Source organism: Rhizobium sp. YS-1r (genome assembly GCF_000757525.1).
Lineage (GTDB): Bacteria > Pseudomonadota > Alphaproteobacteria > Rhizobiales > Rhizobiaceae > Neorhizobium > Neorhizobium petrolearium.
Map to the genome: position 1 here is coordinate 56,715 of NZ_JPYQ01000024.1, position 57,671 is coordinate 114,385.

Consider the following 57,671-nt stretch of genomic DNA (forward strand, 5'->3'; position numbering starts at 1 on the left):
GTTCGAAATCCTGAGGCCCCCGATCGGCCGCGGCGGCAAGCGTGCCGTGCAGCCGCTTCATGTTGACGTCTTCCTCGCGCACATCATGATGCGCTGGCATGATGAGATGCGGCAGCAGCGGCTGAGCGATATCTTTCGCCTTTGACGGGGGATCGAGCGCGATCACCTCTCGCACGATCCGGTCCGGCCCGAGCGAGGTGAGCAGGTCGAGCTGGCCCTTGCGGGATGCATCCGCACGCCGGTCGGCGAGGTTGACGATCTTGCCCTGTTTGCGGCCTTCGATCGCTGCATGCGGAGAATCGACGAAGCTGGTGATCCCTTCAGAAATCCAGTGATAGCGCCGGGCCTGCCGCTTGTCGCCGTTCATGCCCTGCTGCACCACGACCCATTTGCCGTCGTCGGCGACGATGAAGCCGTGCAGGTAAAGATCGAACCCGTCCTGAACCGCAGCACTGTCCACCTTGGCGACGAGCCGGCTGACGGTCGCCAGACCCTCGCCGTCGAAACCCACACGGTCGCCGATCGCCATGAGCTCGCCGGGCGTCTGCCTGGAATTCTGGCCGCGTCCGCCGCAAACATGGATGCCGAGTTCGCCGGAAAGCGGCGTCAGCCCGCGCTTCAGTGCGCCGATAACGCTGGTGGTGATGCCGGACGAATGCCAGTCCATGCCCATGACGCAGCCGAAGGACTGGAACCAGAAGGGATGCGCCAGCCGCCGCATGAACTCGTCGCGGCCGTATTCGATGACGATCGCCTGCGCGATGATCGCGCCGAGTTTCGTCATGCGCTCGCCGAGCCACCGGGGAACCCGGCCGCCGTGAAGCGGAAGATCGGCGCTGCCTGCTCTTTGAACCATGCTCCCGCTTATAGAACGACCGCCCGCCTTATGACAGGGTAAAGTTCCGCAAACGTTCCTCCAGAAGGCCGATCGTCGGAACGTCGGCATTGGCGAAGGCAAACCGCAGGTAATCCTGCTGGTTTTCGCCGAAATAGGCGCCGGGAATGCAGATGATACCCGCCTCCCGGGCAAGCTTCTCCGCCACCTCCGCAGAGCCTACGCCGCGGAAGGGATGACGCACGAAAGCAAAATACGCGCCGATCGCATCGAGCTTCCAGTCGTTGAGTGAACGCATCACCGCTTTCAGCGCGTCCGCGCGGCGGCCGATCTCCTGCCGGTTCTCCTCGCGCCAGCCGGCGAGAAGAGGCAACGCCCTTGCGACAGCCGCCTGGGCGGCGCGGGGCGCACAGATCTGCAGGTTGTCCATGATCTTGGCGACCTGCTCCACAACCGTCGAGCCGGCGGTGATTGCGCCCAGCCGGTGGCCCGGAATGCAGAAGGATTTCGAAAAGCTGTAAAGGCTGATCAGCGTATCCTCCCAGCCGTCGAGGATGAAAAGTCCATGCGGCGCCTTGCCGGCCTCCGGCATGAAGTCGCGATAGGTTTCGTCGAGGATGAGCCAGATGCCTTTTTGCCGGCACAACCTGAAGACCGCGTCCAGAAGCGGCGGCGGGTAGATCGCCCCGGTCGGATTGTTGGGCGACACGAGCGCCAGCGCCCGAACGTCGCCGGTGATTGCGGCTTCAAGACGCGCTAGATCCGGCAGGAAGCCGTTTGCCGCATCGCAAGCCACGAAGGCGGTCTTGATGCCCATCATGGCAAGCGTGGTCTCGTGGTTGAAATAGAAGGGCTCCGTCATCAGGACCGTGTTGCCCGGACCGGCAACCGTCATCGCGGCACAGACGAAGGCCTGATTGCAGCCCGACGTGATGTGGATGTTCTCCGACCCCACGTTCGCGCCATAGACTTGCGAGACATGCTCGGCATAGGCATTCCGAAGCTCCGCTTCACCCTCGATCGGTCCGTAGCCGGTGAACGCCCTGGAGGACGCCGTCTCGCCGAGCAGTCTCAGCATGTCCGGATGGGCGGGATAACCCGGGACCGCCTGCGACAGATCGATCAGCGGCCCCTTCGCCCCTTGATAGGCACGCCCCCAGGCGAAAACGGATGGAACGGGCGGCGGCGAAAGCTTTTCGACAAGAGGATTGAAGGCAGGCATGATTGTCCAGGACAAGGTTTTCAAAGATGGGCGATTGATTTGTCCCTCTTGTTTATCAGAATATCGAGGGACGCAAGGAGAACCGTAGATGGCCGACGATATTCAGCCTGAGGATTCGAAACTCACCATCACCAAGCGGAAATGGGCCGGAGAGGGCAAGTTCCTGACCGGGCGCGTGTCCCGCCCCGAAACCGAGCGCCTGCCGCCCGGCCAGCATCTGGTCAAGAACTGGCCGGTGCTCGATCTCGGCCAGCAGCCACGGATCTCGACCTCCCAGTGGAAGCTCGACGTGCGCGGCCTCGTCAACCACCCGAAGACCTTCGATTGGGCCGCCTTCCAGGCTCTTCCGCAAAGCGAAATGCGCTCCGACATCCATTGCGTGACGACCTGGTCGCGCTACGACAACAACTGGAAAGGCGTTTCCACCCGCGACTTCCTCGATGCCGTCGATCCGAAGGACGAAGCGATGGCGGTGATGCTGACAAGTTATGACGGCTACACAACCAACCTGCTTCTCTCGGATTTCGCGTCGCCGGATGCGATCATCGTCCATAGCTGGGAAGGCCAGCCGTTGACGGAGGAGCACGGCGGGCCGGTGCGCCTCGTGGTGCCGCATCTCTATTTCTGGAAGAGCGCGAAATGGCTCCACCGGATCGAATTCCTCGACCGGGACAGCGCCGGCTTCTGGGAGAACAATGGCTACCATATGCGGGGCGATCCCTGGTCAGAGGAGCGATACTCGGACGATTAGCCGAACTTGACGAGGTTCAGCGCCGGCAGCCGGCCGCCGGGGAATTGCACCAGCCTGCCGCCGACGGAAAGCGGACCGAGGTCGATGCCGAAGAAACCGAGCTTGTCGATCAGCCGGCCGACTTCCGCCTTTGCCGCGGCATCGTCACCCGAATAAAAGAGCACGCGCATGCCGCCTTCCGCAGCCGGGTCACCGGAGAGCAGATGCGGCTGCAGGTGGTTGAAGGCCTTCACCACGCGGGCGCCGGGCACGAGACCGGCAAACACCTCGCTCGACAGACGGCCGTTGAGTTCGGCCGGCTTGAAGAGCGGCGCCTCGATCGGGTTGTTGGCGTCGATGACGATGCGGCCGTTCCAGTCCGGCAGGCCGGCAAGCGCCTTTGGCAGTTTCGACCAGGGAACCGCGACCAGCACGATGTCCGCGCTTGCGGCCTCCTCGATCGTTCCCGCCGAAATCCAGGGCGAGAGCTCGCCCGTCAGCTTTTCGAGCGAGGCCGGGCCGCGGCTGTTGGCGATGGTGGCACGCAAACCGTTCCGGGCAAGCGCGCGGGCGAAGGCTGCGCCGATATTGCCGGCGCCGATGATACCGATGGACATGGTCTTGATCCTTCTTGAAACGAGATGGGCGTTCAGGCGGTGAAGCCGCCGTCGGCGACGATATCGGCACCGGTGACGAAGGCGGCGTCGGGGCTGGCGAGGAAAGCGACGACACTGGCGATCTCATGCGCCTTGCCATAGCGGCCGATCGCCATGCCGGGACCGACGATTTTCGAAACGGGACCGCCGTCGGGGTTCATGTCGGTATCGGTCGGGCCGGGATGCACCGTATTGACGGTGATGCCGCGCGGCCCGAGATCGCGCACGAGGCTGCGGTTGAAACCGGAAATCGCCCCCTTGGTGAATGTGTAGAGCGGAGCCGCGATCGCCGCGCCGATGGAGCGGGAGCCGCCGGCGACGAGGGCCGTCTTTCCGATGAGGGGATGAGAGGTGGTGGACATGTGCGATACTCCTTATCGTTTCGATGACGGGAATATCGCCTCTGGATTGACGCTTGATTAGACGGTAATAATGCGGATGATTTTCAAGTAATCGTTGAAAGTATCGTCTGATGGAAAGCCTCGCCAACCTGGAATCCTTTATCCGCAGTGCCGAACTCGGCGGCTTTTCGGCAGCCGCCAGACGCCTAGCGCTGACGCCCGCGGCCGTCAGCCGCAATGTCGCGATGCTGGAGAGGAATCTCGGCGTTCGGCTATTCCAGCGAAGTACCCGCAACCTGACGCTGACGGAGGCCGGTGAGCTATTCCTGTCGGCGGTGAGCGATCACGTTGAGGCGCTGCAGACCGCGATTGCCGAAGTATCTTCGGAAGGCGGAGAACCGTCCGGCGTGCTGAAGGTCAGCATGAGCCCGAATTTCGGCGCGCAGCACATCCTGCCGCTGCTGCCGGATTTTCTGGCTCGGTATCCGCGAATCCGCCCGGAATGGATGTTCGAGAACCGGCAGGTGGACCTGATCGCCGAGGGTTACGATGCAGCGATCGGCGGCGGCTTCGAACTGACGCCGGGCATTGTCGCCCGCACGCTTGGTCCGGCACATGTCATCGCGGTAGCGTCGCCCGATTATGTGAGGGATCGAACGCAGCCCTTCGACCCCGCGGGCCTCGCAGCCTTCGACGGCATTTCCATGCGTTCGCTCAACAGCGGACGTCTCCGCCAATGGATCATGCGCAATGCCGAAGGCGAGGAAATGCCGGCCGTCCTGACCGGAACGGTCGTACTCAACGATCCGGCGGCGATCGCACGTGCCGCATGCCTCGGCCTCGGCGTCGCCATGCTCGCCGTACCGGATGCCCTGCCCCATCTGGAAAATGGCGAATTGATCCGCCTGCTGCCGGACTGGTATGCGGATGTCGGGCCGATCTCGCTCTACTATGCCAGCCGCACGCTGCTGCCGGCGAAGACCCGCGTCTTCATCGATTTCGTGACCGAACATTTTCGCAGGGAGCGATTGGCCGAACGTTTCGCCGGCAGTCTCGGCGCGTCGAACATGCCGAAAGGAAGGTGAGCGCACCCGGCGACGTGCCGGATGCGCGGGATCGATCAGATCAGCTTTTCGAGCGTGATCGGCAGGTCGCGGACGCGTTTGCCGGTCGCATGGAAGACGGCATTGGCGATCGCAGGTGCCACGCCGACGATACCGACCTCGCCCACACCCTTGCCGCCCAATGCCGACGCGTTGAAATCCGGCACGCCGACGGAGATCACCTGGATGTCTGGGATGTCCGAATTGGTCGGCACCAGATAATCACCCACATTGCTGTTCATCATCCGGCCGTTCCGCTGGTCGACAAGGCCTTCTTCCAAAAGCGCCTGGCCGATACCCATGATGATGCCGCCGCGCCACTGGCTTTCCACCAGCCGCGGATTGTAGAGCCGCCCGCAATCGAAGGCGGAGGCCATGCGGGAGACACGCACCGTGCCGAAATCCTCATCAACGCGAACCTCGGCAAAATGGGCGCACCAGCTGTGCATGGAATAGTCGCCCATGGTCGGTCCTCGCACCTTTGCCATGGTCGTCCAAGCCTGGTGGTGCTCCTGGGCGGTTGCACCGTCCGGCAGCGTGTTCCGGCGGATCTCCAGTTCGTCACGGCCGAGTGCGGCCATCAGCTCCGGCAGGGTAAGCGAAGGACCTTCGCCGCGCGGGACGCTGATGCGCCCGTCACCGAAGGTGAGCGTGTTCGCCCCGGTGTCACGCAGCGGCGAGTTGGCATCGCTGAGTGCAAGCCCGATGAGTTCGTCTCGTGCGGCCGTGGCAGCCTTGTGAACGGCACCCAGTATAGAGCCCGCCAGCATCGAGCCACCGGCGATCGCCGAGCCCGGCAGGCGGGAATCGCCGAGCTGCACATCGACCTGGCTGACCGGCACGCCGAACACATCGGCCGCGGTCTGGGCAAGGATCGTATAAGTGCCCTGCCCCATGTCAATCGCGCCGCTGACGACTTCGACACGACCATTGCCGAGGATACGGATCATCGCCTCGCTGGGTGCCTGGATGACCGGGAAGGTTCCGCAGCCGATACCCCAGCCGATCAACGTCCTGCCTTCCCGCATCGAGCGCGGCTGATGACTGCGTTTCGACCAGCCGAAGGCTTCCGCACCCTCCATGAGGGCTTCGCGCAGGCGGCGGGTCGACCAGGGCTTTCCCGACTGGTAGTCGCGGTCGGCATAATTCTTCAGCCGCAGGTCCAGCGGGTCCATGCCGAGCTTCCAGGCGAGCTCGTCCATGGCGCATTCGATGCCGTAGGCGCTCGGGTTCTTGCCCGGGCCGCGAAGGGCACCGGGCGTCACGGTATTGACCGGCACGATCCTGTGCTGGGAGGAGAAATTCCCGACCTTGTAGAGGATCGAAGTGGCGGCGCCTGTCTGCTCCGGCCAGTCCGCATAGGTGGAGGTTTCGCTCGCACCCCGATGGACGATGGCCTGCAGAACACCGTCTTCCGTCGCCCCGAGCCTGATCGTCTGCCTGGTCGCGGCACGGCCGCCATAGCTTGTGAAGTTCTGCGGCCGCGTGACCGCGAGCTTCACCGGCCGCCCGAGCTTGCGAGCCGCGAAGGCGGCGACCGCGCTATAGGCGAGCGCAGCCCCCTTCGACCCGAACCCCCCACCGATGAAGGGCGAGATCAACCGGACGTTCTCATAGGGGATGGCGAACCATTCGGCATAGCTGCGCGCCATACCATGCGACCACTGGCTCGGCTCCCAGACGGTGAGCTGATCGCCGTCCCATTTCACGGTCAGCCCGTGCGGCTCCATTGCCACGTGATATTCGCGCGGCGTGCTGTACTCGGCCTCGATCATCACGGGGGCGGTGGCAAGCGCCGCTTCCGCATCACCCCAGGCAACGTTCAGCATATCGACGGCTTTGCCTTCACCGGCACTAGGATCGTCAAGACTGACGACCGACGGAGCTTCCGCGTAAACGATGTCGAGCAGCCTGGCAGCTTCAACGGCCTGTTCGCGGGTTTCGGCGACCACTGCCGCGATCGATTCCCCGTTGAACCGGACCTCGCGCGGCAGGGGATGATAGGGTTGGTTCTCGGGGCGATTGCCATGCCAGTCGGAGGCAGTCATGAGCCCAAGGTCGTCTTCCGGCGTCAGCACCAGAAGGACGCCCGGTGCCGCAAGCGCCTTCGACGTATCGATCGAGACGACTTGCCCGGCCGGGATCGTGCTCTGCACCAGCACGGCATGCGCCAATCCTTCCACCGGATACTCCAGCGCATAGGTTGCCGCCCCGGTCACCTTCAGTTGCCCTTCGAACCGAGTCTGGCGGCCGCCGATCATACCGTCTGAGGCATCGCCATGTTTGCGGGTTTCCATGATGGTCATGCGAGACCTCCAACATTCTGGGCCATTTTCAGGATGGCACGAGCGACGACGCGCGGCGCAAGTTCGATCTTGTAGCGATTGCCGCCGTGGGAGACGGCCCCTTCCATGGCGAGACCACTGGCCTTCTCGACGGTTTCGACGTCAAGCGCCTTGCCGATGAGAGCCTGCTCGACCGCTCTTGCGCGCCACGGCTTGGTGGCGACGCCACCGAGCGCAACGCGAATGTCGCGGACCGTCTTGCCGTCCGCCTCGAGTTCGACACCGACAGCGGCGCTCGCCGCAGCGAATTCGTAGGATTGCCGGTCGCGAACCTTGAGATAGATCGAGTTCCTGGCTGCGGCAGACGCAGGAATGCCGATGCCGACGATCATCTCGCCACGTTTCAGCACCGTTTCGTTTTCGGGCGTATCGCCCGGCAGAAGGAAGAAATCGTCGACCGCCACCTTGCGGCTGCCGAGATCGACAAAGGCGTCGAAGGCCACGAGCGCGACTGCGAGATCGCCGGGATACGGGGCGATGCAGGCATTGCGGGTGCCGAGGACGGCGTGGTTGCGCGTCACCCCGCCGATCGCCGGGCAGCCGGAGCCGGGATTACGCTTGTTGCAGGCCGGAAAGGTGGCTGGATCACGGAAATAGGGACAGCGCGTCCTCTGCAGGAGATTGCCGCCGATCGTCGCCATGTTTCGAAGCTGGGCGGAAGCCGCAAGCGAGAGCGATTCGGCAACCGCCGGGAATGCCGCCCGGATTTGCGGATGGTCGGCGACGTCCCCCATCCTGGCAAGCGCACCAATAACGGCACTGCTCGCATCGACATTGATCTCGCCAAGACCGGAGAGATGGGTGATATCGACGACGGTTTCGGGTTCGTCCACGCCGCATTTGGCAAGATCGAGCAGCGTCGTGCCGCCGGCAAGAAGTGCGCCGCCGGCCTGAAGCACGGCATTGCGGGCCTCATCCACGGAAGAAGCGCGGAAATAGGAGAAGTCTCTCATCGGACGGCCTCCGCCGCTTCGCGCACCGCCGCGACGATGCTGTTATAGGCCCCGCACCGACAGAGATTGCCGGACATGTATTCGCGGATCTCCTCGTCGGAACCGGCATGGCCCTCGCGGATGCAGGCGACCGCCGACATGATCTGTCCCGGCGTGCAATAGCCGCACTGAAAGGCGTCGTTTTCAATGAAAGCCGCCTGGACGGGATGCAAGTCGCCGTTTTCGGCGGCAAGCCCCTCGATCGTGGTGATCTGCCGGCCCTCGACCTGCGCAGCCAGCGTCAGACAGGAGAGTACGCGCTTGCCGTCGACATGGCAGGTGCAGGCGCCGCACTGGCCCTGATCGCAGCCTTTCTTGGTGCCGGTCAGCGCCAGTTCCTCACGCAAAGCGTCGAGCAGGGTGACGCGCGGCTCGACATCGAGCTCGTGCCGCCTCCCGTTGATGTCGAGCGAAAGATGGATGGTTCGTGTCATGATAAGCTCCTGCTATCGTCACGAGAATGCAAAATTCCGAATCCAGAATGGACTGGCCGCCCGGCTCCGGCGCGCTAAATGGATATCTTGAGAGAAACACCGGCACATTTGGCATGACATCCGGCCCCCTTCTGGATTAAGAAGCGGAAGGCACTCCGCTCAAACGGAGGAGCCTCCGGTTAAACTAGTGACTGGCTGATTTTCGTCAAGTCCCCAACCCGCCTGGAGCATGATTTTGGCCTCGGCCGCGCCGAAAACAACATCGACGACCCCGACGAAACTGCGCGCCGATGCCCGCCGCAATCGGGACAAACTGATCGAAATGGCGGCCGCAGCCTTTCAGGAAAAGGGCGTCGAGACCTCGCTGGAGGATATAGCACGGCGGGCGGGCGTTGGCATCGGTACGCTTTACCGGCATTTTCCGACGCGCGAGCATCTGGTCGAAGTCGTCTACCGCCGGGAGCTGGAGAGCCTGGCCGCGGCGGCATCCGACCTCGCCGAAAGACATGCGCCGGATGTGGCGCTCGAAGAATGGATGCGCCGTTTCGTGGGGTACATCGCCACCAAGCGCGGCATGGCCAACAGCCTGCGCATCCTCATGACCTCCAATTCCTCGCTGTTTGCCGAAGGAACCGGCCTGATCCGGGGTGCACTCGAAAGCCTCATCAAAACCGCCGGTGAGAAGGGTTATATCCGCACGGACATCGAAACGACCGACCTGCTGCATGCATTGTCCAGCATCTATTCGATCCCCGAATCGCCCGATTGGCGCGACCGGTCGCACCGCCTGATCGGACTCCTGATGGACGGTCTGAAGGCGCGGAAATAACCCGTCGGACGATCATCTTCGGGAGTGCGGAGCCCGCTTCGAGAATCCTGTCATCGAGGCTAGATTTCGCATCCCGTCTGAACGGAAAATCAATCAGTCTCCGATTGACAGGTATCCTGCTACTCATGCCTTCTGATTCATAAGATTATTCTTAAAAATTAGATATATAGCAGCACTGATCTTGCATCGAAAAAACGTCAAAAAACGTTGTACAATGTCAAAATTCAATCTGTCATTAAAGAGTTTGGCCTAGGCTCCGACCATCGCGCCATCGCCGTCCGGTGTAGCGCCAGGGCCGGTATGAGACCGGCTCTTTTCCCCCACACTGCCAGATATCAGATCTGCGCGTGAAAACGCGATGCCTCAGTCGAGGCTTCATCATCCGGAGCCGAACTCATGTCCCGTCTCTCCATACGCAGCTCGCTTATTGCCGTCTTCGGCGCGATCGCGGCGCTTACCGCCGTTCTCGCCTGGGCGGCCATCTCCTCGCTTTCGAACGTCGCCGGAAACCTCAACACGATTTCCGGCGATTCACTGCCAAGTGTTCAGGCCTCCAAGAATATCGAGACGGCGATCCTCGGAATGACGATCGCCTATATGGGCCATCTCACCACGACTTCGGATTTCGGCATGGAAGCAGCAGAGAAGCTGATCGCCCAACAGTCCGATGCGTTGAAGGCGGCTCTGGACACTTACAGGCCGCTGACGTCGAGCGATCAGGAAAAGCAGCTTGTCGACCAGATCGAGGCGGGCGTTCAGAAATACGTACAGGCCGGCGAAAAGATGCTGGGCTTTTCCCGCAAGGCCTCCGATGCCCGTGCGCGCGTCGAGATGGAAAAGATGCGGATCACGATCCAGCCGGTCATGGAAGCGGTGACCCAGCTCGTCAAAACGAATACTGACGCCGCAGGCGTCGAAACCGGCAAGGCGGAGGCGACCTATGCCACGGCGCTGACCACCATGTATGCCATCCTCGCCGTGGTTTTTGCGCTGATTGTCGGTGCGGCGGCCTATGTGATGACCGGCATCGCTCGCCCGATCCAACGTATCACCGCCTCGATGAGCGGGCTCGCGGCTGGCGACACCGAGACGGAGATTCCCTTCGCGGGCCGCAAGGACGAAGTCGGCGCCATGGCCGGCGCTGTCGAAGTCTTCCGCCAGGCTGCCATTTCGAACCGGCAACTGCAGGAAGAGGCGGAGAAAGCCCGCGCCCATGCGGAAGCCGATCGCCTCCGCCTGCAGGAGGAAGCGGAAGCCGCAGCCCAGGCCCGTCTCCAGGAAGCCACAGCCGGCCTTGCAGCCGGCCTGCGCCGCCTTGCTTCCGGCGACCTCGCCTTCCAGCTCACCGAGCCTTTCGCGCCGGATTTCGAAGCATTGCGCGAGGACCTGAACTCCGCCGTGACCCGCCTGGGTGCCGCTCTTTCCGAGGTTGCTTCCTCGGCAGGCAGCATCGACAGCGGCTCGCGCGAAGTCAGCCAGAGCGCTGACGATCTTTCGAAGCGCACGGAGCAGCAGGCCGCTTCGCTCGAAGAAACCGCCGCGGCGCTCGATGAGATCACCGCCAACGTTGCGAACTCCTCCAGGCGCGCCGACGAAGCCAAGGTGATCGCGCTGGAAGCGAATTCCAGCGCCGCCAAATCGGGCGCCGTCGTAGCGAATGCCGTCGACGCCATGCAGCGCATCGAGCAGTCGTCCAACCAGATCTCCAACATCATCGGCGTGATCGACGAGATCGCCTTCCAGACCAACCTCCTGGCGCTCAACGCAGGCGTCGAGGCGGCCCGCGCCGGCGAGGCCGGCAAGGGTTTCGCCGTCGTCGCCCAGGAAGTACGCGAACTCGCCCAGCGTTCGGCGAATGCGGCAAAGGAGATCAAGGACCTCATCCGCAATTCCGGTGCCGAGGTCCACAACGGCGTGAAGCTCGTTCGCGAGACCGGCGATGCGCTGAAGACGATCGAAGCGCATGTCGTCACGATCAATGAGCACATCAGCGCGATCGCGACCGCCGCCCGCGAACAGTCGGTCGGTCTGGCGGAGGTCAACTCGGCCGTCAACCAGATGGATCAGGTGACCCAGCAGAACGCCGCCATGGTGGAGGAGACCAACGCCGCCGGCGCCAACCTCGCCTCGGAAAGCTCGAAGCTGCGTGAACTGATCGCCCGCTTCAAACTTGCTGAGCGCGGCCGCATGAACACCGCACCGCGCGCGGTTTCCAGTTCAGGCGCGACACCGGTCGCTGCTCCGCGGAATGCGGCTCCACAGGAATCGCCGGCCCGTCGCCTGGCCGAGCGCGTGACGAAATCCTTCGGCGGCAATGCCGCCGCAGCAGCAGCGCCGACCGAATCCCAATGGACGGAATTCTGATCCGCTGACTAACTCTCGTCCTTCAACGGCCCGGCTTCCGCCATCTGACGCAGAAGCCGGGCCGTCTCGTTATTGGCGGGAAAGAAGGATTCGACGGCCAGTTCCGAAAGTGTCACGTCGACCGGGGTCCCGAAGACGGTCGTCGTCGAGATGAAGGACAGAACTCCAGCCGCTGTCCGCAACTCCATCGGCACGGCGATGCCGGCATAATCACGGCTCGGAGATTTCGGCCCGGTTTCCGGAGCGGGATAACCGGCCAATTCCTCCAGAAGCGTTTCCAGAACACGGTCGCCGGTCGCGGCGATCTGCTGATGCAGCCGGTCGAGCAGGTGATTTCGCCATTCGGCAAAATTGGCAATGTGAGGCGCTAGCCCGTGCGGATGCAGGCTCAATCTCAGGACATTGACCGCCCCGTCCATCAAGGAGCGATCGGCGACACCGGCAAGCAGCGGCGTAACCGCGGCGTTCGCGGCCACCAGTGTCCAATGCCGGTCTATGGCCAACGCCGGAAAGGGCTCGTGCCCTCGCAACACCATGTCGATCGCCTGGCGCGCCGGCGCAAGCGCCGGATCGTCGAGCTTTCGCTCCGCAAAGACGGGTGCGAAACCCGCAGCGATCAGCATCGGATTGCGCTCGCGGAGCGGTACGCCGAGCCGCTCTGCCAGATGCAGCAACATCTCCCGGCTCGGGACCGCCCGCCCGCTCTCGATAAAGCTCAGATGCCGCTGCGAGATATCGGCCTCCAATGCCAGATCGAGTTGGCTCATGCGCCGGCGGCGACGCCACTCACGCAGGAAATCACCGAGAGGACGGGCAGGTGAAATGGTCGTCATGCGGCAGCCGGAATCTGGTCGAGGAAACCGTGCACAGCCTTGAAGCGGCCGCTTTCAAGCGCCGCGAAATCCGTGCCCCTGATAACCGGTTCGGCACCTTCGGGGCCGAGACCCCAGGAGAAGCGGAGACTGTCGCCATAGCCATCGGCCGATCCGATCGGCGTAAACCGGAAACCCGGAAACCGGGCCTGCACGCCCTCGACCAGCCCGTTGATCCCTTCATGGCCCTCGCCCCGCATGAGCGGATCGACATAGACGGCATCCTCCGTCCAGGCTTCGGCGATCAGTGCCAGGCGACGCCCTGCCTCCGTCTCGTTCCAGATGGCGAGGTAACGCTCGGCATGGGTGTTAGCATCAGTCATGTCTTTATCTCCTTCCTGTCGCCCGGCTCGTTCCAGGCCGGGCGATCATGCGGGAGAGCGGAACGCGTCTCAATTACGCGGCAGGTAATCGTTATCGCTCGGCAAGCGCCAGCCGCGCCCCGAGCGCCACGAACGCGCCGGCAAAGACGCGCCGCATCCAGGCAAGAATGGCCGGCCGCGAGACAACATGGTTACGGATCGATGCGGCGAAGAGCCCGTAAATGACGAAGACGCCGAAGGTCATCAGCATGAAGACGAGGCTGAGTTCGCTCATCCGGGCGATCGGCGTCGCTTCGTCGTGCCCGACGAATTGCGGCAGGAATGCGAAAAAGAAAATCGACAGTTTCGGGTTGAGCACATTGGCGAGGATTGCTGAGACGATCATCTGCCGCGCCGATTTGGGCGTGTCCTTCGTCTCGATCGTAAGCGCACCCTTTTCCTTGAGCACCTGCCAGGCCATGAAAAGAAGATAGGCGACGCCGAGATACTTGATCGTCTGGAAGGCGAGCGCGCTGGCATGAAGCACCGCAGCAAGACCCGAGATCGCCGCGACCATGTGCGGAAGGATACCGAGCGTGCAGCCGAAGGCGGCGACGATGCTCGCCCGCGCCCCGCGCGACAGCCCCGCCGCCAGCGTGATGAGCACGCCTGTGCCCGGAGAAGCAACGACGATGAGAGACGTGATCAGGAATTCGGGGCTCATGGACTATCCCTTCGCAAGGTTCGGTTATCGTCACCGAAATCCAGCTTACCGATCCCTGTGCGAAATGACAGACCCGAGCGGCGAGATGGATGACCTTGTTGCGCCGCAAGGAACTGGCGTTTCCTGCTTGCCCGCATCCTCGATGCTTTCCAGGAACGAAAGCCTGCCCCCCACTTAAAGGGCGGTGGCCGGCGCTTCGAAGACCCGGCCGCGATTGAGGATAGCGTTCGGATCGAAAGCTTCCTTCAGCCGCCGCATGGTAGTGATTTCGGCCTCGCTCCGCGCATATCTCAGATACTGCACCTTGTCGGTGCCGATGCCGTGCTCGGCGGAAACTCCGCCGCCGACCGCCGCAATACCGGAAAACACCGCTTCGGCAATCCTCTTCTCGTGGCCGGTCTGTACGCAATAATGCAGGTTGCCGTCTCCGAGATGGCCGAAGATGAAGGAGACCGCATCCGGATCGATTTCCGCAATGCCGTGCGCTGCCCTATCGAGGAACTCCTGCATGCGGGAGAGCGGCACGGAAATGTCGTAGCCAGCCATTTCGCCCATACCGAACAGATAGTCGTTGATACCGTCGCGGATCGCCCAGAGCCCGTTGAACTCGCGCAGCGAGTTGGAGAGCACGATGTCGGTTGCCAGTCCCTCTTCCAACGCGGCAGCAAGAGCCGCCTCGAGGCGTTCGTTGTCCTGCTCCGGCGACTGCCCCTGGATTTCCACCATCGCATACATGCCGGCGCCCGTCTCGACCGGCGGGCGGATGCCCATATGGGCGACCGTGCCTTCGTAAACATTCGGGAAGATCGCCTCGAAGGCGGACAGCAGGCCGGACAGATCGACCCGGAGCTTTGCCAGCAGTTCCTGCGCGGCTTTAAGCGACGGCAGGGCGACGAAGGCATTGCGCTCGATCCTTGGTTTCGGATGTAGTTTCAGGCAGGCCCGGGTAACGACGCCGATCGTGCCCTCCGTGCCGATGAACAGCGGATTGAGATCGTAGCCGGAATTGTCCTTCGGCAGTCCCTTGAGGGAGGAAAGAACGGTGCCGTCCGCCAGCACCGCCTCCAGCCCCATGACCTGCGCCCGGTACATGCCGTAGCGCAGCACGCGGATGCCCCCGGCATTGGTGCCGATATTGCCGCCGACCGTCGCAGTCCCCCGCGAGCCGATATCGACACCGAAGAGGAGACCGGCGTCATCTGCGGCCTGCTGAACGACCTGCAACGGCGTGCCGGCGCCAACAATCATTGTCTGGGCCGCGATGTCGATCGATTCCACACCGCTCATTCGCTCCAGCGAGAGAGAGACCTCGCCGCTCAAAGGCCGTGACGCACCCGAAAGCCCCGTCCGGCCGCCCTGAACCACGACCGGCTGGTGAAACCCGTTGGCGGCGGAAAGAATGGCCGAAACATCCTCGGTATTGCGCGGGCGAAGAACGGCCGGAGGACGAACGCCACGCGCCGTCGCATCCGCCGCATAGCCGTCGGAGACCGCATCGCCGACGAGAATCCCTGGAGCGTCCAGCTTGTTTTCGAGGCATGCAACGAGGCGACTTACACGATCCGGCGACAAGGACATACTCCCTTTTGTGGAACAAGGTTCACAAAGCTCTTCTGTTTCGGCCATGGCATAGATAACAATCGAAGCCATGGGAAGAGTGACATGACCTTTGAGGCTCACGCGGCTGTCGGAGAGATTGACCCCTTTTTTACATCTTCATCTCACCGAGCTTCGAAAGCAGCGCAGCACCTGTCTTGATGCCGTCGATGAAGAGGTCAATCTTCAGGTTCTCGTTCGGCGCGTGGTTTGCCTCGTCCGCATTGGCATACGGCACCACGAAGGCCGGCTTCTTGAGGATCTTGGTGAAGACGTAATCCGGCAGTGAACCGCCGACAGTCGGGTAAAGCAGCGGCTCGACGCCGCGGGCAGCAACGATCGCATCCCGGATGACGGAGGCAAACGGATTATCCATCGGCGTCTTCGACGGCAGCATGGCGTTCTGCGGCACGAATTCCACGTCCGGTGCGTGGGCTTCCACATGCGCCCTGACCTTCTCGAACACGTAATCCGGCGTCAGGCTTTCGACGAGGCGGATATCGCATTTGGCAAACGCTTCGCAGGGCAGCACCGTCTTCTGGCCCGGCCCGCCATAGCCGCCATGCAGACCGTTGATCGTCAGCGTCGGATAAAACATCAGCCGGTCGAAATAACCTCGGTCGAGCGGCTGGTCGAGTTCCTTGATACCGAGATCGGCCTTGATCGCATCGAGATCGAGCGGCAGTTTCGAAACCGCCTCGCGCTCCATGTTGGTCGGTGGAACCACCACGTCGTGCAGGCCATCGATGGTGATCTCGCCGCGCTCGTTCTTCATGGTGGCGAGCAGATGCACGAGCCTCCAGATCGCATTCGGCATGACGCCGCCGAAATTGCCGGAATGGGCATCGCGATTGGCCGTCTTGCAGCGCAGTTCAAAAGACGCGACACCGCGCACGCCAAACGTGATGATCGGCGTATCCGATTCATGCAGTGGACCGTCGGACGTCACGACGAGGTCGGCATCGAGCTTGTCGGCATGTTCGGCGACGAATTCGGCGATATGCGGGCTGCCGATCTCCTCCTCGCCTTCAAGGAGGAAGATGACGTTGCAGGGCAGCTCGCCGGTCACCTTCAGATGCGATTCCAGCGCCATGAGCTGGGCGAAATGCTGGCCCTTGTTGTCACCGATGCCGCGCGCATAGATGCGGCCGTTCCGGATCGTCGGCTCGAAGGGCGGGCTGTCCCATAATTCGTAGGGCTCCGGCGGCTGCACGTCGTAATGGCCGTAGAGCAGCACGGTCGGCTTGCCCGGCTGCTTTTCCATGCGGCCGAGAACCATCGGATGATTCCTGGTCGGAATGGTGATCGCTTCCATGCCCATGCCCGTGAGCATGTCGACGAGGATGGCCGCCACTTCCTTGATGCCGTTATTCTGGGCGCTGATCGAGGGATGGCGCACATAATCCATCACCCGCGCGATAAAGCTTTCGCGGTTCTCCTCGATATGCGCGAAGACACGCTCCAGATCGGTCTTTTGTTCAGTCATGTCATGCATCCTGCCTGGCTGTGAGAAGAAGCGCGCCCGAAGGGTGCACAGTACCTGTCCAGCAGGGCGCGACAAGCGTCGTCGTGTCGAGCTGGGTGAGGATCATCGGGCCTTTGAACGTGGCGCCGGCACCGAGCGTCGCACGATCCACGACCGGAACGCTCGCGACACCGCTTTCGAAATGCACCGGCACATGGTCGAAGGGTGTGACGGCCGAACCGGCTTCGAGCTTCGCCGGGGGCGGCTCATGCGTCATGCCGGCGGCCTCGACGCGCAACGTCACAAGCTCAATCGAGGTATCCAGCGTGAAGCCGTAAAGCGCCTTGTGCTCGGCGGCAAAGGCAGCTTCCACCGCCTCGCGGCTCTCGCCCCAGGCGACCGCGAGTTCGCCGCCCTGGCCGTGATAGCGCAGAAGCGCCACGGTCTGGATACGCCGATCCTTCTCGGCCACGCCCTCCGCCTCGAACCAGGCGATCGCCTGATCCTTCAGATCGGATATGATGCCGTTGGCGACATCCATGTCCACCGCGCCGGCCCTGGGCAGGGTGCGGCTGAATTCGGCCTTCAGATCGGCGGCAAGCAGACCGTCGGCGCAGAGGATGCCCGGCGCCGGGGCAATCATGACGCGGGAAATCCCGAGCAGTTCGGCAAGCGAGCAGCCATGCAGCGGACCGGCGCCGCCGAAGGGCACCAGTGTGAAGTCGCGCGGGTCATGGCCGCGCTCGACGGAAACGACCCGCACCGCACCCACCATGTGGTTGTCGACGATGGCGAGGATACCGCGGGCGGCCGTTGCGGTCGAAAGGCCGAGCGGACCAGCGACCTTGTCGTCCACCGCCTTGCGGGCGGCTTCGACGTCGAGCGCCATGCGGCCGCCGAGAAGCCGCGCCGGCAGATGGCCGAGCACGACATGCGCATCGGTGACCGTCGGGTTCTCGCCGCCATGTCCATAGGCAGCCGGCCCTGGACGGGCGCCGGCGCTCTGCGGGCCGACGGAAAGCGTGTGGTCGCTGACCTTGGCGATCGATCCGCCGCCGGCGCCGATCGTCACCATGTCGACCATGGGCAGCGGCAACGGCCATTCACCCACCTTGCCGTTCTGGGTGAGCCCGATCCTGCCGTCCTTGATCAGGCAGATATCGGCGCTCGTGCCGCCGATATCGACGGTGATGATGTCCTTGATGCCGCAGGCGGCCGCGACCGAGCGCGCCCCGACCCCGCCGGCGGCGGGACCGGAAAGCGCCGTCAACGCCGGCGCCTGGCGGATGGTCGCCGCCCCCGCCACGCCACCGTTTGACTGCATGAGGAGCAAGGGCGCGGCGACCTTTTCGTCCGTGAGCCGCTTTTCAAGACGCCCGACATAGGTGGTGACGCCCGGCATGACGGTGGCGTTCAGCACCGTCGTCAGCGTCCGCTCGAACTCGCGCACGACGGGCAGAACATCGGTCGAGGTGGTGACAGCCAGATTCGGCAGCTCTTCGCGCAGGATCTCCGCCGCGCGTTTCTCGTGAACCGGGTTGGCGAAGGCATGCAGCAGGCAGACGCCGACCGCCTCGACATCCATGCCGCGGATCGCTTCCGCAGCGGTACGCACGCTCGCCTCGTCGAGCGCGTCGAGAACCGCACCACCGGCGGCGATACGCTCGTCGATCTCGACGATCCGCGAGGCCGGCACCGGCCGTTCCGGCTTTACCCAGGTATAGAGATTGGCCTTGCGGGGAATGTCCTGCCGGCCGATCGCCAGAACGTGGCGGAAGCCGCGCGTGGTGACGAGCGCCGTGCGGGCGCCCTTGTCTTCGAGGATCATGTTGGTGGCGACCGTCGTGCCGTGCAGAACCTGGCCGAGCGAGGCGGCCTCGCGGCCCGCATCGGCCAGCGCCAGCCGGATGCCGTTCAGGAAAGCCTCGGAGGGATCGGAGGGCACGCTCGGCGTCTTCGCCCGCCAGACCTTGCCGGTCGCCCGATCCAGAAGGGCGACGTCGGTAAAAGTGCCGCCGATATCGACTGCAACGGAAAGGGACGTATCAACGGACATTTCAAGCGAGGACATCGACATACTCCTGACGATGGAATGCACGGGTGGCGGGACGGTTGGCGCGAAGGGCCGCGGTGGCAGCCTCATCGATCCTGTTGCCGTTCATGACGACTCCGTAGAGACGCTCTGCCGCCTCGGCGCTGACGAAACCGCCCAGCACGTCTTCGAGGACAGCATCGAGCGTGCGGTCGAAGGGATGGCCGTAGCCGCCGCCGCCTCCCGTTTCCATGCGCAGGATATCGCCCTTGACGAGCTTGTTGCCGTCGGAAAGCGGTGCAAGGATACGCTCACCCGGCTTGCCGGAATTGACGGTAACGCGGCCGGTGCCGCCGCCCATGCCGCCATGGATACCCCAGGGCGGGTTCTTGACGCTGTCGATGCGCACGGCCAGCAACAAGTCCTCCGCGAGGATCTCGTATTCCCGGATGATGCCGCAGCCGCCGCGGAACTGGCCTGCACCACCGGAATCCCTGACGATGCCGTAGGTCCTGAGCCTGACCGGATACCCCACTTCGAGGAATTCGACCGGATAGTTTTCCTGCGCCACGAAATAGACGGCATCGATGCCGTCCGCATCCGGCCGCGCGCCGTAGCCGACGCCGATGCCGTCGGCGAGCAGGAAGCGTTGCAGCCCGCCCGCATCGTCCCTGTAGTTGCCGCGCATGATGGTGATGACGTAGGCCGAGTTGGAGGCCGGCGCCCTGCCGCCCGCCGAATTGACCAGGCCGTTCAGTGCTGAAAGCACGCGCATCATCGTGAGGCCACGCATGCCGAGCGAGGCCGGAAAGTTCGGCTGCAGGAAAGAGCCCTGCCTGAGCTTCACGTCGTGCAGCGCCTGCGGACCACCGGCGTTGCAGACCTGTGCCGGATCGCCGCCGAGATAGAAGAGACCGAGCGCCATGCCTGGCACACCGCGATTCATCAGGAAATTGACAGGCCCGGGCGCCTGATCGTCGGATTCGGTCGCATCGAAGATAAACCGGTCCTCGCCATCGGCCCCCTTCTCGCGGGTCAGCGCAAAGCGCATCTTATAGGGGCCGTTGCCGTGACCGTCCGTATCGATCGCATCCGTGAACTTGTGCGTGCCGTAGTCGAAGGTCTCGGCGAGCTTGGCGCGCACCAGCTTGCGGGTGCGTGTCAGCAATTGCGCCAGCGCATCCTCGACGACTTGCGCGCCGAACCGGTCGAGGATTTCGCCGATGCGCTTCACGCCCACTTCGACGCTCGCCATCAGCGCCCGCATGTCGCCGATGCTCTGCTCCGGGAAGCGGGAATTGCGGTGGAAGATCGAAAGCGTCGCCTCATTGGTGACGTCCTGGTCGATCAGCTTGGTGACCGGGATGATGATGCCTTCCTGATAGATGTCGGTGGCGTCCGGGCTGATCGAGCCCGGACGCATGCCGCCGATATCGGCGAAATGTGCCCAGCTCATCACGAAGGCGCAGCGCTTGCCGTCCTTGAAAACCGGGGCCAGCAGAACCTGGTCGTTGGAGTGGGAAACCGCGCCGCGCGAACCGTAGCAATCGTTGTACCAGTAGAGATCACCCGGCTTCATCGTATCGGCAGGGAACTTGTCAAAGACGGGGCCCGTCATGTCGCCGAACACCGGCACCATGGAACCGACCGCCATCACGCCGTTGCCGTCGAAGAGCGCGGTATAAAAATCCTTCTTCTCGCGGATGAACGCGGAGATCGCCGTGCGCTCGAGCAGCGCTTCCATTTCCGACTGGGCGGCGGCGATCGCGCCGCGGATGATTTCGAGCGAAACGGGATCGCAGACGGTCCCTTCCGGTTTCGTACGCTCTTGGGGATTGTACATTTGGGTCACCTCGGTGAATGCTTTGGAATGGATGGGGCAGGACTCACGGTTCACCCCTGATCAGGACGACGACATTGCCGAGGCTGCCGCGCTCGACGCGCTCATGAGCCTTGGCGATGTCTTGAAGCGGAAACGTCGCGCCGATCCCGACGCTGAGCCGGCCGGCATCGGCGAGCTCGGCGATCGTCTTTTCGCCGGCCAGCCGCTGGTCTTCGGGGATCAGAAAACCCTGGATGAAACGCAGGTTGGCGCCCTTGCTGGCGAAGGCGTAATAGGGAAGCACCGGTGTCGGATTGCTGGACGAAGAATAGGCGGCGACGGTGCCATTGCGCTTCAGCACGGCAGCGTCGAGTTCCAGGTTGGCGCCGAAATCCACCTCGACGATGCGGTCGACGCCCTGCCCTTCCGTCAGTTCAAGAACACGCATCGCGACATCTTCCATTTTGCGGTCGATGGTGGCGAAAGCGCCGGCATCCATCACATGGGCCGCAGCTTCCTGATTGCTGACGGTACCGATCACCCGCGCACCGCCAGCAACCGCCATCTGCACCGCGAAATGGCCAACTGCACCGGCCGCGCCGTTCACGAAGATCGTCTGGCCGGCGACCGGGCCATCGGCGAAGACAGCGCGGTGGGCGGTCATCGCCGGAACGCCGAGATTGGCGCCCTCCGCATAACTCAGGCTATCGGCAAGCTTCACCGCCTGATGCGATGCGATGGCGATGAACTCGGCGGCGGTGCCAAAGGCGCGACCCGCCTCGCCGTATCCGCCCTGCGCATTCCACAACCACACCCGCTCGCCAATCCGGTCCCGATCGACACCTTCGCCGACTGCAATGATCTGGCCCGCGCCGTCAGTGTGCGGGATGATCAATGGGTGATCCATGCCCATGCTGCGCCAGCCGCCGCGCCGCTTCACGTCGGCGGGATTGATGCCAGAGGCATGCACCCGCACCAGCACTTCGCCTGGGTCGGCGACGGGCGGCGCCATCTCGCCGACGGAGAGGACTTCCGCGGCAGGACCGGTGCGTGTGTAAAAGGCTGCCAGCATCAACAACTCCAATCAGAACAGATGGCAGGCCACGAGGCGCGATCCCACAGGCCGCGGCTCGGGCACTTCGGAAGCGCAGCGCGCGTGCGCCGAAGGACACCGGTCGCGGAAGACGCAGCCGGACGGCGGATTGCGCGGGTCGGGTGCGCCGCGGCCGATCGGCAGCGGATCATGGCTCTGGTCGGGGTTGGGAACCGGCACGGCGGCAACCAGCGCCTTGGTGTAAGGATGCAACGGCTCGCGGACGATATCCTCGGTCGGGCCGTCTTCCATGATCCGGCCGAGATACATGACGATCGTCCGCTCGCAGACGTAGCGCACCAGTGCCAGGTCGTGGCTGATATAGATGGCGGTGAGGCCCAGTCTGTCGCGAACGTCGCGGAAGACGTTGAGCACGCCGGCGCGGACGGAAACGTCCAGCATCGAGACCGGCTCGTCGGCCACCACGAATTCCGGCTGCAGGATGAGCGCCCGCGCCATCACGACGCGCTGCAGCTGGCCGCCGGAAAGCTGATGCGGGTAGCGGTCAAGGAATTGCTCCGGCTCCGGCAGGCGCACGAGTTCCAGCGCCTTGACGATGCGATCTTCACGTTCCGACCGCGGAATGCCGGCATTCTCCAGCGGCTCCGACAGCGTCGCGCGGATGGTGAAACGCGGATTGATCGCATCGAACGGGTTCTGGAATATGAGCTGCGCCCGCGAGCGGAACTTCTTCAGCCGATGGCGGCGAACCTCGCCAAGCTCCTCGCCGTCGAAATGGATCGAGCCGCCGGTCGTGTCTTCGAGCTTCAGCAGCAGCCTGCCCATCGAGGTCTTGCCGCAGCCGGATTCGCCGAGCAGGCCGACGCTTTCGCCGCGGCGGATATCGAAGGTGACACCGTCGACCGCCTTGACCACGGTCGACTTGCCGCGCATTGCGGCAAACGCGCCGCCGACCTGATAATGCAGCCTGGCCTCATGGACGGAAACGAGGACTTCCGGCTTCTTGGTCACGATATTCATGCGCGGGCCATCCAGGTCTCCGTCTTGGCGGCTTCGATACGCAAGGCGGCGCTTTCACGTGCGCGATGGCAGAGCACGGGATGCCCCGGCGCGACGTCGATTACCGGCGGCTCCGAGCCGCAGAGATCAAGCGCGAAGGGACAGCGCGGCTTGAAGCGGCAGCCGGCTGGCGGATTGGCTAGATTGGGCGGCGCGCCTTCGATCGGCGTCAGCACGCCGGAAGCAGCACCTTGCAGGTCCGGAAAGGCGTTGCGCAGGCCCATCGTATAGGGGTGCGAGGGGGCGGTCAGCGCCGCCTGCATGGTTCCCGACTCCGCCACCTTGCCGGCATACATGACAACCGTGCGGTCGCAGATATAGGCGACGACCGAAATGTCGTGCGTGACGAGGATGACAGAGAGGCCGAGCCGCACCTGCAGTTCCTTGAGCTGGTCGAGAATTTGCCGCTGCACGATGACATCGAGCGCTGTCACCGGCTCATCGGCAATGATCAGTTTCGGGTCGAGCGCCAGCGCCAAGGCGATCGCCACGCGCTGGCGCATGCCGCCGGAGAACTGGTGCGGATAATCGTCCAGACGGTTGGCATCGATGCCGACCATTTCGAACAGTTCCTCGGAACGTGCGCGGGCCTGTTTGCGGCCCATGCCGCCGCGACGGCGCAGCACCTCGCCGAGCTGGTATTCGACCGTATAGACCGGGTCGAGCGAGTTCATGGCGCTCTGCGGCACGAAGGCGATGTCGCGCCATCTGAGCGCATTCATCTCCCTCTCGGGCAGCTTGACGAGGTCTCTGCCCTCGAAAAGGATCTCACCGCCAGTGATCGCTGCATTGTCGGCGATCACCCGCGTCAGGGCACGGGCTACGGTGGTCTTGCCGCAGCCGGATTCACCGACCAGGCCGGTAATCGAGCCCTTCGGGATGTCGAAGCTCGCGCCATCCACGGCATGGACGAAACTGCGTCCCACCTGATAGCTCACCCGCAGGTTCCGGACGGAAAGGAGGGGTTCTGTCATCGGTTCAACTTCGGGAAAAGGATGTTCTCATAACCACGGGTGACGAAGAAACCCGCGCTGACGACGAGGATGATGCAGATGCCGGGCGGCACGAACCAGTAATAGGCCTGCTTGGCGAGCGCCTGGCTCGCGAACGCATCCTGCAGCATGTAACCCCAGCTGATCGAATCCGGGTCGCCGAAGCCGAGAAAGCTGATCGACGCTTCCGTCAGGATCGCCCAACCGATCGCGATCGAGCCGTAAAGGAAGGAGAGCGGCAGGATGTTCGGCGCGATATGGCGCAGGATGATCTTGAAATCGGACGATCCAGCCACTCGCGCCGCCTCCACGTAGCCGCGCGTCCTCAGCGTCAGCACCTGGCTGCGAATGACGCGTGCCGTGTCGCGCCAGAGCACCAGCGCCATCGCGATCACGACGTTCCAGATCGACGGCTGCAGGAAGGCGGCAAGCACGATGACGAAAGGCAGGAACGGGATGCCGAAGGCGATATCGGCAAGCCGCATCAGCACGGCATCCACCCAGCGGCCGAAATAACCGGCGATGAGGCCGATGATCGAGCCGATCAGCGCCACCATGAAGGCGGCGGTCACACCGATCAGCAGCGCGGAACGGCTGCCGTAAACGAGCTGCGAGAAGATGTCCCGGCCGAGGCTGGTGGTCCCCATCAGGAAACCGTCCTGCCCCGGCCGGAGGTCCGCCGCCAGATCGTAGGAAGGCGTGTAGAGAATTTCCGTCGGATCATGCGTGGCGATCTGGTCGGCAAACACCGCCGTCACGATGAAGACGAAATAGATGACAAGGCCGGCGACGGCGAACGGGTCGTTCACCGGCAGTCTCAGCGCGCGGAACATCCGGGCAAGGATATTGGGGCGCCTCGGCTTGATGATTGCGGGTGCGGCGATCTCAGGCATGGGAAACCCTCGGATCGAGAACGGCGTAGAGCAGGTCGGCAAGCAGGTTCATAAGGATGACGACCAGCGCGATCATCAGGAAGGCGCCCTGCGCCAGCGGATAGTCCGAAGCGGCGACCGCATTCACCAGTTCGCGGCCGAGCCCCGGCCAGGAGAAAACGGATTCGACGACGACATTGCCCTGAAGCTGGTAGCCGACGGCGATCGCGAAGGAGGTCATCACCGGCAGAAGCGCGTTGCGGGCCGCATGCCGCACAACGACCGTCCAGTTCGACAGGCCCTTGATGCGCGCCATGGTGACGAAATCCTCCTTCATCACGTCCAGCATGTTGGAGCGCATCAGGAGAAGCGGCAGGCCCTGGCTGTAGATCGCCAGCGTCGCGGCCGGAAGGATCAGGTGCGAAAGGAAGTCGCGGGAGGTATAGAGGTCAAGGAAACCGGAATATTCCGCTCCTGGAGCGCGCGTGCCGCCTGCCGGGAACCAGCCGAGCGAGAACGAGAAGATGGCGAGCAGCACCATGCCGAGCCAGAATTCCGGCATGGCACGGGTAGTGAGCACCGCGGGAATGGCGGCCTGCTCGATGAAGCTTCCGCGCCGCCACGCGAGATAGGCACCGGCCAGGATGCCGAAAGCGTAAGCGATGATCAGCGAGGAAAAGGTCAGCACCAGCGTGTTGGGCAAGAGCGTCCAGATGCGCTCACCGACCGGCTCGCGATAGCGAAAGCTCTGGCCGAGCTCGCCCTGCAGGAGATTTCCGAGATAGATCAGGTATTGCTGCCAGAGCGGCTTGTCGAGCCCGAACTGGGCCATGAGCTGCTGCTGCTGTTCCAGCGTGAATGTCGGGTCGATATAGGCAGCCATCGGATTGCCCGGCATCAGCCGGAACATCAGAAAGAGGATGGTCACCACCGCCCACAGGACAAGAGCGAGCTGCAGCAGCCTGCTGCCCACCGCCTTGAAATTGGTCATCTCATAAACTTCCTTCTCTTGGCTCGGCCCCTCGGGAGGAATGGAAGGTCGCCGATGTCAAGCGTCAGGCAGGGAGGAGACGGCGCGGGAGGAGCGCCGCCTCCGCGAAGGATCAATTGGCTGCCAAGGCTTCCTTGGTGTCGCCCGGATAGTGGAGCTTGCCACCTTCGAGCGTATAGCCAGCGTCCTTCAAGGTCTTGGCTGCAACGTCATGGCCGGCCTTGAAACCATCGACCACCGACTTGTCATGCCAGAACTCGAGCGCCGGCGAGACGATGGAGTTCGAGGCGACCGCGAAGCCGCGATAGGCGGCCTTGACGATCAGCTGACGGTCGACCGCTTCGGAAAGCGCACGGCGGAAAGCCGGGTCGTTGAAGGGCGGGCGGCGCTCGTTGAACGCGATGTAGCGGAAGCCCATGTCGACGGTCGACACGACTTCCAGGTCGCCGTCCTTCATGGCGGCATCGATCAGCACTTTCGGATCGCCGGTGAACTCGCCCATGAAGTTGACTTCGCCCGAACGCAGCATGCCGAGTGCGGCTTCCGCATTGGGAACGATGCGCAGGATCCAGCGATCGACCTTCGGCGGGTTGAAGTGATCCTTGTTGGCCGCAAGCGTGACGGACTCGTTCTTCGCCCAGGAGACGAACTTGAACGGGCCGGAACCGATCGGCATCTGCTCCTGATAGCTTTCGGCGGTTTCCGGCTTCGCGGCGAGATCCTTGAGGATCGGCTCCCAGACATGCTTCGGGATCAGATTGACCTTGGCGAGGCTGGAGGTGACGAAGGAGGCTGCCGGCTTCTTCAACTTGAAGGTGACGACGTCGCCGTTGATGGCGATCGAGTCGATATTGGTGGCGAAAGGCTTGTACATCGGCGCTTCGCCGCCGACGGCAGCCTCGAAGGAGAACTTCACGTCTTCCGGCGTGACCGGCTTGCCGTCATGCCACTTCATGCCCGACTTGAGCTTCACGTCGACCGTGGTCGCGTCCTTCCAGGTGAAGCTTTCGGCAGCCCACGGCTTCGGCAGACCGTCCGGCCCGACACGCAGGAGGCGGTCCCAGACGAGTTCGGTGATCCAGCTGTCGACGCTGCCCGAGATATAGAGCGGGTTGATCGCCTTGATATTGTCGGATGAATTGATGATCAGATCCTTCTTGGCGCCGGCCGGCTCAATGCCCAGGAAGGTCCAGGTGTTGCGGATGCCGATGCCGCTCTGGTTGACGACCGATTCCGGCTTCCAGACCGTCTTGTCGAAGGCGAAGGTCGATTTCGGATGCACCAGCATCATATAGGGCTGATCCTTGTCGAGGATCTCCTGCGCCTTGTAGACGAGCGCCTTGCGCTTGTCCGGATCGATCTCACCGCGCTGGGCTTCCGCCGTCGCGTCGTAATCCTTGTTCAGATAGCCCGCGAAATTGTAGCCGTTCTCGGCGGTCGATGAATGGAAGAGGTTGAAGACGAGCTCGTCCGGATCGGAGCGCTCGGGCCGGCCGACCATCTGCCAGGCGGTCGAATCCCAGTCGTTGCGCTTGTACCAAACGACATCAGACATCTGCTCCCAGGGCATCGCCTTGACCTCGACATCGAGGCCGAGCTTGCGCCATTCCTGGGCGATGAGCTGGACGGACTGGAATTCTGCCTGCTGGCCTGCCTGCGGGCGTGACAGGATGGTGATCTTGCGGATCGGATCGCCGGCAAAGGCAGGCAAGGCCAAGGCACTCACCATCATTGCCGCACATGCGGTTCTCAAAAAGGACTTCATCGTTGTTCTCCTCTGAATAGCTTGACTATTCTCTTTGTTGGCAAGGGTTATCTCCCCCTTGCTTTGCGAACTTTGAAATCATCACCGACACGCATCGCGCGCACCGAAGGAAATTTTAATCCACAGATTTCATCATCAGCACGCCTGAGGCAATTGCATCGCGACGCGCTTTGTTTTATTCCGTGAAACATCGTTTCGCATTGCAAACGAGTAAATCACATTCCCAGAAGATTGCAAGAAGCTTGAAGCAATCCATTTCACATGCCGGAGGACACACCCGATGACCGAAACCAAGGATTACAAGATCGCAGCCGTGGATCGGGCTCTTGCGCTTTTAGAAGCGCTGGCCGATCGTCCCGAACAGGGTGTCACCTCGCTTGCGAAATCGCTCGGCATGACCAAGTCGCTCGTCTTCCGGCTGCTGCATACGCTGGAGGACCGCGGCTTCGTGTCACGGGATGCGGAACGCGCCGAATATTCGCTCGGCTACCGCATTGGTGTACTCGGCGAGCGGCTCGGCAAGGATGGCGCCTTGCTGCATGCAGCCCGGCCGGTCATGGACGCGCTGCGTGACAAGACGTCGGAAAACATCAACCTCGTCGTCCGGGAAGGGCTGAAGAGCTATGTGCTGGCGACGCGGGCAGGCCGGCATTCGATCCGCCTCTTCGCCCAGGCAGGACGCAACGGTCCGTTGCACGCCGGCGGCGGATCGCTGCTCCTGCTCGCCCATGCCGATCCCTCCGTGATCGACACCGTTCTGGCCCAGCCACTCGAAGCCTTCACCCCGCACACGGTGACAGATCGGGCGAAACTGCTGCAGATCCTCGAACGCATCCGGGCGAACGGCTACAACATCGTACTCAATGATCTCGACGACGGCGCCTTCTCGGTGGCGGCACCAATCAGGGGAGCGGACGGCGCCGTCATCGCCTCGATCTCCGTCGCCGGCGCGGTGGTCCGTTTCGACGAGGAACGCCGGGAGAGCTATCTGAACGCGGCGCTGGAGGCCGCCGCCGAGATTTCCGAACGCCTTTCCATTCATGGGCCCGGCGAAAGTGGACGCATGACATCAACTGCTTGAACTCTGCAGATCGCTCCTCTTCGTCACTTCAGGAAATTCGGGCGCCTTGGCGCCCATTTTCGCCGGCGCATCGGCCCGAAAATCGGAATCGATCTTTGGAAAGCACGATGCGCAGATTCAAAGATATCGAGCGTCCTATGTGCGTCCAAAAGGACGCACGGCGCTCGAGTGCGATTTCTCGCCCTCCAAACCCGCTTGCAGGGTCGGAAAACCTCTGTTAGCGTTTCCTCGTTTTATGAAACGACGTTTCATCTAATAAAACAATTTGGGGAGTACCGGAGATGAACGAGACCGAATCCGCCGTTCTGGGAGCGGTGAAACTGGATGAGCCTTGGGCGCTGATCGAGAGCTTCTCGACCTACAAGCGCGAGCATCCGACCGACGTGAACCGTGGCATGGACGAGGTGGCCGCGCGGCTGAAGAAGCACGGTGTCGATGTGACCATGCACGAGCCGAACCTCTACCTGAGCCTTCCGGGGCTTGCCCGCGTCGAGGCCGGGGATAAGACCTTTCGTGCCAAACCGCCAGCCTACGCGAAGGACGCCAAGGCCGGCGTGAAGGGCGAACTGGTCTATATCGCGAGCCTCCAGCCGAAGGCGATCTCGACCATGTTCGAGAAGGCCGTCGAGGACACGGACAACCTCGCGGCACGGGTGCGCGGCAAGATCGTTCTCTCCGAAGGTTTCGCCAATCCCGGCCTTGTCTCGCAATTCACGGAACTGGGGGCGATCGGCGTCATCGCCATCAACCCCGGCGTCGATATCCATTGGGGCATCTGCACCACCGTCTGGGGCACACCGGACCTTGACGACCTGCCGCGCAAACCCTCCATCCCGGCCGTTGCCGTCAACCGGGAGAGCGGCGACGCACTCATCGAGCTTGCCGGAAGCGGAACCGAAGTTACGGTTTTCACCGACATGGAAGAAGGGTGGTTCACCTCCAAGTTGCCGGAAGTCTTCATCAAGGGCACGGAGGAGCCGGAAAAATACATCCTGCTGCATGGGCATCTCGATAGCTGGGACGTCGGCGTCGGCGACAACGCCACCGGCGATGCAACCCTCCTCGAAATCGCCCGCGTCCTTTGGGAAAACCGCGACAAGCTGAAGCGCTCGGTGCGCATCTGCTGGTGGCCCGGCCATTCGACCGGCCGTTATGCCGGCTCCACCTGGTTCTCGGATAATTTCGCGCTCGACCTCGACGAGAATTGCGTCGCCTCGGTCAATTGCGACAGCCCCGGCTGCCGCTGGGCGACAGAGTTCATCAACCTCTGCATGATGAGCGAGACGGAAGCCTTTCTCTCTGACGTCATCGAAGAGGTGGCCGGCAAACAAGCGGAAGGCGAGCGCCCGCACCGCGCCGGCGACTATTCCTTCAACAATATCGGTCTTTCGAGTTACCTGATGCTGTCTTCCACCATGGCCGACCGCGCCCGCGAGGAGAAGGGCTACTATACGGTCGGCGGTTGCGGCGGAAACATCGCCTGGCACACCGAGAACGACACGCTGGAAATCGCCGACAAGGACATCCTGCTGCGCGACATCAAGGTCTACCTGCTCGCCGTGCTGCGCAACGCCAATGCGAGGATCCTGCCCTTCGACTGGCGCGCGACGGCGAAGGAATTCCTCCACACGGTCGACACCTACCAGAAGAAGGCCGGCGACCGCTTCGACCTCTCTCCGACCCGCAAGGCGGTGGAACAGCTCGGCGCGGCACTCGCCGCCTTCTATGCCGGTATCGACGCCGGCAAGGTGGAAGCGAAAGAGGCCAACCGCGTGATCCAGCGTCTGGCCCGCATCCTCGTGCCGCTCAACTTCACCCGCGAACAGCGTTTCCGCCACGATCCGGCCCTGCCGATCCCGGAACTACCGGCGATCTCGACGGCCGCCGATTTCGACAAGCTCGATCCGGCCAGGCATGGTTTCGCCAGGACGCAGCTCGTGCGCGGCCAGAACCGCGTCATCGCCGCGCTGCGCCAGGCCGAGGAACTCGTCCGCTCCGCTGCCTGATCACGACCTGAAGAACCGAAAGCCCGCGCTGGCTTGGCCGGCGCGGGCTTTCGTTTGACTGGTGATAATCCGCAAAGGATACGATCACGTCATAAAATGACATTTGTCAGAGTTGAATTCTTCCTTTAGCGTCGGCCTCCGGGACAGGGCGGGAAGGCCGGAAGGCCGGGCGGAATCTCGTCCGATGCCTGCTTCGCAGTTGAATCTTGCAGAAAAGTTCGGCCCGGACCTGGCCGGCATGGGAGAGTGTTTTGAGCAGTGATCATGAGGTCTTCACCGGCCGCCGGGAAGACATGAGACTTGTGACCGGACAAGGCGTGTATACCGCCGACAATATATTGGAAGGCCAGTTCCACGCCGCCTTCTTGCGGGCGGACCTGCCGCATGCACGCATCGTTTCGATCGATGCAGATGCGGCTCTGGAAGCACCCGGCGTCCGTCTCGTACTGACGGGCAAGGACTCGCTCGAAGCGAACCTGATCGCCCCCGGACCGCTGGTCACCTTTCCCGGCGTCGACGGCATGAAGATCAGGGCGCCTGCCCGCTATGCCCTTTCGACCGACCGCGTGCGCTTCGTCGGCGAACCGGTCGCGATCGTGGTGGCCGACAGTGCCGATGCGGCGGCCGACGCGATCGAACTGATCTCCATCGAATATGAGGAGTTGCCGGCCGTCGTCGGCCCCGAGGCGGCTCTTGATGACGGTGCGCCGCAGATCTTCGATGATGTGCCGGGTAATCTCGTCTTCCTGCATGGCTTCGGCGACGAAGCCGCGACCGACGCAGCCTTCGCGAGCGCCGCACACATCTCGACGCTCACGGTCGAGTCGCAGCGCGTCGCCGCCAATCCCATGGAGCTCAAATCCTTCATCGCGGCCTACGACCCGGAAACGGACGTGTTCGACGTCTATTCCGCCAGCCAGGGCACGGGGCTTGCCGACGGGCTTGCCCGTTTCACCGGCCATCCTCCCGAAAAGGTCAGGCACCACATGGGCGATGTCGGCGGCAGCTTCGGCATCCGCGGCGCCGCCTATCCGGAATATGCGGCGATCATGCTTGCCGCGAAAAAACTCTGTCGCCCGGTGCGCTGGACCGCCAGCCGCACAGAGAGCTTCCTTGCCGACTACCACGGCCGCGCGGTAAAATTCACCGGCGAGCTTGCGCTCGGCGAAGACGGCAAGTTCCTTGCCATCCGCATGAATGTCGTGTGCGATCTCGGCGCCTATCACTCGCCGCCGGGCGCGCTGATCAACATATTGAACCCGATGCTGACCGGCACCGGCTGCTACCGGATTCCGACCGTCTTCGGACTCAACCGTCTCGCCTTCACGAACACCTCTCCGATCGCCGCCTATCGCGGCGCGGGACGCCCCGACATCAATTACATGGTCGAGCGGCTGGTCGACCAGGCCGCCGTCGATATCGGCATGGACCGTGTCGAGATCCGTCGCAGGAACCTGATCCCGGATGACGCCTATCCCTATCAGACTCCGACCACCGTCTACGACAGCGGCAGCTACATGGCCATGATCGAGGAAGCCGTCTCGATTTCAGATTGGAAGGGTTTCGAGGCGCGTCGGGAACAGTCCGAAAGGCAGGGCAATCTGCGAGGCATCGGCATGGGGATCTTCATCGAGCCATCCGGCGGCGGACACATGCCGGAGGAAACCGAGATCCGCTTCGAGCCCGACGGCACCGTGACGCTCTACACTCTTTCCGGTTCCGCCGGCCAGGGCCACGAGACGGTGTTCCCGCAACTGGTCGCTAAGGAACTCGGCATCGACGAGAACCTGATCACGCTGCGTGCCAACAGTGTCCACGCTCCTCACAAGCTGAAAGGCGCGGGTACGATGGGTTCGCGCAGCATGGCCTCACACGGAGCGTCGCTCACGGTTACCTCCCGCGAAGTGGTCAAGAAGGGCTTCAAGCTCGCAGCGGACGCGCTGGAAGCGTCCGAGAACGACATCGAATTCGACCACGGCCACTATAAGGTCGCCGGGACCAACCTTTCCATTTCGCTTATGGAACTCGCGGCCCGCAATGCCGCACGGGACGGCAATGCGCTCGACACGCTGGCGTCGATCCAGCCGGAGCGCAATTTTCCGGGCGGCGTGCATGTCGCGGAAGTGGAGATCGACCCGGGCACCGGCGAGACCAGGGTCATTTCCTATATCGGCGTCGACGATGCCGGGCATGTGATCAACCACACGCTCCTCGAAGGCCAGATGCATGGCGGCCTCGCCCAGGGGGCCGGCCAGGTGTTCGGCGAGCAGATCGTCTACGATGGCGAAAGCGGCCAGCTCCTGACCGCCACTTTCATGGACTATTTCATGCCGCGCGCCGACTTCATGCCGACGCCGCGCTTCTTCGACATGCCGGCGCCATCGCCCACCAACGTGCTCGGCGCCAAGGGCGGCGGAGAGGCCGGCACGACCGGAGCGCTGCCGACGCTGATGAACGCCGTGATGGACGCCCTGCGCCGGTCCGGCGTCAAAGAGTTCGATATGCCGGCAACGCCCTACAGGGTCTGGGCGGCCTTGAACTCGGCGGGTGCCAACGTCTGACGGAAGCGATAAAATCGTCCGGAGATGAGTCCCCTGCAGGATGTCGGATGATGAAACTGGACGATATTGCTGAAACCGTGATGAACCGCGCGAAAGACAAGCGACGGTTCATCGTCGCGATTGCCGGACCGCCGGGCGCCGGCAAATCGACCTTCGCCGATGCGCTGCGCGAAGCCCTCATCGCTCGCGGAGAAACCGTCGAGATTCTGCCGATGGACGGCTTCCATATGGACAACGGCATTCTGAGCGCGCGTGGCCTCCTGCCCCGCAAGGGCGCACCGGAGACATTCGACGTTCGCGGCTTTGCCGACATCCTCAAGGCCGTCCGACAGGCGGACGAGGAAGTGCTGGTGCCGGTCTTCGATCGGTCCCGCGAGATCGCCATCGCCTCGGCTCGCCCGATTGCGCCGGACACCCATATCGTGCTCGCGGAAGGCAATTACCTGCTGATCGACCACGCCCCCTGGTCGCGGCTCAAGGACATGTTCGATCTCACGATCTTTGTCGGCCCATCGGAAGACGTGCTGCGAGAACGGCTCATCGCGCGATGGATCCATCATGGCCTCGACGAAGCCGGCATCGCATGGAAACTCGACGGCAACGACCTGCCGAACGCGCGCTATATCATCGCCAATTCGCGGCCTGCCGATATCCGGCTGGAGATATTCTGAAATTACAGCGCGACACCGCTCTCGCGGTCGAAGACATGCACCTGTTCAGCGGGAATATTGGCCTCGAACCGCGCGCCGTAGCGGGCCGGATATTCGCCGTCGACGATCGCCACGACCGGCTGGCCGGCAAGGTCGAAGACCACATGTGTCTGCGCCCCGGTCGGCTCGACCAGCAAAGTCTGCCCCGCGAGCACCGTCCCGCCCACGCCGGGGCTCAAGTGTTCGGGGCGCAGACCGACCTTGATCGCCTGGCCGCGCTTCACCTTGCGGTCCGCCGCGATGCGGATCGCCGTCCCGTCGCTGAGGCGCGCCGCCGGTTCGCCCCCCTCGCCGTCCACCGTGCCATCGAGGATGTTCATGGCCGGCGAGCCGATGAAGGCGGCGACGAAGAGATTGGCCGGCTTCTTGTAGAGCTCCATCGGTGTACCTTCCTGCTCCATCCGGCCTTGATTCAGCACGACGATGCGGTCGGCGAGCGTCATCGCCTCGATTTGGTCGTGGGTGACGTAGATCGAGGTGGTACCGACCTTCTGGTGAAGCGTCTTGATTTCTGAGCGCATCTGCACACGCAGCTTCGCGTCGAGATTGGAAAGCGGCTCGTCGAACAGGAAGACGGCAGGGTTGCGGACAATCGCCCGGCCCATAGCGACGCGTTGCCGTTGGCCGCCGGAGAGCTGAGCCGGCTTGCGATCGAGAAGCGGCATGAGGTCGAGCATGCGGGCCGCCTCATTGACTCGTTCGGCGATCACCGGTTTCGGCGCACCGGAAAGGCGCAGGTTGAAACCCATGTTTTCCGCCACCGTCATGTGCGGATAGAGCGCATAGGACTGGAATACCATGGCGATGTTGCGTTCGCGCGGCGTCAGATCGTTGACCACCGCATGGTCGATGACGACATCGCCGGCCGTGATCTCTTCAAGCCCGGCGATCATCCGCAGCAGCGTCGATTTTCCGCAGCCGGATGGGCCGACCAGGGCGATGAACTGGCCGTCTTCGATCGACAGGGAGACACCATGGATCACTTCGAGCGAGCCGTAGGCCTTGCGGACATTCTTGAGTTCGACGGATGCCATGATAATACCTCCGATCCTGCGCTCAGGACTTCACCGCACCGGCGGTGAGACCGGCGATGATGTGCTTCTGGGCGAGAAAAAAGACGATGATGGTCGGCAGGATGGTGAGCGTGATGAAGGCGAGCACCAGATGCCATTCGGTGCTGAACTCTCCCTTGTAGACCATGATGCCGAGCGGCCAGGGATAACGGCTTTCGGAATTCAGCAGGATGAGCGGCAGGATGTAGCTGTTCCAGCTTCCGACGAAGGAGATGATGCCGACGGTCGCGACGATCGGACGCGACAATGGCAGCGTCACGTGCCAGAAGAAGCCGAAATAGCCGCAGCCATCGACGAAGGCCGCGTCGAAAAGCTCCACCGGCAGGCCACGGAAATAGTTGCGGAACAGGATGATGCTCATGCCGAGCCCGAAGGCCACCTGCGGCAGCACGACGCCCCAATAGGTGTCGAGCAGACCGAGATCGCGAATGCGGATATAGAGCGGCAATATGGCGGTGGCAGCCGGAAACATCAGGCCGGTCAGGAAATAGTTCAGCAGATAGTCCGAGCCGAAAAAGCGGATATGGGCGAAACAGAAGGCCACCATTGCCGCAAAGGTCAGCGTCAGGAACACGGTGAGCGCGGCGATGAGCAGGGAATTGCCCATCTGCAGCCAGTAGCGCTGGCTGGTGATGATGTCGCCGTAATTGCTCCACTGCCATTCCGACGGCAGGCCAAAGGGATTACCCCTCAGATCCGACAGCGTCTTGAAACCGCCGAGCGCGGTGCTCACGAGTGGAACGATGACCAGGGCAGCGACGACAATCAGGCAGACATAGAGATAGGTCCTGGTCCCGACGGAGAGCCTGCGGCCGCCCGTCTGCTCCGTTGCTGCGTCGATCGGTGGTGCGGCAATATCAGTCATGGCGCATGAATATCCGCTTGTAGCTGAAGGCGAGGGTCACGCAGATGACGAACAGGATCACGCCGACGGCGCTGCCGAAACCGATCTGCATGCGCGTCACGCCGAAATTGTAGAGAAATGTCACGATAGTCTGCGTGGCGTTCGATGGCCCACCGCCGGTGAGCGGCATGATCATGTCGAAGAGATGCAGCGAGCCGACGACCGCGAAGAAAACCGACAGCCGGACGGTGGAACCGAGCAGCGGCAGGGTGACCAAGCGGAACTTCTGCCAGCCGGACGCGCCGTCGATATCGGCGGCTTCGAGTACGCTCTTGTCGATCGCCTGGAGCCCTGCGATGAACAGCATCATGTGGAAGCCGAAATATTTCCAGACCACCACGGCGAGGATCGCATACATCGCTGTGTCGCGGTCGGCCAGCAGGAACGGCGCCTCGAAACCGAAGAAATGGGCGATACCGGCGGCGAGGCCAAAATCGCCGTCATAGACGAAGCGCCAGATCATGCCGGCGGCGACATCGGCCAGCACATAAGGCAGGAAGAAGATCAGCCGGAAGAACAGCGCGCCACGGATGCGGGTCGTCACCATGGTGGCGAGCCAGAGCGCCAGGGGAATCTGCAAGGCAAGCGAGACGAGGATGATGAGGCCGTTGTTGATCAGCGCCTGGATGAACGCGCTGTTGCGCAGAACAAGCTGATAATTGCGCCACCCGACCCATTGGGTCGGCAGGCCGTAACCGTTCCAGTTGTAGAAGGAATACCAGGCAGCCTCCCCCATCGGCAGGATGACCAGCACGGTGAACAGCAGGAGAGCCGGCGGCAGGAAGAGTACGAGCACCGGCCACTTGCTTTTCGCAAACGAGCGACGGCGGCGATTGGTTCGGCCGGTGATGCCAGCGCCTGAGGCGGGCAGCGATTTGGCCAATATTGACGTCGTATTCATCGGTATGGTCGCGGCTCCCCGACTGCCGGTGGCGGTCGCTCATGACATGAATGACATCTGACTCGTTCCGGCACCGCGATCGGCGATGCGGTGCCGGTAAAGATCAGGACTTACGGGTTCTCAAGCGAAAACGCGTCCTGGATCTGCTGGGCGGCGTCCGCCGGGGACTGCTGGCCTGAAACGATGGCGACCGACATGTCGTTGACGACGGCCCCGACATTGGGCCCAAGATCCTGATCGAGGAAGTTCTGGTGCCACGTCTCGTTGGCGATCGCCTCCGCGGCGACCTTCAGAAGCGGGTCGGACACGGCATCGCTTGCGCCCTTGGCCACGGGAAGGATCTTCGCATCCCGGGCCAGCTTTCGCTGCACATCCGGGCTGCTGAAATATTTCAGGAACTCTTCGGTCTCGGGCGGCGCGTTCTTGGTGATCGTCCAGCCGTTGATGCCGCCGAAATTGTCGGTGACGACCCCCGGCGCGCCGTCAAGCGCCGGGAAAGGGAACCTGCCGATGTTCTCCACCGGCAATCCCTTGCCGCTGGTGGAATTGACGGCTTGGGTGCCGGGCGTGTTTTCGAAGCTCAGGATAATGGCGGCACGCCCGTCGCCAAACGCCGCGAGCGCATCGTTCCAAGTAGCACCGAGATAGCCGTTCTGGAACGGTTCGAGCTTGCCGAGCTCAGCCAGATATTCGCCTGCCTTGACGAAGGGCTCGCTGGCGAAACCATCACCCTTGCCCGCTTTGGCGTCGACGAACCCCTGGTGGCCGGCTTGACGCATGGCAAGATAGCTCCAGTAGAAATGGAGAGGCCACTTGTCGCCGCCGCCACCGGCGATTGGCGTAATGCCGGCTGCCTTGAGCTTCTTGACGGCATCGGTGAAATTACCCCAGGTCTTGATCGTGGAAGCATCGACACCGGCCTTCTGGAACAGTTCCTTGTTATAGTAGAAAGCGACGACGCCGGTCCTGAAGGGTGCTGCCCAGACCTTGTCGTCGAAGGTCAGCGCATCGACGGCCGCCGCGTTGATCGTGTTTCGCCAGGCGCCGCCATCGGCATCAAGCGCCCCTGTGACGTCGCGCAGCATGCCGGTTTGCGCCTGCGCCTTCAAAACGCCCCCACCCCATGTGTAAAACATGCTCGGCGCTTCGGACGACTGCAGCAGGGTCGGGATCTTCGCCTTGAAGGCCTGGTTCTCCAGGAATTTCATCTCGATCTTGACGCCCGGATGGTCCTTTTCGAACTGCTCGGCAATGCCGCGCCAGACCTCGATCACGTTTGGTTGGGCCTCCACATACATCCATGTGATGACCGATTCCGCAGCTGCGACTGCGGCGCTTGCCATAAGCGCGGCGGCCCCCAGGGCCGCGACCTTGAACCTGCGTATTCCGTGTGTTCTGATGATAGCCATAATCGCACTCCTCCCGTAGCGCTTTATTTCTGCATCCGGATTAAATAAACGCGGACGTTAGCAATCTGTCAATACCTTGCCCAGAGAAGCGGCCTTGAATGCGCGAAAATGCGGCCTTTACAGAAATTCCTGTTGCACTTATGCGAAATTCCGCTCTAGAAGAAAGTGAATTTAATTTGCCTGGCGTAAAAAATCCGCAGGCACTGATTGGGTTCTGGATGCCTGCGCAATGAAGACTGCCGATCCCGAATTGATGCGCGCCATCAACCGTTTGAGCGTGCTGGATACGATCCGGCGACATGGACCTATTTCCCGGGTGGAGATCAGCGAACGCACAGAACTCTCGACCACCACCGTTTCGGCGATCACCGCATCCCTTCTCGACGACGGGCTGATCCTGACCCGCCATGAAGGCGATATCCGCAACGCGGCCGCGCGTGGTCGCCCCCGCGTCATGCTGGAGGTCAATCAGGACGCCGCCCGCGTCGTCGGCGCCAAGATCGCCGCAAGCCGCATGGTCTTCGTCGTCGCCAATTTCCGCGGCGACGTGCTTTCGACGCTGACGCTGCCGATCCGCATCGACCGGCAGCCGATCGCGGTAATCGCTGATCTTGTCGAGGATGGCGTGCGTCGCTGCGTTGTAGATGCCGGCCTCTCGCTGGAGGATGTCGACAGCGTTTGCCTCGGCATTCCCGGCGTCGTCGAACACCGCACCGGCCATATCCGATCGAGCCCGATCTTTCGCGAAGTCAATATTGATTTTGCTGCAGAAATGTCAGCGCGCCTGTCGACGCCGACGATTATCGAGAGCGACGCGCACGCCATCACGCTTGGCCACCACTGGTTCGGCAAGGCCCGTGAGCTGGAAGACATGGTTCTGGTCTCGCTGGAGCAGACGCTGGGGCTCGGCGTATTGCATCGCAATCGGCTCTTTCGCGGTGCCGGCGGCCTCAGCCACAATCTCGGAGACCTTGTGCTCGGCATCGGCCCACAAGGCGTCATACGCCTTTCAAGTCAGGCGGGAGAGAGCGCCATTCTGGGTGAACAGCAGACTGATGGGCGTTTCGCCGAAGCGATACGGCTCGGTCGCGGTATGACCCATGTCCAGGCGCTGATCCAGGCCGATGACGACCGACTGATCACCGCGGCGGTACGTGCCGGCGAGGCAATCGGACTGACGATCGCCAATATCGTCACGCTGTTCGCGCCGCCGCGCGTGATCCTCGTCGGGTCGTCGCTGGCGCTTGGAGAGCCATTTCTCAACAGTTTGCGCGATGCCTATGCGCTTGCCATTCCACCGTCGCTTAAGGGTGTCAGCGAGCTCGTATTCGACGATTCCACGGACGATTTCTGGGCTCAGGGCGCTGCCGCCGTCGCGCTTTACGAGCTTTACGAATCGCCCTGGAGCACCACGGGACCGGCGCTCTGACGCATCGAACAGGCAGAATTCATCGGGAGGAGAATGATGGACAAAGTCGGTATCGGCATCATCGGATGCGGCAATATTTCGGGCGCCTATCTGAAGGCGATGACCTCCACCTTTCCGATCCTCGACATTCGCGGGCTGGCCGACCTCAATCGCGATCTCGCCGAGGCCAAGGCTGCCGAATTCAATCTGCAGGCAAAGGCTGTCGCTGATCTGCTGGCTGATCCGAAAGTCGAGATCATCGTCAACCTGACCATCCCGAAAGCGCATGTCGCGGTTGGACTGCAGGCGCTGGAAGCCGGCAAGCACACCTATTCGGAAAAGCCGCTCGGCATTAATTTCGCGGAAGGGAAAAAACTGGCCGATACCGCCAGGGCAAAAGGCCTGCGCATCGGCGCAGCGCCCGATACATTCCTCGGCGGCGGCCACCAGACCGCCCGCGCGCTCATGGACCAGGGCGTCATCGGCATTCCGGTCGGCGGCACGGCCACCTTCATGTGCCCCGGCCATGAGCGTTGGCACCCGAACCCCGCCTTCTATTACGAGGTCGGCGGCGGCCCGATGCTGGACATGGGGCCGTACTACATCACCGATCTCGTCAATCTCCTCGGCCCTGTCGCGCAGGTCGCGGGCTTTGCGATCACCCCGCGCAAGGAGCGCACCATCACCAGCGAACCGCGCAACGGCGAGCGCATTCCCGTGCATGTGCCGACCCATGTGGCGGGCGTGATGCGCTTCGCCAACGGCGCGGTCGTGCAGATCGGCATGAGTTTCGATGTCGCCGGCCACAAGCATGTACCGCTCGAAGTCTATGGTACCGAAGGTACGCTGATTGTGCCGGATCCGAACCGTTTCGCCGGCCCGGTCGAATATCTGAAGAAGGGCGGCCAGTTCGAGGACCAGCCGGTCACCATGCCCTATGCGGACGGCAATTACCGTTCGATCGGCGTCGCCGACATGGCCTATGCGATCCGCTCCAATCGCCCGCACCGGGCGAACGGCGATCTGGCCTTGCATGTACTGGAGGTCATGGAAGCCTTCCACACGGCAGCCGCGGAAGGCCGGACGATCACCATCACCACTGCAACGGAACGCCCGGCACCCCTGTCGGAGTCGCTGATCGACGGCCTGCTGGCCTTATGATTTTGGAGGAGAAGAAAATGCGCGAAGCACTGATCGTCTGGGGCGGCTGGAGCGGCCACGAGCCGCAGGAATGCGCAGCCATTATCAAGGACATGCTCGAAGAGGATGGTTTCAAGGTCTATCTGGAACATTCGACCGAAGCCTTCGCCGATCCCTCGATCCATGATCTCAGCCTGATCGTGCCGATCATGACCATGTCGAAGATAGAGAAGGAAGAGGTGAAGAACCTCGCCGCGGCCGTACAGAACGGCGTCGGCATCGCCGGCTACCATGGCGGCGCGGGCGACGCTTTCCGCGATTCCGTCGATTACCAGTTCATCATCGGCGGCCAGTGGGTGGCCCATCCCGGCAACATCATCGACTACACCGTGAACATCACCCGGCCCGACGATCCCTTGATGGAAGGGATCAGCGATTTCCCCTACACGTCCGAGCAGTATTACATGCATGTCGACCCCTCGAATGAGGTCCTCGCCACGACCACCTTCACCGGCGATCACGCATACTGGATTGACGGCGTCGTCATGCCGGTGGTGTGGAAGCGGAAATACGGCAAGGGCCGCGTCTTCTATTCGTCGCTCGGCCATCAGGCGAAGGAATTCGATGTGCCGCAGATGAAGACGATCTTTAGACGTGGAGCGAATTGGGCGGCGCGGTGATATCCAATTTGAGGACGGCTCGCCGCCCTCAAATTTCCCTCAATGTCGCAAAAATCTCCGCAAACGCTGCATCCTTGCGATAAAGCACCGGCGGACTACCGATCGGCGAGGCGACGGTCACTTCTTGCCCGCCCGAAAACGCCTCACCGCTCCAGACATGCACCCACTCCGCACCCTCCGGCAGATATACGGTGCGTTTCTCCTGCGCCGCATGCCAGACCGGCGCCACCAGCAGTTCAGGGCCGTAAAGATAGGCATCCTGGATGGGATAGGTCCTTGGATCGTACTCGTAGTGCAGGAAGAGCGGTCGCTGGACCGGCAGGCCGCGGGCAGCCGCCTCCTTCGACAGCGTTTTCAGATAGGGCGCCAGATGCACGTAGATCCGCGTCATCCGTGCGAAATGCGCGAGCACCTCCGGATCCTGGTCGATCTGGATGTTGTCGCGCGGCCGGTTTCCCTCATGCGTGCGCATGACCGGCGTGAAGGCGGCCATCTCCGCCCAGCGCATCAGAAGTTCGGAAGTTCGGACATTGCCGAACAAGCTTGTGTAACCGCCGATATCGGAATGGTGGTAGGCGTTGCCAAGCAGGCCTGACGAAAGCGCCGCGCATATGACGGTGACGAGGCCGTCGTGACGGGAGAAATCCACCGACTGATCGCCGCCCCACAGCAGCGGACAATGTCTCTGCACGCCCGTAAAACCCGCGCGCATGAAGAACAGTGCCTCGCCGGTCTTGCCGCGGCTCGCCACCGCCCTGGCATTGACCTCGGCCCAGAGCACCGGCCAGGCATTGTGCATCAGTTTGGCGTCGATGCCGTTCGAAAGTTCCACGTCGATCGGCAGGTATTCGCCGAAATCGGCCATCCAGCCGGAAAGCCCGAAATCGAGCATGCGCCGCCCGATGATCTCCTCGGCAAACCAATCGGCAGCTTGCCGGTTGGTGAAGTCGATCACGCCGCAATCGAACTCGCCGAAATCGACAATTGCTGTACGGCCGAGCTGGTCCTTGGCGAAATAGCCGGCCGCCTCAGCTTCCGGAAACAAAGTCCCGTCGACGGAGAGATAGGGATTTACATAGCCGAGAAAGCGAATGCCCTGGTCGTTCAGCTCGGCGATGCGATGCCGCAGGCCCGGATACCGCTCGTCGTTCGCCTGCCAGTCCCAGAAGAGGCGTGAGCCGAACGAGGTCTGGCGGATGCCGACCCAATCCTCGCACCAGAGGCCGGAGATCTGCACACCGGCCTGCCGCATCCTTGCCAGCCGGTCGAAGGAGTTGATGCCGTCCTTGAGGCCGATGATCGCCCCGTTGTAAACCCACTCCGGCAATTCCGGCTGCCGCCCGAAACGCAGCGACAATGCTTCCACCAGTTCGATGAAGGTCGGCGCGGAATAGAACTCGATCCGTTCCGGAACCGCCCAGACTTCGATCTCATGGAATGCCTTGCGACGGAAATCGAAGACGGAATAAGCGGAAGTCTCCACATGCAACGCGTAACGCGCCGAGGAGATATAGGTCGGCTGCGGGTAATTGGTGTTGTAATAATCGCCGCCCGCCTTGTCCTTCAGGTTGGATTTGAAGGTGATCTCGCTCGTCTTGTCGCGCCCGACTCCAGGTTCGGAGGTCCAGAGCGGAAAACGGCGGCCGCGCATGTCGAAATAGGACATCTGTTCGCCGCCGCCCCAGACATGCTCGTCGCTCTCCGCAGGGATGCGAATCCAGAGGCGGTTGATGGTGTCGTCCAGCGATCGGAAGTGGATCACAGAATCCGAGATCGTCAGTTCCAGGCGCGGCGCGCGGCCCTTCGCCTCCGACAGGCTGATCCTGTTGTCCTCGATCTCCACATGCCTGAGCGGACTGCGCTCTTCGATATAGTCTTCGACCTCGAAATTGCCGCGATACATCTCCATCCTCTCCTGGCCATGACCGATGAAAATGGACGGCGAGGAGGCGCCGTGACGCAGGATCAGGCGTCCGTTCAGCGAGATGGAAAAGCCGTCTGACGTCGTTTCGAATTTCATACGTGTGTTGCTCAATTCGGATGACCTACCTGAGCCGCGACACGTAACGCGCCACGGAATGGTCGAACCATGTATGGGAAACCTCAGCCACCACGCCATCCTGCGCCTGGCTCATGCGCAGCACATGAGGGACCGGCGCGCCCGGCTTCGGTCCGAAGACCGGCGGCGCCCATTCGGGCACACTATCGAGGCCGATCCTGTCTTCCGCCCGGCCGATCCAGAGGCCAAGCCGGCTGCGATAGTAGAGATAGAGGGATTCCGAGAGGTCTTCCGGCGTGATCGCCGATATATAGGAGCCGTCGAGCCAGATCTCCTCCAGCGCCGCCACCTTCCCCGACAGTTTTCGGACCCGCCGAATCCTGTGTCCCTCCGGGGAAAAGCCGAACCCCGGCAGGTCCTTCGGTTTGTCGAGCCGAACAATATCCAGAACCTCGGCCGTAGGCAGCCCCCCACCCTGGATGAGCTCCAGCCGGAACATGGCATAGACGCTCTTCGGGTCGCTGATCGCCCGGATGTAGTTGCCCGACCCCTGCACCCGGTCCAGAAGCCCACGGCTCTGCAGTTCCGCCAGCGCCTTGCGCAGCGTGCCGACTGCAATCCCGAGCTCAGCCGCCAGATCGCGTTCCGGCGCGAGCTTCTCGCCGTCGACCAGCCGGCCGGCCGCGATGTCGCGCACGAGCAGTTCGGTGATCTGCAGATAGATCGGCAGGCTGCCCGGATGGCTTTCCATGAACTCCTACTCCCCTCCCCAGGAACCGTGAACTTAAATTGATACATCATTGATCTACATCAAATCGGATGTTATGCAAGTGACAATCGTCAAACGCGGAGGAGGAACTGATGACCGTCGTACCCATCACATCGCCGGATCTCGATGCGGCCGAGGTTTCCTGGTTCGCCGCTCTCTGCTCCGATGACTATGCCTATCTCGGGGTGCCGGACGACGCGCTCAAATCGAGCTTCGAACACTGCTCCGATATCGTGAAGCGCGCCGAAACTCTGGGTTTTCGCAATATCCTCTGCCCATCCTCCTATCAGGTGGGTCAGGACACATTGAGCTTCGTCGCAGCCTGTTCGCAGATCACCGACAGGATCAATTTTCTGGCGGCCATCCGCTGCGGCGAGATGCAGCCGATCATGCTCGCCCGCACAGTCGCGACGCTCGACCACATGCTGAAGGGCCGGTTGACGCTCAACGTCATCAGCTCGGATTTCCCGGGCGAGGTTGCCGACAGCGCCTTCCGCTACCGCCGCAGCCATGAGGTCGTGCAGATCCTGCGCCAGGCCTGGACGCGCGACACGATCGATCATGAGGGCGAGGTCTACAACTTCAAGGGACTCACCACCGATCCGGCGAGACCTTACCAGCAGAACGGTGGGCCGCTCCTCTATTTCGGCGGCTACTCTCCAGACGCGCTGGAGCTCTGCGGCGCCCAATGCGACGTTTATCTCATGTGGCCGGAACCCAAGGAACAGATAGCCGAGCGCATGAAGGCGGTTCATGCCCGCGCTGAGGCGCATGGCCGCACGCTCGATTATGGCCTGCGCATCCATATGATCGTCCGTGATACCGAGCAAGAAGCCCGCGAATATGCCGAACACCTCGTCTCGAAACTTGATGACGAATACGGCCAGCTGATCCGCAACCGCGCCCATGACAGCACCTCGCTTGGCGTATCGCATCAGGCTCGAACCCGCGAACTCGCCGACAAGTTCGGCTATGCCGAGCCGCATCTCTGGACCGGCATCGGCCGGGCGCGTTCGGGTTGCGGCGCGGCGCTCGTCGGCTCGGCGGACCAGGTTCTTTCCGAGATCGAGGAATACAGGAAGATGGGTATCCGGGCCTTCATCTTTTCCGGCTATCCGCATCTCGACGAGGCGGAACATTTCGGCCAGAAGGTGCTGCCGCAGATGAAAACCTGCTCGCTGCCCCATGTCTATGGCCGGGTCCCGGCCGAAACACCCGCAACACCGCTCGGCGCAGGGATACGATACTAATGGGAAAACCACTGATGGACCGCATCCAACTTTCGCCAGAACTCGAACTGAGCCGTCTCGTCTACGGCCTGTGGCGCATCGGCGACGATGCAGACACCTCGCCGAAACATGTCCAGGCCAAGGTCGAAGCCTGCCTGGCGCAGGGTATCACCACCATGGACAATGCCGATATCTATGGCGGTTACACGGCCGAGGCGATCTTCGGCGCGGCGCTGAAGGCTTCGCCTTCGCTGCGCGGCAAGATCGAGATCATCACGAAATGCGGCATCGTTGCGCCGGCCGGCCGGCATTCCGCGGTTCGCGGCAAGCACTATGATACCAGCGCCGAGCATATCAACGCGTCGGTCGAAGCCTCGCTGCGGGATATGGCGACCGACTACGTCGACCTCCTGCTGATCCACCGTCCCGATCCGTTCATGGATCCCGATGAAACGGGACCGGCGCTCGATGCCCTTGTCGCATCCGGAAAGGTGCGCGCCGTCGGTGTCTCCAATTTCCGGCCTTACGATTTCTCGTTGCTGCAGTCCTCGATGGAATCCCAGCTCCTCACCAACCAGATCGAGATCAGCCTGCTGGCGACGGATGCCTTCACGAATGGCGACCTCGCCTATCTGCGGGAACGTGCCATTGCGCCGATGGCCTGGTCGCCGCTCGGCGGTGGTTCACTCTTCAAGCCGGAAAATGCGGCATTGATCGAGGTGCTGGAACGCATCGCGGTCGAACAAGGTGTCGACGCCACCGCCGTCGCAGTCGCCTGGCTGCTTACCCATCCGGCCAATATCCTGCCGGTGCTCGGCACCAACAATCCCGACCGCATCAAGAAGATCGGCGACGCTACGAAAGTGGCGATCGACCGCCAGACCTGGTTCGAACTCTATACCGCGGCTATCGGAAAGCCTGTGCCATGACGATATCCGCCAACGCCACCCATGGACCCAACGAACAGGTCTTCGTTCCGGACGCATCAACCGCCAGGCATTACCGCGATGCGCTCGGTGCGTTCACGACAGGGGTGACGGTGGTGACGGCAAGAACACCCGACGGGCCGATCGGCATGACGGTGAACAGTTTCACCTCCGTGTCGCTCGACCCGCCGCTCGTCCTTTGGTCTCCCGCAAAAAGCTCGTCCCGCCACGGTGCCTTCACGGCGGCCGACCATTTCGCCATCCACGTGCTGAGCGCCGAGCAAGACCGCTTGAGCACCCGCTTCACCCGCGGCGGTTTGGGCTTCGACGATCTGCATTGGCTGGAAAACCTCGAAGGCGTGCCGGTCATCCCAGGCACGCTGGCCCGCTTCGAGTGCAAACTCTCCTCCATGCACGATGCAGGCGACCACACGTTGATCCTCGGCAGGGTGCTTCGCGCCGCTCATCGCGAGGGCGATCCCTTGTGTTTCTCCCGCGGCACATTCGGCCGTTTTCAAGGCCACTGAAGTCGGAAAAATATTGACCGGCGCATGGGCCGGGCCTACGCAGGAAAACACCCTTCCAGCATCGACAGGCCCTCCATGACCATCATCAGACCGGATATCAGCGCCCGCGCCGCGGCAGCGCCACGCAGCGGCATCGGAGAGATCGTCACCCACGCCCGCGGCCGGGAAAACCTGATGCCGCTCTGGATCGGCGAAGGCGACCTGCCGACGCCGGATTTCATCACCCGCGCGGCCAGCGAGGCCCTGCTCGCCGGCGAGACCTTCTACACCTGGACACAAGGCATTCCACCGCTTCGTGAAGCGATCGTCCGCTATTACCGGCGGCACTACGGCACCAGCCTGTCGACCGACAATATCTATGTCACCGGCTCAGGTATGCAGTCGATCGTTCTCGCCATCCAGACGGTCGCCTCCGCCGGCAACGAGATCATCCATCTCTCGCCCGCCTGGCCGAATGTGGTGAACTCGATCGGTGTCGCGGAAGCCAAGGCCGTGCCCGTCCAACTGGGTTTTGCTGACGGCCGCTGGGTGCTCAACATAGAACGCCTGAAGGCGGCGATCACGCCGAAAACCAGCGCGCTGTTCATCAATTCGCCATCCAATCCAACCGGCTGGACGGCTACGCATGAAGACCTGAAGGCGATCCTCGAACTTGCCCGCAAGCACGGCCTTTGGATCATCGCCGACGAGATTTACGGCCTCTATTATTTCGAGGGCGCCCGCGCGCCGTCCTTCATGGACGTCATGGAGCCGGAAGACCGGATCATCTTCGCCAATTCCTTCTCCAAGAACTGGTGCATGACCGGATGGCGCGTCGGCTGGATGGTGGCGCCTGCCGAGATCGGCCAGACGCTGACCAACCTCATCCAGTATTCGACCTCGGGTGTTGCGCAGTTCATGCAGAAAGGCGCGATCGCCGCCCTTGAAGAGGGCGACGATTTCATCCGTTCGAATATCGAGCGAGCGCGAAAATCGCGCGACATTCTCTGCGATGCGCTGATCGCCACCAACCGGGTGGAAACGCGCAAACCGGAGGGAGCCCTCTACGCGTTCCTGAAGATCGACGGTGTCACAGACAGCCGTGAGGAAGCGTTCAGGATCGTCGACAAGACAGGCGTCGGCATGGCGCCGGGCACCGCCTTCGGTCCGGGCGGTGCAGCCTTCATGCGCGCCTGCTATCTGCGCGATCCGCTGCAGATCGAAGATGCAGCAAGCCGGCTGAGCGACTATATTCGCAGGCGTTGAGGCTTATCGAGAAATCAAGCGCGATCCCCTCACTTGCAATTTCTAACACTTAGCTTCGCTAAGATGTTGAAATCGCTTTCTCTCCCACAAGGGGAGAGAAACCGGTGCCGGAAGCTCGGCGCCTACCTCTCCCCTTTGTGGGAGAGGTTACAAAATCAGCATCTTAGCGAAGCTAAGTGCTAGATTTTGTTGGTGAAGGGATCCTCACCTCACTCCTCAAAACCGTCCTGCACCGCCGCACTCGATCGCCCGCCCGTGATGATCTCGCGCTTGCCGACGTGATTGGCTGGACCGACCAGACCCTCCTTCTCCATGCGTTCCACCAGCGACGCGGCACGATTGTAACCGATCGACAGGCGCCGCTGGATATAGGAGGTCGAGCACTTCCGATCCTTCATGACCACCTTGACGGCCTTTTCGTAGAGCTCGTCGGTGTCATCACCGCCCATGGCGCTCTTGTCGAAGACAGCTTCCTGCGAAACCTCCTCTTCCTCGGCCTCCTCTTCGTCCTCCGTGACCGTGCCGAGATAATCCGGCCGCCCCTGTGTCTTGAGGTGACGGACAACCGATTCCACTTCTGCATCGGAGACGAACGGCCCGTGGACGCGGGAAATCCGGCCGCCGCCCGCCATATGCAGCATGTCGCCCTGGCCGAGCAGATGTTCGGCCCCCTGCTCCCCGAGGATCGTGCGGCTATCGATCTTCGAAGTGACCTGGAAGGAAATACGGGTCGGGAAATTCGCCTTGATCGTGCCGGTGATGACGTCGACCGAGGGACGCTGGGTTGCCATGATGAGATGGATGCCGGCGGCACGTGCCATTTGCGCCAGCCGCTGGATCGCGCCTTCGATATCCTTGCCGGCGACCATCATCAGGTCGGCCATCTCGTCGACGATGACGACGATATAGGGCATCGGCGAAAGATCCATCTCCTGCTCCTCGTAGAGAAGCTCGCCAGTCGTGCGATCAAAGCCCGACTGGACGCTGACGGTGATCACCTCTCCCTTATCGCGGGCGCTTGCGGCACGCTGGTTGTAGCCGTCGATATTGCGAACGCCGAGGCGCGACATCTTGCGATAGCGATCCTCCATCTCGCGCACCGCCCATTTCAACGCCAGCACGGCCTTTTTCGGATCGGTCACGACCGGCGTCAAAAGGTGCGGAATGCCATCATAGACCGAGAGTTCGAGCATCTTCGGGTCGATCATGATCAGCCGGCATTCCTCCGGACGCAGCCGGTAGAGAAGCGACAGGATCATGGTGTTGATCGCGACCGATTTACCCGAACCGGTCGTGCCTGCAACGAGCAGATGCGGCATCTTCGCGAGTTCGGCGATCACCGGCTCGCCGCCGATCGTCTTGCCGAGGCAGAGTGCCAGCCGGTGCTTTGTCTCCCAATAGTCCTCACATTCGATCAGTTCGCGAAAATAGACCGTCTCGCGCGTTGCGTTCGGCAGTTCTATGCCGATGACGTTACGACCCGGCACCACGGCAACGCGGGCGGACAGGGCCGACATCGACCGGGCGATATCGTCCGACAGGCCGATGACGCGGGAAGATTTGACGCCCGGCGCGGGCTCGAATTCGTAGAGCGTGACGACCGGACCCGGCCGCACGTCGATGATCTCTCCGCGGACGCCGAAGTCTTCGAGAATGCTTTCGAGCAAACCGGCACTCTGTTGCAGGGTGTCGGGCTGCATCGCCTGGCCGCGCTCGCCCCGCGGCTCCTGCAAAAGCGAGATCGGCGGGAATTCGTATTTCGCCACCGCCGGACGGACCGTCTGCGGGCGTGCCTTTTCCGGATGCGGCACCGGCACGGAGACTGTCGCGGGAAGGGGGCGCGCAGGCTCCGCCGCAACCGGGGCTTCCGCCCCGATGACCGGCCGAGGAGTTTGAGGAGTTGGCTGCGCAGGCTCCACCGGCTCTGGCGTATTGACTTGCTCCGGTCTCGGAGACGGCGCAACCATCACCGTCCTGATTGCTGCCTTCCGCGGCACTTCGCGGTAAAGCGCCGCGACCGAGCCGGTCAGCTCCGGAACGATACGGGACACGCCCGGCTCAGCTGGCGCAATTGCCGGCTCGGCTATGGTTGGTCCCTCAAGCTCAAAGGGCATGGCATCCCAGAAAGCATAGTCGGAGATCGCAATGTCGCGCCGGGCCGAGGTGGCTACCGGCATTTCCTGAACGGGTTCCGGCATGGCAACCTCAATGAAATTTTCGGGCATTGCGGCAGTTTCTGGCATTTCCGCCGCGTTCTGCCGCATCGTCGTCGCAAGCCGTTGCAGGCCGGCAATCTGTTCGATCGGCTCTGGTATCTCCTGCGCGGCATCCGCATCATTCGCCGCCGTTTCAAAGATTTCGGACGGGAAGGCCTCAAAATGCTCGGCCTGTTCTTCGTGCGTCAGCACCTTGGGCGGCTCGAACGGTTCCGGCTTGCGATTCGGAATCTTTTCCGGCGTCCGCGTGAAGCGCACGTTCGGCGCCAGACGGAAAGCCGCTTGCCAGGGCGCCTGCTCCACGACGGGCTGGTTGAATTCCGCCAGACTTTGCTGGCGAATGTTCTGCCGCGCTCCGTCGACTGCATCGTCTTCAGCGCTGGCCTGGTCGGAACTCTGAGGGAAATTATGACGAGAAAATTGCATGAGAACCGGACGAAATACGAGAGTGGCACATGCTTCCATGAAGTAAAAAATAAAGGTTAACCGGTTCTTTCCGTCCGGCCAAAGATGGAACAAATCCACAAATGTGATCGTGGGCTTGCCAAGGTTGCTGCACTGCGGCAACACTATAGGAATGTCAGCGCCCGATCTCACCATTCTGGTTATCGACGAAAATGCCATCCGCGCTTCCATCATCGAGGAAGGGCTGCGGGAGGCTGGGCATGGCAATGTCACGGTCATCCATGAGGTAAATGGGGTTGCCCGGATCGTCGAGACGCTGAGGCCGGACGTCATCGTCATCGACATTGAGAACCCGAACCGCGACATGATGGAGCACCTGTTCCAGCTCACCCGCACGGTGAGCCGGCCGATCGCCATGTTTGTCGACCGCTCCGACACGGCCTCGATCGAAGCCGCCGTCGAGGCCGGCGTCTCGGCTTATGTGGTTGATGGTTTGAAGAAGGAGCGCGTCAAGCCGATCCTCGACATGGCCGTGAGCCGCTTCAACGCCTTCAGCCGCCTGCAGCGCGAACTTGCGGATGCCAGATCGGCGCTGGAAGAGCGCAAGGTCATCGAGCGTGCCAAGGGGATTCTCATGAAGATGCGAGGCTTGTCGGAGGAGGATGCCTTTGCGCTGCTGCGCCAGACAGCCATGAACGAGAAGAAGAAAATGTCGGAGATCGCCCAGAGCGTGGTGACTGCGGCCGGGCTATTGATGTGATGGTTTCGAGTAGGAAAGTGTCCCGGAGACTGCCGGAGTGAATATGATGACGAAGATCAGCCAAACCGGAAGCAATCTCTCCGCACCCTCTCGTTCCAATGGCGAAGGTCCAAAAGTGCTGCGCGCCGGTTTCATTCCGTTGGTCGATGCCTCCGTGCTGATCGCGGCAGCCGAATTCGGTTTTGCCAAAAAGGAGGGATTGACGCTCGATCTGGTGAAGGACGTCTCCTGGGCCAACGTGCGGGACCGCCTCGCCTTCAGGCAGTTCGATATCGCCCATATGCTGTCGCCCATGCCGGTCGCCTCCATGCTTGGTCTCGGCTCCAACCCCTCACCCACCATTGCACCGTTCTCCCTCGGCCGCGGCGGTAATGCCATCACGCTTTCGATCCGGCTGTTCGAGCGGATGTGCGAAGTCAGCGGGATTTCGGAGACGGCGGGCGCGCTGGAAAACGCCCAGGCGCTCGCAAAGGTGCTGCAGGTCATAAAGGAGCGCGGCGAACCGCTGCCGACGCTCGGCATGACCTACCCCTTCTCGTCCCACAACTACGAGTTCCGCTATTGGCTCGCCGCCGGCGGCATCGATCCCGACCGCGACGTGAAGCTCATCGTGGTACCGCCGCCGCTGACTTCCGACGCACTGGCCGCCGGTGCCATCGACGGCTTCTGCGTCGGCGCGCCGTGGAACATGGTGGCCTCCGGACGGGGCGTCGGCCGTATCGTCGCCGCCAAGCAGGACATCTGGCCGTCCGCACCGGAAAAGGTCATCGGTATGCGACCGGAATGGGCCGAAAGCCATCCGGAGACCGTCTCACGGCTCATTGTTGCGCTGGATGCCGCGGCGCGCTGGTGCGACGACGCCGAAAACCATGACGCTTTGGCCGAGGCGCTGGCCGATCCGCGCTTCATCGCGGCCCCCGTCGATATCATCCGCCATGTGCTTGCCGGCGAATTCAGTCTGGACGCCAAAGGCAACCGCCGGGTCATCGCCGACTATTTCACGTTCCATCGCGATTTCGCGAACTATCCGCGGCCGAACCATGCGCTGTGGATTTACAGCCAGATGATCCGTTGGGGCCAGACCACCTTCAGCGAGGCAGGCCTGAATTCGGCTAAACGCGCCTATCGTCCTGATCTCTATCGGAAAGCTCTAGGCATCGGCCCGGACGATTCCGATATCGGCCTCGAAGGCGACAGAGAGGGCGACCGCTTCATGGACGGGCACGTTTTCGACCCCTCGAACATGCCAGCCTATGTCGAAAAATTTGCCGTCCGCAGTGCTCTTGCAAGCCATTTCGACAGCCATGAAATCTAACAGGGATTGGCATCTGCACATCCCTGATGCTCTCATTTCAGCAATCGCACAAAAATATTGCACAGAAGCCACTCGCCGATAATTTAAGCGAGAAGTTTAACAGGATAAGATTCCAATTGTTTTCAGATATTTACTGAAAAACCAAGGAATTGGCACGCGGTTTGCTTCATAGTTTCTGCACCGGTCAATGGCGATCGGCGCGGATGAGCGCGCCATAAGCGTTTACACAGACATTGACGTCGCAAGGTTTTGCTGTCCGGGACACCTCCCTTCCCGTGGACGCAAACTCCGAGCGGCGTTTTTTTGTGCTGAATTTCTGGTCATCGGCCACGTCCAAGACAACAAGGGGAATTGAAATGGCCTACGTCACGCCCGCCGATTTCGTCACCAAAATGATTGATGCCGGCGAATCCAAGATCTTCATGTCCACCCGGGACACGCTCATCCGCGCCTATATGGCGGGGGCGATCCTGGCACTGGCGGCCGCCTTTGCGGTCACCATCAATGTCCAGACCGGACAGCCGCTCGCCGGCGCCATCCTGTTCCCGGTTGGCTTCTGTTTGCTCTATCTGATGGGCTTCGACCTTCTGACGGGCGTCTTCACACTTGCGCCGCTCGCGCTCATAGACAAGCGCCCCGGGGTCACCCCCGGCGGCGTCTTGCGCAACTGGAGCCTCGTCTTCATCGGCAATTTCGCCGGCGCGCTGACGGTGGCGGTGATGATGGCCATCGTCTTTACCTTCGGCTTCACCACCGAACCGAATGCGGTCGGTCAGGCGATCGGCCATATCGGCGAAGGCCGGACGGTGGGCTACGCGGCCCACGGCGCCGGCGGCATGCTGACGCTCTTCATTCGCGGCGTCCTGTGCAACTGGATGGTCTCCACCGGCGTCGTTGCCGCCATGATGTCCACCTCGGTATCCGGCAAGGTGATCGGGATGTGGATGCCGATCATGCTGTTCTTTTATATGGGCTTCGAGCACTCCATCGTGAACATGTTCCTCTTCCCCTCGGGTCTGATGCTCGGCGGCAAGTTCTCGATCGTGGACTACTTCATCTGGAACGAGATCCCCACCGTGGTCGGCAACCTGGTCGGCGGCCTCGCGTTCGTAGGCCTCTCTCTGTATGCGACGCATTCCCGCACGGCTGCAAAGCGGGCGTCGATGGCAAAGACCCCGGCCCTCGTCGCCGCTGAATAACGCCACCTTATGGGCTCTGCAGATCAGGCAGAGCCCATCCCCCAGGCTGCATCAGCAGAAATCTGATGGAGAAATGAGCACATGACCGAAAAACTCGTCATCATCGGCAATGGCATGGCCCCGGGGCGCATGCTGGAGCACCTCTTCGAACAGGCGCCCGGCCGCTTTGAGATCACGATCTTCAACGCCGAACCGCGCGTCAACTACGACCGCATCATGCTCTCACCGGTCCTTTCCGGCGAAAAGACCTATGAGCAGATCGTTATTCACGGCGACGGCTGGTACATCGATCATGGCATCACCCTCTACAAGGGTCACAAGATCGTCGCGATCGACCGTGAAAAGAAGACCGTAACGTCTGATCACGGCGTTACCGAACGCTACGACAAGCTGGTGATCGCCACCGGCTCTGTACCGTTCATCATCCCGGTGCCGGGCAAGGACCTGCCGGGCGTCATCACCTATCGCGACCTCGATGACGTCAACGCCATGCTGCTCGCCGCCCAGTCGCGCGAGAAGGCAATCGTCATCGGCGGCGGCCTTCTAGGGCTCGAAGCCGCGGCCGGCCTTGCCCAGCGCGGCATGGATGTGACCGTATTGCATGTCATGCCGACGTTGATGGAACGTCAGCTCGACCCCGCCGCCGGCTATCTGCTGCAGAAGGCCGTCGAGGAGCGCGGCATCAAGGTCCTCTGCAAGGCCAACACCAAACAGATCATCGGCAACGGCAAGGTCGAAGGCGTTGAACTGGACGACGGCCGTGTCATCCCGGCAACTCTCGTCGTCATGGCCGTCGGCATCCGCCCGAATGTGACGCTCGCCAAGGAAGCCGGCCTTGCCGTCAACCGCGGCATTGTCGTCGACGCCGGCATGGGAACCTCGGATGGAGATATTCTGGCGCTTGGCGAATGCGCCGAGGTCGGAGGCCAGGTCTATGGCCTCGTCGCGCCGCTCTATGAAATGGCCCGCGTCGCAGCGGCTCATCTTGCGGGTGAGACGACGGCCGGCTTCGTCCATCAGGACACACCGACAAAGCTCAAGGTAACGGGCATCGACCTTTATTCGCTCGGTGACTTCGCCGATGGTGACGACCGGCAGGAAATCGTGCTTCGCGATGCGACCGCCGGCGTCTACAAGCGCCTCGTCATCAAGGACAACCGCATTATCGGTACCGTTCTCTATGGCGAGACATCCGACGGCGCCTGGTTCAACGATCTGAAGAAGAAGGCGACCGACATCTCCGAGATGCGCGACACGCTGATCTTCGGCCAGGCCTATCAGGGAGGATCCCCGCTGGACCCTATGGCGGCCGTTGCAGCCTTGCCGGATGATGCTGAAATCTGCGGCTGCAACGGCGTCTGCAAGGGCAAGATCACTGCGACGATCACTGCCAAGGGCCTGACCTCTCTGGACGACGTGCGCGCCCATACCAAGGCGTCGGCCTCCTGCGGCTCCTGCACCGGTCTCGTCGAACAGCTTATGGCACTCACTCTCGGCGACAAATACAATCCCGCAGCCGTGCAGCCCATGTGTCCCTGCACCGAGCTTGGCCATGACGATGTGCGCCGACTCATCAAGGCAAAGAAGCTGAAGACCATTCCGGCCGTCATGCAGGAACTGGAATGGAAGACGTCCTGCGGCTGCGCCAAGTGCCGTCCGGCACTCAACTACTACCTCGTCTGCGACTGGCCGGACGAATATGCCGACGACTACCAGTCGCGCTTCATCAACGAACGCGTCCACGCCAACATCCAGAAGGACGGCACCTATTCGGTCGTGCCGCGCATGTGGGGCGGCGTGACCAATTCGCAGGAATTGCGTGCGATCGCCGATGTGGTCGACAAATTCGCCATTCCGATGGTGAAGGTAACCGGCGGCCAGCGCATCGACCTGCTCGGCGTCGAGAAGGAAGACCTTCCCTCCGTCTGGGCCGATCTCGGCAAGGCCGGTTTCGTTTCCGGCCAGGCCTATGCCAAGGGGCTTCGCACCGTAAAGACCTGCGTCGGCTCCGACTGGTGCCGCTTCGGCACCCAGGATTCGACCGGACTGGGCATCCGCATCGAGAAATTCATGTGGGGGTCCTGGACGCCGGCAAAGCTGAAGATGGCCGTTTCCGGCTGTCCCAGAAATTGCGCCGAGGCGACCTGCAAGGACATCGGCGTCATCTGCGTCGATTCCGGTTTCGAGATCCACTTCGCCGGCGCCGCCGGCCTCGACATCAAGGGCACGGAGGTGTTGGGCCTCGTCAGGACCGAGGACGAGGCGCTCGAGCATATCGTCGCGCTGACCCAGATGTATCGCGAGCAGGCCCGGTATCTGGAGCGCATCTACAAGTGGGCCAAGCGCATCGGGCTCGACGAGATCCGCCGGCAGATCATGGAGGATCACGACAAGCGCAAGGCCTATTACGAACGTTTCGTGTTCTCCCAGAAGTTCGCGCAGGTCGATCCCTGGTCGGAACGTGTTTCCGGCAAGGACAAGCACGAGTTCAAGCCGATGGCGACCGTCGGTTATCCGCAGGCGGCCGAGTGATGGAGTTGGATATGAATTGGCACCCGATCGGCGATATTTCCGATATCCCGCTCAGAGGCGCGCGCTGTGTGAAGACGCCGCAGGGCAAGATCGCCGTCTTCCGCACCGCCGAGAACGAGGTCTTCGCAATCGAGGATCATTGCCCACATAAAGGCGGTCCTCTCAGCCAGGGCATCGTTCATCAGAAGGCGGTCACCTGCCCATTGCACAACTGGGTAATCTCGCTCGAAACCGGCAAGGCGCTCGGCGCCGACGATGGTGAAGCGCGGACCATCCCCGTCAGAAACGAAAACGGCAAACTCTTCATCAAACTCGAAAGCCTGATGATGGTGGCTGCGGAATGATGAACCTTCTGCAACAGCAGCGGAACGAAGCGCCTGCCCGCATGACGGCACTGGCGAAGCTTCCAGTTTTCTGGGCGCTCGAAGGCAAGCGGGCGATCGTAGCGGGAGGCTCCGATGCCGCCGCCTGGAAGGCCGAACTTCTGGCCGCCTGCGGTGCCGAGGTGCATGTCTACGCGGAAGAACTTTCAGAGACTTTCGAGAGGTTGGTTGAGCGAGATGCCGAGCATCCGCAGGGCCGATTTGTGCGGCACTTCGACGGATGGAACACTGAAGCGCTCGAGGGCGCCGCCCTGGCGGTTGCCGATTGCGACGAACAGGGTGAAGCCGAAGCCTTCTTCAATGCGGCCTGCGCAGCCGGCGTGCCGGTCAACGTGATCGACAAGCCCGCCTTCTGCCAATTCCAGTTCGGGTCGATCGTCAACCGTTCGCCGGTCGTCGTATCGATCTCTACGGATGGTGCCGCGCCGATCCTTGCTCAGGCGATCCGCCGGCGCATCGAAACGCTGCTGCCGGCCTCGCTCAAGAACTGGGCAGAGCTTGCACAATCGCTGCGGGAGAGGGTCAATGAACGGCTGGCGCCTGGTCCGCAGCGCCGGGCATTTTGGGAACGCTTTGTCGATCGTGTCTTTATAAGTTCCGATGCGCCGGAGGAGGGTGCCGGCGGGGTGCTTCTAAGCGATGCCGAAAGGCTCGCGGAAGCCCCCGCCACCGGCGGCGTCACGCTCGTCGGAGCCGGTCCTGGCGATGCCGAACTGCTGACGCTCAAGGCGGTGCGTGCCCTGCAGGCCGCCGACGTCATCCTCTTCGACGATCTCGTCTCTGACGAAGTGCTGGAACTCGCCCGTCGTGAGGCGAAGCGCATGCTGGTCGGCAAACGCGGCGGTCGCGTGAGCTGCCGGCAGGAAGACGTCAACGACATGATGGTGAAGTTCGCC

Annotated in this window: 48 protein-coding genes and 1 pseudogene (2 of these 49 cut by a window edge); 22 read left to right on the plus strand and 27 right to left on the minus strand. The window is 62.3% G+C overall.

The annotated features are described in order from the left end of the window. Both JL39_RS16350 and JL39_RS16355 read right to left on the minus strand, forming a co-directional pair. Window positions 1-856: the 5' portion of a DUF763 domain-containing protein gene (locus JL39_RS16350; protein ID WP_037152677.1), read on the minus strand. It extends 404 nt beyond the left edge of the window; 856 of the gene's 1,260 nt are visible here — the first part of the coding sequence; its start codon is at window positions 854-856; the stop codon falls past the left edge of the window. 28 nt (window positions 857-884) lie between these two features. Next, the gene (locus tag JL39_RS16355; RefSeq protein ID WP_037152679.1) at window positions 885-2,057 is read right to left on the minus strand and encodes an aminotransferase; all 1,173 of its coding nucleotides are present in this window, start codon (window positions 2,055-2,057) and stop codon (window positions 885-887) included. Between the two features lie 88 nt (window positions 2,058-2,145). On the opposite strand from JL39_RS16355, the gene JL39_RS16360 reads away from it, so the two are divergent. Then, window positions 2,146-2,808, plus strand: coding sequence for a sulfite oxidase-like oxidoreductase (locus JL39_RS16360; RefSeq protein WP_037152682.1), 663 nt, complete (start codon window positions 2,146-2,148; stop codon window positions 2,806-2,808). On the opposite strand, the gene JL39_RS16365 is transcribed toward JL39_RS16360, so the two are convergent. Further along, window positions 2,805-3,440 (minus strand): NAD(P)-binding domain-containing protein, encoded by a 636-nt coding sequence (locus JL39_RS16365; protein ID WP_081952867.1) that lies wholly within the window; start codon window positions 3,438-3,440, stop codon window positions 2,805-2,807. The genes JL39_RS16360 and JL39_RS16365 overlap by 4 nt on opposite strands. Continuing rightward, window positions 3,437-3,718: pseudogene (locus JL39_RS16370) on the minus strand (SDR family oxidoreductase); the annotation flags it as partial. The gene JL39_RS16365 and the pseudogene JL39_RS16370, both read right to left, overlap by 4 nt. A gap of 197 nt (window positions 3,719-3,915) precedes the next feature. On the opposite strand from JL39_RS16370, the gene JL39_RS16375 reads away from it, so the two are divergent. Further along, the gene (locus JL39_RS16375) at window positions 3,916-4,869 is read left to right on the plus strand and encodes a LysR family transcriptional regulator (protein ID WP_037152686.1); all 954 of its coding nucleotides are present in this window, start codon (window positions 3,916-3,918) and stop codon (window positions 4,867-4,869) included. A gap of 35 nt (window positions 4,870-4,904) precedes the next feature. On the opposite strand, the gene JL39_RS16380 is transcribed toward JL39_RS16375, so the two are convergent. The 3 genes from JL39_RS16380 to JL39_RS16390 are packed head-to-tail and all read right to left on the minus strand — an operon-like array spanning window position 4,905 to window position 8,658. Then, a complete protein-coding gene (locus tag JL39_RS16380; RefSeq protein WP_037152689.1) occupies window positions 4,905-7,193 on the minus strand; it encodes a xanthine dehydrogenase family protein molybdopterin-binding subunit in 2,289 nt (762 codons plus the stop codon). Further along, window positions 7,190-8,185 (minus strand): xanthine dehydrogenase family protein subunit M, encoded by a 996-nt coding sequence (locus JL39_RS16385; protein ID WP_037152691.1) that lies wholly within the window; start codon window positions 8,183-8,185, stop codon window positions 7,190-7,192. The genes JL39_RS16380 and JL39_RS16385 overlap by 4 nt, the downstream gene beginning before the upstream one ends. After that, entirely contained in the window at window positions 8,182-8,658 is a 477-nt protein-coding gene (locus JL39_RS16390) for a (2Fe-2S)-binding protein (RefSeq protein WP_037152692.1), read from the minus strand. Before JL39_RS16390 ends, JL39_RS16385 begins: the two co-directional genes overlap by 4 nt. 229 nt (window positions 8,659-8,887) lie before the next feature. Between JL39_RS16390 and JL39_RS16395 the strand changes: the two genes are divergently transcribed. Together JL39_RS16395 and JL39_RS16400 are read left to right on the plus strand one after the other, a co-directional pair. Further along, window positions 8,888-9,487: a TetR/AcrR family transcriptional regulator gene (locus JL39_RS16395; RefSeq protein WP_200883967.1), complete on the plus strand. Its 600-nt coding sequence runs from the start codon at window positions 8,888-8,890 to the stop codon at window positions 9,485-9,487. A gap of 396 nt (window positions 9,488-9,883) precedes the next feature. Then, entirely contained in the window at window positions 9,884-11,851 is a 1,968-nt protein-coding gene (locus JL39_RS16400) for a methyl-accepting chemotaxis protein (RefSeq protein ID WP_081952868.1), read from the plus strand. A gap of 8 nt (window positions 11,852-11,859) precedes the next feature. Here JL39_RS16400 and JL39_RS16405 read toward each other — a convergent pair whose 3' ends face one another. The 13 genes from JL39_RS16405 to JL39_RS16465 all read right to left on the minus strand — a co-directional run bounded on the left by JL39_RS16405 (window position 11,860) and on the right by JL39_RS16465 (window position 27,397). Next, window positions 11,860-12,675, minus strand: a complete 816-nt coding sequence (locus tag JL39_RS16405; protein ID WP_200883975.1) for a helix-turn-helix transcriptional regulator — start codon at window positions 12,673-12,675, stop codon at window positions 11,860-11,862. A gap of 5 nt (window positions 12,676-12,680) precedes the next feature. Then, window positions 12,681-13,046: a nuclear transport factor 2 family protein gene (locus tag JL39_RS16410; protein WP_037152697.1), complete on the minus strand. Its 366-nt coding sequence runs from the start codon at window positions 13,044-13,046 to the stop codon at window positions 12,681-12,683. A 91-nt stretch (window positions 13,047-13,137) separates the two neighbouring features. Then, window positions 13,138-13,749: a LysE family translocator gene (locus tag JL39_RS16415; protein ID WP_037152699.1), complete on the minus strand. Its 612-nt coding sequence runs from the start codon at window positions 13,747-13,749 to the stop codon at window positions 13,138-13,140. A gap of 174 nt (window positions 13,750-13,923) precedes the next feature. After that, window positions 13,924-15,321 carry an FAD-binding oxidoreductase gene (locus JL39_RS16420; protein ID WP_152601152.1) on the minus strand — a complete coding sequence of 466 codons (1,398 nt, stop codon included), beginning with the start codon at window positions 15,319-15,321 and terminating at the stop codon, window positions 13,924-13,926. A 136-nt stretch (window positions 15,322-15,457) separates the two neighbouring features. After that, complete coding sequence (locus JL39_RS16425; protein ID WP_037152702.1) at window positions 15,458-16,831, minus strand: M20/M25/M40 family metallo-hydrolase; 1,374 nt, start codon at window positions 16,829-16,831, stop codon at window positions 15,458-15,460. A gap of 1 nt (window position 16,832) precedes the next feature. After that, a complete protein-coding gene (locus tag JL39_RS16430; RefSeq protein ID WP_052182920.1) occupies window positions 16,833-18,881 on the minus strand; it encodes a hydantoinase/oxoprolinase family protein in 2,049 nt (682 codons plus the stop codon). Next, complete coding sequence (locus JL39_RS16435) at window positions 18,868-20,685, minus strand: hydantoinase B/oxoprolinase family protein (RefSeq protein ID WP_037152704.1); 1,818 nt, start codon at window positions 20,683-20,685, stop codon at window positions 18,868-18,870. Before JL39_RS16435 ends, JL39_RS16430 begins: the two co-directional genes overlap by 14 nt. Window positions 20,686-20,728: 43 nt before the next feature. Then, window positions 20,729-21,736: an NADPH:quinone reductase gene (locus JL39_RS16440; RefSeq protein ID WP_037152707.1), complete on the minus strand. Its 1,008-nt coding sequence runs from the start codon at window positions 21,734-21,736 to the stop codon at window positions 20,729-20,731. Between the two features lie 12 nt (window positions 21,737-21,748). Continuing rightward, window positions 21,749-22,651, minus strand: a complete 903-nt coding sequence (locus JL39_RS16445; protein ID WP_348270569.1) for an ABC transporter ATP-binding protein — start codon at window positions 22,649-22,651, stop codon at window positions 21,749-21,751. Between the two features lie 83 nt (window positions 22,652-22,734). After that, window positions 22,735-23,751 carry an ABC transporter ATP-binding protein gene (locus tag JL39_RS16450; RefSeq protein WP_052182921.1) on the minus strand — a complete coding sequence of 339 codons (1,017 nt, stop codon included), beginning with the start codon at window positions 23,749-23,751 and terminating at the stop codon, window positions 22,735-22,737. Beyond that, window positions 23,748-24,662 (minus strand): ABC transporter permease, encoded by a 915-nt coding sequence (locus JL39_RS16455; protein ID WP_081952869.1) that lies wholly within the window; start codon window positions 24,660-24,662, stop codon window positions 23,748-23,750. Before JL39_RS16455 ends, JL39_RS16450 begins: the two co-directional genes overlap by 4 nt. Then, window positions 24,655-25,632, minus strand: coding sequence for an ABC transporter permease (locus JL39_RS16460; RefSeq protein WP_037152711.1), 978 nt, complete (start codon window positions 25,630-25,632; stop codon window positions 24,655-24,657). The genes JL39_RS16455 and JL39_RS16460 overlap by 8 nt, the downstream gene beginning before the upstream one ends. A gap of 112 nt (window positions 25,633-25,744) precedes the next feature. Then, entirely contained in the window at window positions 25,745-27,397 is a 1,653-nt protein-coding gene (locus tag JL39_RS16465; RefSeq protein WP_037152713.1) for an ABC transporter substrate-binding protein, read from the minus strand. Between the two features lie 280 nt (window positions 27,398-27,677). Between JL39_RS16465 and JL39_RS16470 the strand changes: the two genes are divergently transcribed. From JL39_RS16470 to JL39_RS16485, 4 genes are all read left to right on the plus strand, one after another. Further along, window positions 27,678-28,478 carry an IclR family transcriptional regulator gene (locus JL39_RS16470; protein WP_037152714.1) on the plus strand — a complete coding sequence of 267 codons (801 nt, stop codon included), beginning with the start codon at window positions 27,678-27,680 and terminating at the stop codon, window positions 28,476-28,478. Between the two features lie 281 nt (window positions 28,479-28,759). Further along, on the plus strand, window positions 28,760-30,484 hold the full coding sequence (locus JL39_RS16475; RefSeq protein ID WP_037152716.1) for a M28 family peptidase: 1,725 nt from the start codon (window positions 28,760-28,762) through the stop codon (window positions 30,482-30,484). Between the two features lie 251 nt (window positions 30,485-30,735). After that, window positions 30,736-33,045, plus strand: coding sequence for a xanthine dehydrogenase family protein molybdopterin-binding subunit (locus JL39_RS16480; RefSeq protein WP_037152718.1), 2,310 nt, complete (start codon window positions 30,736-30,738; stop codon window positions 33,043-33,045). 50 nt (window positions 33,046-33,095) lie between these two features. Beyond that, window positions 33,096-33,716, plus strand: a complete 621-nt coding sequence (locus JL39_RS16485) for a nucleoside triphosphate hydrolase (protein ID WP_081952894.1) — start codon at window positions 33,096-33,098, stop codon at window positions 33,714-33,716. Between the two features lie 2 nt (window positions 33,717-33,718). Here JL39_RS16485 and ugpC read toward each other — a convergent pair whose 3' ends face one another. The 4 genes from ugpC to JL39_RS16505 all read right to left on the minus strand — a co-directional run bounded on the left by ugpC (window position 33,719) and on the right by JL39_RS16505 (window position 38,042). After that, complete coding sequence (ugpC, locus tag JL39_RS16490) at window positions 33,719-34,789, minus strand: sn-glycerol-3-phosphate ABC transporter ATP-binding protein UgpC (RefSeq protein ID WP_037152723.1); 1,071 nt, start codon at window positions 34,787-34,789, stop codon at window positions 33,719-33,721. Window positions 34,790-34,811: 22 nt separating this feature from the next. Then, window positions 34,812-35,693 (minus strand): carbohydrate ABC transporter permease, encoded by an 882-nt coding sequence (locus JL39_RS16495; protein ID WP_052182922.1) that lies wholly within the window; start codon window positions 35,691-35,693, stop codon window positions 34,812-34,814. Continuing rightward, entirely contained in the window at window positions 35,686-36,633 is a 948-nt protein-coding gene (locus tag JL39_RS16500) for a sugar ABC transporter permease (RefSeq protein WP_037152726.1), read from the minus strand. Before JL39_RS16500 ends, JL39_RS16495 begins: the two co-directional genes overlap by 8 nt. 110 nt (window positions 36,634-36,743) lie before the next feature. After that, window positions 36,744-38,042 (minus strand): extracellular solute-binding protein, encoded by a 1,299-nt coding sequence (locus JL39_RS16505; protein WP_052182923.1) that lies wholly within the window; start codon window positions 38,040-38,042, stop codon window positions 36,744-36,746. Between the two features lie 98 nt (window positions 38,043-38,140). On the opposite strand from JL39_RS16505, the gene JL39_RS32815 reads away from it, so the two are divergent. Genes JL39_RS32815 through JL39_RS16520 form a run of 4 tightly spaced genes read left to right on the plus strand, consistent with a single transcriptional unit; the run spans window position 38,141 to window position 41,270 of the window. Further along, window positions 38,141-38,275: a hypothetical protein gene (locus JL39_RS32815; RefSeq protein WP_265105708.1), complete on the plus strand. Its 135-nt coding sequence runs from the start codon at window positions 38,141-38,143 to the stop codon at window positions 38,273-38,275. Then, a complete protein-coding gene (locus JL39_RS16510; protein WP_037152729.1) occupies window positions 38,272-39,471 on the plus strand; it encodes an ROK family transcriptional regulator in 1,200 nt (399 codons plus the stop codon). The genes JL39_RS32815 and JL39_RS16510 overlap by 4 nt, the downstream gene beginning before the upstream one ends. A 36-nt stretch (window positions 39,472-39,507) precedes the next feature. After that, window positions 39,508-40,611 (plus strand): Gfo/Idh/MocA family oxidoreductase, encoded by a 1,104-nt coding sequence (locus tag JL39_RS16515; protein ID WP_037152731.1) that lies wholly within the window; start codon window positions 39,508-39,510, stop codon window positions 40,609-40,611. 17 nt (window positions 40,612-40,628) lie between these two features. Further along, complete coding sequence (locus JL39_RS16520; protein ID WP_037152733.1) at window positions 40,629-41,270, plus strand: ThuA domain-containing protein; 642 nt, start codon at window positions 40,629-40,631, stop codon at window positions 41,268-41,270. A 28-nt stretch (window positions 41,271-41,298) separates the two neighbouring features. Here the strand turns inward: JL39_RS16520 and JL39_RS16525 are convergent, their stop codons facing one another. Beyond that, window positions 41,299-43,290, minus strand: a complete 1,992-nt coding sequence (locus JL39_RS16525; RefSeq protein WP_037152736.1) for an alpha-glucosidase — start codon at window positions 43,288-43,290, stop codon at window positions 41,299-41,301. 25 nt (window positions 43,291-43,315) lie between these two features. Further along, on the minus strand, window positions 43,316-44,020 hold the full coding sequence (locus JL39_RS16530) for a GntR family transcriptional regulator (protein WP_037152739.1): 705 nt from the start codon (window positions 44,018-44,020) through the stop codon (window positions 43,316-43,318). A 110-nt stretch (window positions 44,021-44,130) separates the two neighbouring features. On the opposite strand from JL39_RS16530, the gene JL39_RS16535 reads away from it, so the two are divergent. From JL39_RS16535 to JL39_RS16550, 4 genes are all read left to right on the plus strand, one after another. Then, the gene (locus tag JL39_RS16535) at window positions 44,131-45,288 is read left to right on the plus strand and encodes an LLM class flavin-dependent oxidoreductase (RefSeq protein WP_037152742.1); all 1,158 of its coding nucleotides are present in this window, start codon (window positions 44,131-44,133) and stop codon (window positions 45,286-45,288) included. Between the two features lie 14 nt (window positions 45,289-45,302). Beyond that, window positions 45,303-46,196 carry an aldo/keto reductase gene (locus JL39_RS16540; RefSeq protein WP_037152745.1) on the plus strand — a complete coding sequence of 298 codons (894 nt, stop codon included), beginning with the start codon at window positions 45,303-45,305 and terminating at the stop codon, window positions 46,194-46,196. Next, window positions 46,193-46,720: a flavin reductase family protein gene (locus JL39_RS16545; protein WP_037152748.1), complete on the plus strand. Its 528-nt coding sequence runs from the start codon at window positions 46,193-46,195 to the stop codon at window positions 46,718-46,720. Before JL39_RS16540 ends, JL39_RS16545 begins: the two co-directional genes overlap by 4 nt. Before the next feature lie 75 nt (window positions 46,721-46,795). Continuing rightward, window positions 46,796-47,965, plus strand: coding sequence for a pyridoxal phosphate-dependent aminotransferase (locus JL39_RS16550; protein WP_037153671.1), 1,170 nt, complete (start codon window positions 46,796-46,798; stop codon window positions 47,963-47,965). A 209-nt stretch (window positions 47,966-48,174) separates the two neighbouring features. On the opposite strand, the gene JL39_RS16555 is transcribed toward JL39_RS16550, so the two are convergent. Beyond that, on the minus strand, window positions 48,175-50,607 hold the full coding sequence (locus tag JL39_RS16555; RefSeq protein ID WP_052182968.1) for a DNA translocase FtsK: 2,433 nt from the start codon (window positions 50,605-50,607) through the stop codon (window positions 48,175-48,177). 151 nt (window positions 50,608-50,758) lie between these two features. Between JL39_RS16555 and JL39_RS16560 the strand changes: the two genes are divergently transcribed. From JL39_RS16560 to cysG, 6 genes are all read left to right on the plus strand, one after another. After that, window positions 50,759-51,346 (plus strand): ANTAR domain-containing response regulator, encoded by a 588-nt coding sequence (locus JL39_RS16560; protein ID WP_037152751.1) that lies wholly within the window; start codon window positions 50,759-50,761, stop codon window positions 51,344-51,346. 37 nt (window positions 51,347-51,383) lie between these two features. Continuing rightward, entirely contained in the window at window positions 51,384-52,661 is a 1,278-nt protein-coding gene (locus tag JL39_RS16565; RefSeq protein WP_200883968.1) for a CmpA/NrtA family ABC transporter substrate-binding protein, read from the plus strand. Between the two features lie 356 nt (window positions 52,662-53,017). Further along, window positions 53,018-53,860 (plus strand): formate/nitrite transporter family protein, encoded by an 843-nt coding sequence (locus tag JL39_RS16570; RefSeq protein WP_037152757.1) that lies wholly within the window; start codon window positions 53,018-53,020, stop codon window positions 53,858-53,860. Between the two features lie 81 nt (window positions 53,861-53,941). Further along, complete coding sequence (gene nirB / locus JL39_RS16575) at window positions 53,942-56,392, plus strand: nitrite reductase large subunit NirB (protein ID WP_037152760.1); 2,451 nt, start codon at window positions 53,942-53,944, stop codon at window positions 56,390-56,392. A gap of 11 nt (window positions 56,393-56,403) precedes the next feature. Beyond that, window positions 56,404-56,736 (plus strand): nitrite reductase small subunit NirD, encoded by a 333-nt coding sequence (gene nirD / locus JL39_RS16580; RefSeq protein WP_037153674.1) that lies wholly within the window; start codon window positions 56,404-56,406, stop codon window positions 56,734-56,736. Next, a protein-coding gene (cysG, locus tag JL39_RS16585) for a siroheme synthase CysG (protein WP_037153675.1) crosses the window boundary here: on the plus strand, window positions 56,736-57,671 show its 5' portion. Its footprint extends 543 nt past the window's final position; 936 of the gene's 1,479 nt are visible here — the first part of the coding sequence; the start codon lies at window positions 56,736-56,738; its stop codon lies off the right edge, out of view. The genes nirD and cysG overlap by 1 nt, the downstream gene beginning before the upstream one ends.

Bases quoted from the DNA above. Each gene is read 5' to 3' on its own strand.
- JL39_RS16355 (WP_037152679.1), bottom strand. From the start codon at position 2,057: ATGCCTGCCTTCAATCCTCTTGTCGAAAAGCTTTCGCCGCCGCCCGTT.
- JL39_RS16360 (WP_037152682.1), top strand. From the start codon at position 2,146: ATGGCCGACGATATTCAGCCTGAGGATTCGAAACTCACCATCACCAAG.
- JL39_RS16375 (WP_037152686.1), top strand. From the start codon at position 3,916: ATGGAAAGCCTCGCCAACCTGGAATCCTTTATCCGCAGTGCCGAACTC.
- JL39_RS16380 (WP_037152689.1), bottom strand. From the start codon at position 7,193: ATGACCATCATGGAAACCCGCAAACATGGCGATGCCTCAGACGGTATG.
- JL39_RS16385 (WP_037152691.1), bottom strand. From the start codon at position 8,185: ATGAGAGACTTCTCCTATTTCCGCGCTTCTTCCGTGGATGAGGCCCGC.
- JL39_RS16390 (WP_037152692.1), bottom strand. From the start codon at position 8,658: ATGACACGAACCATCCATCTTTCGCTCGACATCAACGGGAGGCGGCAC.
- JL39_RS16395 (WP_200883967.1), top strand. From the start codon at position 8,888: ATGATTTTGGCCTCGGCCGCGCCGAAAACAACATCGACGACCCCGACG.
- JL39_RS16400 (WP_081952868.1), top strand. From the start codon at position 9,884: ATGTCCCGTCTCTCCATACGCAGCTCGCTTATTGCCGTCTTCGGCGCG.
- JL39_RS16410 (WP_037152697.1), bottom strand. From the start codon at position 13,046: ATGACTGATGCTAACACCCATGCCGAGCGTTACCTCGCCATCTGGAAC.
- JL39_RS16415 (WP_037152699.1), bottom strand. From the start codon at position 13,749: ATGAGCCCCGAATTCCTGATCACGTCTCTCATCGTCGTTGCTTCTCCG.
- JL39_RS16425 (WP_037152702.1), bottom strand. From the start codon at position 16,831: ATGACTGAACAAAAGACCGATCTGGAGCGTGTCTTCGCGCATATCGAG.
- JL39_RS16430 (WP_052182920.1), bottom strand. From the start codon at position 18,881: ATGTCCTCGCTTGAAATGTCCGTTGATACGTCCCTTTCCGTTGCAGTC.
- JL39_RS16435 (WP_037152704.1), bottom strand. From the start codon at position 20,685: ATGTACAATCCCCAAGAGCGTACGAAACCGGAAGGGACCGTCTGCGAT.
- JL39_RS16440 (WP_037152707.1), bottom strand. From the start codon at position 21,736: ATGCTGGCAGCCTTTTACACACGCACCGGTCCTGCCGCGGAAGTCCTC.
- JL39_RS16445 (WP_348270569.1), bottom strand. From the start codon at position 22,651: ATGCGCGGCAAGTCGACCGTGGTCAAGGCGGTCGACGGTGTCACCTTC.
- JL39_RS16450 (WP_052182921.1), bottom strand. From the start codon at position 23,751: ATGACAGAACCCCTCCTTTCCGTCCGGAACCTGCGGGTGAGCTATCAG.
- JL39_RS16455 (WP_081952869.1), bottom strand. From the start codon at position 24,662: ATGCCTGAGATCGCCGCACCCGCAATCATCAAGCCGAGGCGCCCCAAT.
- JL39_RS16460 (WP_037152711.1), bottom strand. From the start codon at position 25,632: ATGACCAATTTCAAGGCGGTGGGCAGCAGGCTGCTGCAGCTCGCTCTT.
- JL39_RS16465 (WP_037152713.1), bottom strand. From the start codon at position 27,397: ATGAAGTCCTTTTTGAGAACCGCATGTGCGGCAATGATGGTGAGTGCC.
- JL39_RS16470 (WP_037152714.1), top strand. From the start codon at position 27,678: ATGACCGAAACCAAGGATTACAAGATCGCAGCCGTGGATCGGGCTCTT.
- JL39_RS16475 (WP_037152716.1), top strand. From the start codon at position 28,760: ATGAACGAGACCGAATCCGCCGTTCTGGGAGCGGTGAAACTGGATGAG.
- JL39_RS16485 (WP_081952894.1), top strand. From the start codon at position 33,096: ATGAAACTGGACGATATTGCTGAAACCGTGATGAACCGCGCGAAAGAC.
- ugpC (WP_037152723.1), bottom strand. From the start codon at position 34,789: ATGGCATCCGTCGAACTCAAGAATGTCCGCAAGGCCTACGGCTCGCTC.
- JL39_RS16495 (WP_052182922.1), bottom strand. From the start codon at position 35,693: ATGACTGATATTGCCGCACCACCGATCGACGCAGCAACGGAGCAGACG.
- JL39_RS16500 (WP_037152726.1), bottom strand. From the start codon at position 36,633: ATGAATACGACGTCAATATTGGCCAAATCGCTGCCCGCCTCAGGCGCT.
- JL39_RS16505 (WP_052182923.1), bottom strand. From the start codon at position 38,042: ATGGCTATCATCAGAACACACGGAATACGCAGGTTCAAGGTCGCGGCC.
- JL39_RS32815 (WP_265105708.1), top strand. From the start codon at position 38,141: ATGCGCGAAAATGCGGCCTTTACAGAAATTCCTGTTGCACTTATGCGA.
- JL39_RS16510 (WP_037152729.1), top strand. From the start codon at position 38,272: ATGAAGACTGCCGATCCCGAATTGATGCGCGCCATCAACCGTTTGAGC.
- JL39_RS16515 (WP_037152731.1), top strand. From the start codon at position 39,508: ATGGACAAAGTCGGTATCGGCATCATCGGATGCGGCAATATTTCGGGC.
- JL39_RS16520 (WP_037152733.1), top strand. From the start codon at position 40,629: ATGCGCGAAGCACTGATCGTCTGGGGCGGCTGGAGCGGCCACGAGCCG.
- JL39_RS16525 (WP_037152736.1), bottom strand. From the start codon at position 43,290: ATGAAATTCGAAACGACGTCAGACGGCTTTTCCATCTCGCTGAACGGA.
- JL39_RS16530 (WP_037152739.1), bottom strand. From the start codon at position 44,020: ATGGAAAGCCATCCGGGCAGCCTGCCGATCTATCTGCAGATCACCGAA.
- JL39_RS16535 (WP_037152742.1), top strand. From the start codon at position 44,131: ATGACCGTCGTACCCATCACATCGCCGGATCTCGATGCGGCCGAGGTT.
- JL39_RS16540 (WP_037152745.1), top strand. From the start codon at position 45,303: ATGGACCGCATCCAACTTTCGCCAGAACTCGAACTGAGCCGTCTCGTC.
- JL39_RS16545 (WP_037152748.1), top strand. From the start codon at position 46,193: ATGACGATATCCGCCAACGCCACCCATGGACCCAACGAACAGGTCTTC.
- JL39_RS16550 (WP_037153671.1), top strand. From the start codon at position 46,796: ATGACCATCATCAGACCGGATATCAGCGCCCGCGCCGCGGCAGCGCCA.
- JL39_RS16555 (WP_052182968.1), bottom strand. From the start codon at position 50,607: ATGCAATTTTCTCGTCATAATTTCCCTCAGAGTTCCGACCAGGCCAGC.
- JL39_RS16560 (WP_037152751.1), top strand. From the start codon at position 50,759: ATGTCAGCGCCCGATCTCACCATTCTGGTTATCGACGAAAATGCCATC.
- JL39_RS16570 (WP_037152757.1), top strand. From the start codon at position 53,018: ATGGCCTACGTCACGCCCGCCGATTTCGTCACCAAAATGATTGATGCC.
- nirB (WP_037152760.1), top strand. From the start codon at position 53,942: ATGACCGAAAAACTCGTCATCATCGGCAATGGCATGGCCCCGGGGCGC.
- nirD (WP_037153674.1), top strand. From the start codon at position 56,404: ATGAATTGGCACCCGATCGGCGATATTTCCGATATCCCGCTCAGAGGC.